The organism is Tsukamurella serpentis, from assembly GCF_054780975.1.
In genome coordinates this window covers 1,136,642-1,191,695 of sequence record NZ_BAAGVH010000002.1, presented here as the reverse complement: position 1 = coordinate 1,191,695, position 55,054 = coordinate 1,136,642, and the positions used below count along the sequence as shown (strand labels likewise).

General features: G+C 66.8%; 53 protein-coding genes, 4 tRNA genes, 1 other RNA gene and 1 pseudogene (1 of these 59 only partly in view). 34 read left to right on the top strand and 25 right to left on the bottom strand.

What is annotated here, in order from left to right; translation table 11 throughout:
* Nucleotides 1-81 precede the first annotated feature (81 nt).
* From ACYVHG_RS08150 to ACYVHG_RS08140, 3 genes are all read right to left on the bottom strand, one after another.
* On the bottom strand, nt 82-369 hold the full coding sequence (locus ACYVHG_RS08150) for a hypothetical protein (protein WP_461166890.1): 288 nt from the start codon (nt 367-369) through the stop codon (nt 82-84).
* A 489-nt stretch (nt 370-858) separates the two neighbouring features.
* Nucleotides 859-1,050: a hypothetical protein gene (locus ACYVHG_RS08145; protein WP_461166889.1), complete on the bottom strand. Its 192-nt coding sequence runs from the start codon at nt 1,048-1,050 to the stop codon at nt 859-861.
* A 240-nt stretch (nt 1,051-1,290) separates the two neighbouring features.
* Nucleotides 1,291-1,644 carry a hypothetical protein gene (locus tag ACYVHG_RS08140; RefSeq protein WP_461166888.1) on the bottom strand — a complete coding sequence of 118 codons (354 nt, stop codon included), beginning with the start codon at nt 1,642-1,644 and terminating at the stop codon, nt 1,291-1,293.
* 103 nt (nt 1,645-1,747) lie between these two features.
* Between ACYVHG_RS08140 and ACYVHG_RS08135 the strand changes: the two genes are divergently transcribed.
* Nucleotides 1,748-2,548: a hypothetical protein gene (locus tag ACYVHG_RS08135; protein ID WP_461166887.1), complete on the top strand. Its 801-nt coding sequence runs from the start codon at nt 1,748-1,750 to the stop codon at nt 2,546-2,548.
* 35 nt (nt 2,549-2,583) lie between these two features.
* Here the strand turns inward: ACYVHG_RS08135 and ACYVHG_RS08130 are convergent, their stop codons facing one another.
* From ACYVHG_RS08130 to ACYVHG_RS08120, 3 genes are all read right to left on the bottom strand, one after another.
* Entirely contained in the window at nt 2,584-3,033 is a 450-nt protein-coding gene (locus tag ACYVHG_RS08130) for a hypothetical protein (protein WP_461166886.1), read from the bottom strand.
* Nucleotides 3,034-3,545: 512 nt separating this feature from the next.
* Entirely contained in the window at nt 3,546-4,448 is a 903-nt protein-coding gene (locus tag ACYVHG_RS08125; protein ID WP_461166885.1) for a hypothetical protein, read from the bottom strand.
* Nucleotides 4,449-4,941: 493 nt separating this feature from the next.
* Nucleotides 4,942-6,075, bottom strand: coding sequence for a hypothetical protein (locus tag ACYVHG_RS08120; RefSeq protein ID WP_461166884.1), 1,134 nt, complete (start codon nt 6,073-6,075; stop codon nt 4,942-4,944).
* 240 nt (nt 6,076-6,315) lie between these two features.
* On the opposite strand from ACYVHG_RS08120, the gene ACYVHG_RS08115 reads away from it, so the two are divergent.
* The 9 genes from ACYVHG_RS08115 (at nt 6,316) to ACYVHG_RS08075 (ending at nt 15,377) form a co-directional block, all read left to right on the top strand.
* Nucleotides 6,316-6,555, top strand: a complete 240-nt coding sequence (locus ACYVHG_RS08115; protein ID WP_461166883.1) for a helix-turn-helix domain-containing protein — start codon at nt 6,316-6,318, stop codon at nt 6,553-6,555.
* Between the two features lie 104 nt (nt 6,556-6,659).
* Nucleotides 6,660-8,261, top strand: a complete 1,602-nt coding sequence (locus ACYVHG_RS08110) for an ATP-dependent nuclease (protein WP_461166882.1) — start codon at nt 6,660-6,662, stop codon at nt 8,259-8,261.
* A 341-nt stretch (nt 8,262-8,602) separates the two neighbouring features.
* Nucleotides 8,603-9,355, top strand: a complete 753-nt coding sequence (locus ACYVHG_RS08105) for a hypothetical protein (RefSeq protein ID WP_461166881.1) — start codon at nt 8,603-8,605, stop codon at nt 9,353-9,355.
* Between the two features lie 243 nt (nt 9,356-9,598).
* Complete coding sequence (locus tag ACYVHG_RS08100) at nt 9,599-9,811, top strand: hypothetical protein (protein ID WP_461166880.1); 213 nt, start codon at nt 9,599-9,601, stop codon at nt 9,809-9,811.
* Between the two features lie 125 nt (nt 9,812-9,936).
* Complete coding sequence (locus ACYVHG_RS08095) at nt 9,937-11,478, top strand: NCS1 family nucleobase:cation symporter-1 (RefSeq protein ID WP_461166879.1); 1,542 nt, start codon at nt 9,937-9,939, stop codon at nt 11,476-11,478.
* Nucleotides 11,479-11,517: 39 nt separating this feature from the next.
* Entirely contained in the window at nt 11,518-12,306 is a 789-nt protein-coding gene (locus ACYVHG_RS08090) for a sulfite exporter TauE/SafE family protein (protein WP_461166878.1), read from the top strand.
* 42 nt (nt 12,307-12,348) lie between these two features.
* Entirely contained in the window at nt 12,349-13,050 is a 702-nt protein-coding gene (locus ACYVHG_RS08085) for a hypothetical protein (protein WP_461166877.1), read from the top strand.
* A gap of 22 nt (nt 13,051-13,072) precedes the next feature.
* Nucleotides 13,073-14,197 carry an acyltransferase family protein gene (locus tag ACYVHG_RS08080; RefSeq protein ID WP_461166876.1) on the top strand — a complete coding sequence of 375 codons (1,125 nt, stop codon included), beginning with the start codon at nt 13,073-13,075 and terminating at the stop codon, nt 14,195-14,197.
* 4 nt (nt 14,198-14,201) lie between these two features.
* Nucleotides 14,202-15,377: a hypothetical protein gene (locus ACYVHG_RS08075; RefSeq protein WP_461166875.1), complete on the top strand. Its 1,176-nt coding sequence runs from the start codon at nt 14,202-14,204 to the stop codon at nt 15,375-15,377.
* Here ACYVHG_RS08075 and ACYVHG_RS08070 read toward each other — a convergent pair.
* From ACYVHG_RS08070 to ACYVHG_RS08035, 8 genes are all read right to left on the bottom strand, one after another.
* Nucleotides 15,350-15,784 carry an acyl-CoA thioesterase gene (locus ACYVHG_RS08070; protein WP_461166874.1) on the bottom strand — a complete coding sequence of 145 codons (435 nt, stop codon included), beginning with the start codon at nt 15,782-15,784 and terminating at the stop codon, nt 15,350-15,352. The genes ACYVHG_RS08075 and ACYVHG_RS08070 overlap by 28 nt on opposite strands.
* A complete protein-coding gene (gene hisC / locus ACYVHG_RS08065; RefSeq protein WP_461166873.1) occupies nt 15,781-16,884 on the bottom strand; it encodes a histidinol-phosphate transaminase in 1,104 nt (367 codons plus the stop codon). Before hisC ends, ACYVHG_RS08070 begins: the two co-directional genes overlap by 4 nt.
* 89 nt (nt 16,885-16,973) lie before the next feature.
* Nucleotides 16,974-17,183, bottom strand: a complete 210-nt coding sequence (locus tag ACYVHG_RS08060; RefSeq protein WP_461166872.1) for a CsbD family protein — start codon at nt 17,181-17,183, stop codon at nt 16,974-16,976.
* Nucleotides 17,184-17,185: 2 nt separating this feature from the next.
* The gene (locus ACYVHG_RS08055; RefSeq protein ID WP_461166871.1) at nt 17,186-17,776 is read right to left on the bottom strand and encodes an alkaline shock response membrane anchor protein AmaP; all 591 of its coding nucleotides are present in this window, start codon (nt 17,774-17,776) and stop codon (nt 17,186-17,188) included.
* The gene (locus tag ACYVHG_RS08050; RefSeq protein WP_461166870.1) at nt 17,773-18,501 is read right to left on the bottom strand and encodes a hypothetical protein; all 729 of its coding nucleotides are present in this window, start codon (nt 18,499-18,501) and stop codon (nt 17,773-17,775) included. The genes ACYVHG_RS08055 and ACYVHG_RS08050 overlap by 4 nt, the downstream gene beginning before the upstream one ends.
* A gap of 2 nt (nt 18,502-18,503) precedes the next feature.
* The gene (locus ACYVHG_RS08045; protein ID WP_461166869.1) at nt 18,504-18,686 is read right to left on the bottom strand and encodes a DUF2273 domain-containing protein; all 183 of its coding nucleotides are present in this window, start codon (nt 18,684-18,686) and stop codon (nt 18,504-18,506) included.
* Nucleotides 18,683-19,006: a hypothetical protein gene (locus ACYVHG_RS08040; RefSeq protein ID WP_461166868.1), complete on the bottom strand. Its 324-nt coding sequence runs from the start codon at nt 19,004-19,006 to the stop codon at nt 18,683-18,685. The genes ACYVHG_RS08045 and ACYVHG_RS08040 overlap by 4 nt, the downstream gene beginning before the upstream one ends.
* Complete coding sequence (locus tag ACYVHG_RS08035) at nt 19,003-19,488, bottom strand: Asp23/Gls24 family envelope stress response protein (RefSeq protein ID WP_461166867.1); 486 nt, start codon at nt 19,486-19,488, stop codon at nt 19,003-19,005. The genes ACYVHG_RS08040 and ACYVHG_RS08035 overlap by 4 nt, the downstream gene beginning before the upstream one ends.
* Before the next feature lie 117 nt (nt 19,489-19,605).
* Here ACYVHG_RS08035 and ACYVHG_RS08030 point away from each other — a divergent pair, with 117 nt between their 5' ends.
* The 4 genes from ACYVHG_RS08030 to ACYVHG_RS08015 all read left to right on the top strand — a co-directional run bounded on the left by ACYVHG_RS08030 (nt 19,606) and on the right by ACYVHG_RS08015 (nt 21,106).
* Complete coding sequence (locus ACYVHG_RS08030; protein WP_461166866.1) at nt 19,606-20,166, top strand: RNA polymerase sigma factor; 561 nt, start codon at nt 19,606-19,608, stop codon at nt 20,164-20,166.
* A gap of 69 nt (nt 20,167-20,235) precedes the next feature.
* Nucleotides 20,236-20,778, top strand: coding sequence for a hypothetical protein (locus ACYVHG_RS08025; RefSeq protein WP_461166865.1), 543 nt, complete (start codon nt 20,236-20,238; stop codon nt 20,776-20,778).
* A gap of 125 nt (nt 20,779-20,903) precedes the next feature.
* A tRNA-Ser gene (locus ACYVHG_RS08020) sits at nt 20,904-20,995 on the top strand.
* A 38-nt stretch (nt 20,996-21,033) separates the two neighbouring features.
* A tRNA-Arg gene (locus ACYVHG_RS08015) sits at nt 21,034-21,106 on the top strand.
* An 83-nt stretch (nt 21,107-21,189) separates the two neighbouring features.
* Here ACYVHG_RS08015 and ACYVHG_RS08010 read toward each other — a convergent pair.
* Nucleotides 21,190-21,876, bottom strand: coding sequence for a phosphatase PAP2 family protein (locus ACYVHG_RS08010; RefSeq protein WP_461166864.1), 687 nt, complete (start codon nt 21,874-21,876; stop codon nt 21,190-21,192).
* 93 nt (nt 21,877-21,969) lie between these two features.
* Here ACYVHG_RS08010 and ACYVHG_RS08005 point away from each other — a divergent pair, with 93 nt between their 5' ends.
* Nucleotides 21,970-22,698 carry a hypothetical protein gene (locus ACYVHG_RS08005; RefSeq protein ID WP_461166863.1) on the top strand — a complete coding sequence of 243 codons (729 nt, stop codon included), beginning with the start codon at nt 21,970-21,972 and terminating at the stop codon, nt 22,696-22,698.
* On the opposite strand, the gene exaC is transcribed toward ACYVHG_RS08005, so the two are convergent.
* The 3 genes from exaC to ACYVHG_RS07990 form a co-directional block, all read right to left on the bottom strand.
* Nucleotides 22,683-24,206 carry an acetaldehyde dehydrogenase ExaC gene (exaC, locus tag ACYVHG_RS08000; RefSeq protein WP_461166862.1) on the bottom strand — a complete coding sequence of 508 codons (1,524 nt, stop codon included), beginning with the start codon at nt 24,204-24,206 and terminating at the stop codon, nt 22,683-22,685. The genes ACYVHG_RS08005 and exaC overlap by 16 nt on opposite strands.
* 95 nt (nt 24,207-24,301) lie before the next feature.
* The gene (locus ACYVHG_RS07995; RefSeq protein ID WP_461166952.1) at nt 24,302-25,522 is read right to left on the bottom strand and encodes a GAF domain-containing protein; all 1,221 of its coding nucleotides are present in this window, start codon (nt 25,520-25,522) and stop codon (nt 24,302-24,304) included.
* Nucleotides 25,516-27,543 (bottom strand): CocE/NonD family hydrolase, encoded by a 2,028-nt coding sequence (locus ACYVHG_RS07990; RefSeq protein WP_461166861.1) that lies wholly within the window; start codon nt 27,541-27,543, stop codon nt 25,516-25,518. The genes ACYVHG_RS07995 and ACYVHG_RS07990 overlap by 7 nt, the downstream gene beginning before the upstream one ends.
* Nucleotides 27,544-27,744: 201 nt before the next feature.
* Here ACYVHG_RS07990 and ACYVHG_RS07985 point away from each other — a divergent pair, with 201 nt between their 5' ends.
* Together ACYVHG_RS07985 and ACYVHG_RS07980 are read left to right on the top strand one after the other, a co-directional pair.
* A complete protein-coding gene (locus ACYVHG_RS07985; protein ID WP_461166860.1) occupies nt 27,745-28,185 on the top strand; it encodes a DUF6918 family protein in 441 nt (146 codons plus the stop codon).
* Between the two features lie 57 nt (nt 28,186-28,242).
* Entirely contained in the window at nt 28,243-28,857 is a 615-nt protein-coding gene (locus ACYVHG_RS07980) for a putative glycolipid-binding domain-containing protein (protein ID WP_461166859.1), read from the top strand.
* 46 nt (nt 28,858-28,903) lie between these two features.
* Here ACYVHG_RS07980 and ACYVHG_RS07975 read toward each other — a convergent pair whose 3' ends face one another.
* On the bottom strand, nt 28,904-29,869 hold the full coding sequence (locus ACYVHG_RS07975; RefSeq protein ID WP_461166951.1) for a prephenate dehydrogenase: 966 nt from the start codon (nt 29,867-29,869) through the stop codon (nt 28,904-28,906).
* Between the two features lie 84 nt (nt 29,870-29,953).
* Here ACYVHG_RS07975 and ACYVHG_RS07970 point away from each other — a divergent pair, with 84 nt between their 5' ends.
* The 3 genes from ACYVHG_RS07970 (at nt 29,954) to ACYVHG_RS07960 (ending at nt 31,067) form a co-directional block, all read left to right on the top strand.
* Nucleotides 29,954-30,472, top strand: coding sequence for a tRNA adenosine deaminase-associated protein (locus tag ACYVHG_RS07970; protein WP_461166858.1), 519 nt, complete (start codon nt 29,954-29,956; stop codon nt 30,470-30,472).
* Entirely contained in the window at nt 30,472-30,933 is a 462-nt protein-coding gene (locus ACYVHG_RS07965; RefSeq protein WP_461166857.1) for a nucleoside deaminase, read from the top strand. Before ACYVHG_RS07970 ends, ACYVHG_RS07965 begins: the two co-directional genes overlap by 1 nt.
* A 46-nt stretch (nt 30,934-30,979) precedes the next feature.
* Nucleotides 30,980-31,067 (top strand) — tRNA-Ser (locus tag ACYVHG_RS07960).
* Nucleotides 31,068-31,139: 72 nt separating this feature from the next.
* Here the strand turns inward: ACYVHG_RS07960 and ACYVHG_RS07955 are convergent.
* Nucleotides 31,140-31,556 (bottom strand): hypothetical protein, encoded by a 417-nt coding sequence (locus ACYVHG_RS07955; protein WP_461166856.1) that lies wholly within the window; start codon nt 31,554-31,556, stop codon nt 31,140-31,142.
* 143 nt (nt 31,557-31,699) lie between these two features.
* Here ACYVHG_RS07955 and ACYVHG_RS07950 point away from each other — a divergent pair.
* The 3 genes and pseudogenes from ACYVHG_RS07950 to ACYVHG_RS07940 form a co-directional block, all read left to right on the top strand.
* Nucleotides 31,700-34,087: pseudogene (locus ACYVHG_RS07950) on the top strand (MMPL family transporter); the annotation flags it as partial.
* A 489-nt stretch (nt 34,088-34,576) separates the two neighbouring features.
* Nucleotides 34,577-35,884: a tRNA guanosine(34) transglycosylase Tgt gene (gene tgt / locus ACYVHG_RS07945; RefSeq protein ID WP_461166950.1), complete on the top strand. Its 1,308-nt coding sequence runs from the start codon at nt 34,577-34,579 to the stop codon at nt 35,882-35,884.
* A 55-nt stretch (nt 35,885-35,939) separates the two neighbouring features.
* Complete coding sequence (locus tag ACYVHG_RS07940) at nt 35,940-36,905, top strand: GlxA family transcriptional regulator (RefSeq protein ID WP_461166855.1); 966 nt, start codon at nt 35,940-35,942, stop codon at nt 36,903-36,905.
* Nucleotides 36,906-37,097: 192 nt separating this feature from the next.
* Here the strand turns inward: ACYVHG_RS07940 and gluQRS are convergent, their stop codons facing one another.
* A complete protein-coding gene (gluQRS, locus tag ACYVHG_RS07935) occupies nt 37,098-37,955 on the bottom strand; it encodes a tRNA glutamyl-Q(34) synthetase GluQRS (protein WP_461166854.1) in 858 nt (285 codons plus the stop codon).
* 34 nt (nt 37,956-37,989) lie between these two features.
* On the opposite strand from gluQRS, the gene ACYVHG_RS07930 reads away from it, so the two are divergent.
* From ACYVHG_RS07930 to ACYVHG_RS07920, 3 genes are read left to right on the top strand one after another with little or no spacing between them, the layout of a single operon-like run.
* Nucleotides 37,990-39,018, top strand: coding sequence for an ATP-dependent DNA ligase (locus ACYVHG_RS07930; RefSeq protein WP_461166853.1), 1,029 nt, complete (start codon nt 37,990-37,992; stop codon nt 39,016-39,018).
* Nucleotides 39,019-40,110 carry a DNA polymerase domain-containing protein gene (locus ACYVHG_RS07925; protein WP_461166852.1) on the top strand — a complete coding sequence of 364 codons (1,092 nt, stop codon included), beginning with the start codon at nt 39,019-39,021 and terminating at the stop codon, nt 40,108-40,110. It abuts the gene before it with no gap.
* Nucleotides 40,111-40,158: 48 nt separating this feature from the next.
* Nucleotides 40,159-41,682 carry an esterase-like activity of phytase family protein gene (locus ACYVHG_RS07920; RefSeq protein WP_461166851.1) on the top strand — a complete coding sequence of 508 codons (1,524 nt, stop codon included), beginning with the start codon at nt 40,159-40,161 and terminating at the stop codon, nt 41,680-41,682.
* Between the two features lie 8 nt (nt 41,683-41,690).
* Here the strand turns inward: ACYVHG_RS07920 and ACYVHG_RS07915 are convergent, their stop codons facing one another.
* Both ACYVHG_RS07915 and ACYVHG_RS07910 read right to left on the bottom strand, forming a co-directional pair.
* A complete protein-coding gene (locus ACYVHG_RS07915) occupies nt 41,691-43,319 on the bottom strand; it encodes a PE-PPE domain-containing protein (RefSeq protein WP_461166850.1) in 1,629 nt (542 codons plus the stop codon).
* 220 nt (nt 43,320-43,539) lie between these two features.
* A tRNA-Ser gene (locus tag ACYVHG_RS07910) sits at nt 43,540-43,628 on the bottom strand.
* A gap of 61 nt (nt 43,629-43,689) precedes the next feature.
* Between ACYVHG_RS07910 and ffs the strand changes: the two genes are divergently transcribed.
* From ffs to ACYVHG_RS07880, 6 genes are all read left to right on the top strand, one after another.
* An RNA gene (gene ffs / locus ACYVHG_RS07905) (signal recognition particle sRNA small type) lies at nt 43,690-43,784 on the top strand.
* A 47-nt stretch (nt 43,785-43,831) separates the two neighbouring features.
* Entirely contained in the window at nt 43,832-45,100 is a 1,269-nt protein-coding gene (locus ACYVHG_RS07900) for an aminotransferase class I/II-fold pyridoxal phosphate-dependent enzyme (protein ID WP_461166849.1), read from the top strand.
* Between the two features lie 28 nt (nt 45,101-45,128).
* Nucleotides 45,129-46,409 carry a glycosyltransferase 87 family protein gene (locus tag ACYVHG_RS07895; RefSeq protein WP_461166848.1) on the top strand — a complete coding sequence of 427 codons (1,281 nt, stop codon included), beginning with the start codon at nt 45,129-45,131 and terminating at the stop codon, nt 46,407-46,409.
* Entirely contained in the window at nt 46,399-47,619 is a 1,221-nt protein-coding gene (locus tag ACYVHG_RS07890; RefSeq protein WP_461166847.1) for a threonine/serine exporter family protein, read from the top strand. Before ACYVHG_RS07895 ends, ACYVHG_RS07890 begins: the two co-directional genes overlap by 11 nt.
* 57 nt (nt 47,620-47,676) lie before the next feature.
* Nucleotides 47,677-49,146 (top strand): alkaline phosphatase, encoded by a 1,470-nt coding sequence (gene phoA, locus ACYVHG_RS07885; protein WP_461166846.1) that lies wholly within the window; start codon nt 47,677-47,679, stop codon nt 49,144-49,146.
* Between the two features lie 68 nt (nt 49,147-49,214).
* Nucleotides 49,215-51,413 carry a DNA polymerase III subunit gamma and tau gene (locus ACYVHG_RS07880; protein ID WP_461166845.1) on the top strand — a complete coding sequence of 733 codons (2,199 nt, stop codon included), beginning with the start codon at nt 49,215-49,217 and terminating at the stop codon, nt 51,411-51,413.
* On the opposite strand, the gene ACYVHG_RS07875 is transcribed toward ACYVHG_RS07880, so the two are convergent.
* Both ACYVHG_RS07875 and ACYVHG_RS07870 read right to left on the bottom strand, forming a co-directional pair.
* The gene (locus ACYVHG_RS07875) at nt 51,414-52,715 is read right to left on the bottom strand and encodes a class I SAM-dependent methyltransferase (RefSeq protein WP_461166844.1); all 1,302 of its coding nucleotides are present in this window, start codon (nt 52,713-52,715) and stop codon (nt 51,414-51,416) included.
* A 1-nt stretch (nt 52,716) separates the two neighbouring features.
* The gene (locus ACYVHG_RS07870; RefSeq protein ID WP_461166843.1) at nt 52,717-54,162 is read right to left on the bottom strand and encodes an FAD-binding oxidoreductase; all 1,446 of its coding nucleotides are present in this window, start codon (nt 54,160-54,162) and stop codon (nt 52,717-52,719) included.
* A 114-nt stretch (nt 54,163-54,276) separates the two neighbouring features.
* On the opposite strand from ACYVHG_RS07870, the gene ACYVHG_RS07865 reads away from it, so the two are divergent.
* Nucleotides 54,277-54,720: an SRPBCC family protein gene (locus ACYVHG_RS07865; protein WP_461166842.1), complete on the top strand. Its 444-nt coding sequence runs from the start codon at nt 54,277-54,279 to the stop codon at nt 54,718-54,720.
* Nucleotides 54,721-54,748: 28 nt separating this feature from the next.
* A protein-coding gene (locus tag ACYVHG_RS07860) for a pseudouridine synthase (protein WP_461166841.1) crosses the window boundary here: on the top strand, nt 54,749-55,054 show its beginning. Its footprint extends 597 nt past the window's final position; only the first 306 of its 903 coding nucleotides appear in the window; its start codon is at nt 54,749-54,751; the stop codon falls past the right edge of the window.

Below are 55,054 nucleotides of genomic sequence, written 5' to 3'. Positions count from 1 at the left end.
TGGACTCCTCTCCTGTAGCAACGACGCTACAGATCAGGTGTCCGGAGAACCGGGGCAAGCTCCATCATCAACACAGCCGCATCAGCGGCATGACACCGAAACTGTCTCTATCGGTGCAGCAGTCCCCACGGTCAGTCCGGGCATCGCACCGGCGAGCTGATCGATCAGCCTTTGACCGAGCGGCGTCTCAATGCCGACCAAGTAGCGGCATCGACCGTCGAGCTGCCACTGCTCGAATACCACGAGCGGCGTTTGGTGACGCCACCCCAGACGCGGACGTGATGCCAGCGGTCGGATCAGTGAGGCGACATGCTCGAGCGCGATTCCTCGGGGAGGAACCAGTTCATGCCAGTGGATGGTGCCGGTCATCGTGTCTCCTCATGACCAGGGGCTTCAGGCGACTTGTCGTCGGTGTCCTGTCGGGCCATCGCCACGATCGCCCGTGCAATTTTTCGGAGCGCGTGGATAGCGTCAACGTCCCCAACCTGACGACGGATGCCCGTAATTCGTACCGACCGATCATCGGTACTGTCCTGTGGTTGCTGCTGCATGTGGTGTCCCTCCTTCCTGGACGAGCGCGCCAGTGGTATGTGACCGAAGGCGCACTGAAGAACGGCTAGGGGCGATCGCCCCGGCCATCCAGTGGTGTTGATAGTGATGTCGAACCTGACACGGTCATCGAAAGACGATGTGCGGGTGGGGGTTCGAAGTGCCCCCGCATCTACTGCCTACTATGGGGGCACGTGCTGCCCCCGTCAATGCTGATTGTGCATTCCACATCACCGACCGGCGCCTCGCGCCAGATGGTGAAACACACTGGATATAAATGTATTTGATCGTTGTGCCGACGACATCGAGTCAGCGACGACGGCCACCGAACCACAGACGGTAGATGACCAGCATGACGAGTAGTGGCACTATGGCCGGCAGCACTGGCTCGATGACCAGCCAGCCGATACGTACCGCCACGGCGATGGCCACCACCCCCAGAGCAAGCCCGAAGAGCTTGCCCGGGAGCGGCACCGGCTCACGATCCGCCATGATGATCACGCCGTGGCTCAGTCGGAGGTGTTCCGTGCTCTTGCCGTGCCACCCGCAGCATTTCGGCCAATGCGAAGTGGGTCATCGCCCGCAAACTCTGCTCGGCGCGATACTGCTCACGACGAATCAGCAGCCGTCGACGATGAACAGCGAGCAACCGTCTGCGCTCCGCCCTGGCTGACACCACCGCGACGGCGGCGACAGCGGCTGCGACGACGAGCGTTGCCCCGAGCAGGAGCAGTGACGTGTTCATCGGGTGACCCGCCGTACGCGTTGCGCTGTGTCAACGACGACTTCGGCACTCTGAAGCGCCGTCAGATCAGCGATGGCCGCCAGCCGCCCCGACGCATGCGGTGCCATCTGCGCCAGCGTGACCTCAGCCTGCGACAACTGTGCCGTGGCGATGAGTGCCGCCGTACCGACGTGGTTGACCGCGCGGATGCTCTCCTGCTGAATCTCCACCTCAGCGTCGATGCGAGCGAGTTTGCAGGTTGTGTCGGCGTGGATCGTTGCGAGGTTCCGGTTAACGGATCGCGCTGTTCGACCTGACCACTGCATACCTGCTGGTTCGGATGTCCGGCGGGGTTGGATGTTGCTGGCCATGGGGAGTCCTTCCGTAGGTGTCGGCTCGGTGTGAGCGACTGCGACCCACGCTCCCCGGATGAAGCCCTAGCCCGATAGGTCAAACAGACCCCAGAATGTGGACATGGCAGTAGACACCGACGATCTGGTGCTCGCGCAGCTTCGGAAGTTGCGCGAAGGGCCGGGGTTGACGACCGACCGGCTCAAGCAGTCGGGCGCGGTGATGTCTGCCCTCGCCACCAGCGACCCCGTTGTCGCGCGTGCACGGCTCCTCGAAGTGATTGATGGCCTGGATGGTGCGGAGCATGCGGCAGCGTTGAAAGTTGACTTCGGGATCAACCTCGCGGCACTGCTACGACGCGAACCGGTGTCACGTGAGCACGACCTCCTCGGCGACAGGCGGAGCGCCTACAGCCAGGTGGTCAAACGCGACGTGAAGACCCTCGGGCGTTGGTCTGATCGAGCACTTGGCGAAGTCAGAAGCCAGCTACTCGCTGATACTTTCACTGGACACCTGTACGTGGTTGCAGCCGTGAAAGATCTTGTCGTTAAGGGGATCACCCTGATACAAGAGGACGCCGAGCAGAGTGGCGGCGCGACGAAGAGGCGAAGTTTCGACTACGCGAACCCATCAACGGAGCCGTCGATTCCTGCGCTGATATATGGGTATCCGCGTGACTGGCGTCCCGAGTCGCTGACTCTCGCCGTCAGCTTTCTGGGCGACTATCGGCCATATGAAGTGTGGGCGTGCGTGGCCAAGAATTTTTTTGAAGCGACCTTCGGTAGGGCCCGACGTCAGCTTACCTCGGGGGATGCAACCGCAACTTGCAGATTTGATCGACCGAGGGCCGACAGGTTGTACGTAATCTCTTGGGAGTGGTTACCCTTGAGGTATGAAGCCCGAGTGGTTTCGCCGCCAGTTTAGTGCAGGAACTTGCAAGAAGTCCTCGCTTGCCGAAGTCAGGAGAGTACGCCAAAGAACGCTAGGAAACCCAGCGTTACATTTGCTACCACGAGAATCATTCCTGCGGGTGATAGCTTGAGCTTGTACCACCCGCGATATACTGACGGGCTGATACATAGAATTAGTGTCACGAGCCCCACTGCAACCGCAAGTATCGCTGTGTACCAGAAGAGAAGCGCTTTTGAGGAGAGCTTGTCGAACACCATAAAGGGAATGATTAGCGCTGGAAGCGAGATTATTATAGTGGTTACTTCGCGCTCGATCCCGTACACTGATCTAAAGGTATCCTCATCCAGCCCCTCGACCTTTAGCTCTGCTACGGTCGTGCCCGCGAGAATCGTTCCGCCAGGCTTTCCGTCGGCACGTAGAATGGCGAAATGTCCTAGCTTCGCGTTTAGAATGTCGCGTATTCGGGAATCCGTAGTTTTCGCCACCAGCGCTCCCATCCACGCACTTATTAGCTGAGAGAGAGCAGGAGTGAAGAATACGAATGCAGGATCCCAAGCTTTCATTCGCTCGGCACCGGACAGTCGAATACTGATGGGACGAATACCCCAGACTGCCGTGGCGCGTAGTCATCGAAGCTATACTGGTATGTCGTCCTCAGAGTGTGAGTTGCAGACTTGCACGAGTCGGGGATGTGGTGATCGATATCAAACAGCAGAGGCTTCTCTTTGCCGTCCTTTATCTCTTCCAGAGTGAAGCTCGCCGACTCAAGAATTGGGGACGAACTTGAGCTCGTGGTCAAGAGTGTTCTCGAATTGTCGACGTTGTATACATCCACTAGAACGCTGCGCATAGCCGTGACCTTGATAGTCACATCCTGCCTGATAGATGTAGATTCGGCACTTGCAGGCTTCGTCGCGTAGGAAATTTTGAGCGTAACTTTGGGGGCGACGGGATTGTCGAAAAACTTTCGCCAAATTCGAGTCATGCGATCATCACTTCACATTCAGGACTAGCGCTTGGAACGCGGATTTCGGTGCGCTGTAAGCATTGTCGCGTACTTTCCTATCATCGGAGATGCAGAATGTGATACAACGTATGATAACGTCTTGGCGTCCGCGGCTTCAGTGATTATAGAGACCTCGCCTAAGTCCGGATTAGATGTTTCGCTTGCCGAAGGGGTTCGCGACCAAAAGAAGAGTCGCGAAGCACGCCTTACGATTACGGATTCCATCACGTCCCCGTGCGCATACGCGAGCTTTACAAGCTCGTCTATCGATTCAGTTTCGATTTCTTCTCCATCCGTCATACGCACATCGATTTGAGATGCCGCCTCCCCCTCAGTAACTGTGATAACCGTATGCAGTAGCCGCATGAGTCCATCCCGTTCACAGGTCCACGCTGCTGAGACAAGTCTGTCTTCAAAGTGGCTCGCGTAATATTCGCTATGTCCGCCCTCGGCGATGAAGTCCCGCGATCCCTGCTGGCCAACGAAATTGAGTTCGCTCATATTGCGATCCTCGTAACAGTGCAGCCGTCTGCCGCCATCAAGGATAAACATATTCCCGTCCACGACGGTGATGATGTGCCTACCTTTCGGTAGAGGATCGGGGAGACGGAATCCTTCCATAATGTGCATGATCTTGATCGCTTTTCCAGTCTGTGAATCCCTGCAGGATTCAGGAACGACTGCGCTGGTCCGGATCTGTCCAATGCCAAGATCTCGTGCGTTCTGGCGTTGTCCCGCGGTGCGCCCGATAACAGACTTCTTTTGCAGTAGCAGTATGCTTCCGCCAGAACTTGATACAGCTGTTGGAGACAGGTCGGTAACCAAACGTTCCTCCCGGTACCCCATCCTTTTGAGGATTGTGTCTGGTCGCGGCGAAGCCGCATACCTAAACTTGAGTGTTGCCACACTGCATCCCTTGGGTGATTTCGGTCTTCGACAGATTGGCGGAGATAGTAGCAGGCTGTGCGAATCCCTCGGCTGGGTGCCGAGGTCACTGTGTGCTTCTGCCTGATTTCCGAAGGGGGTGTTGACATAGATAGTAGCTTAGCCTCAGTAACCATTATACCTTAACCTTAGCCTTTGTAAACATGCGGCGGCTGCAATAGACGGCTGATCGCCATCAGGGCGGTACGGCATCTGGCTTCCTCCGTTCACTAGTCGCTCCATGTGTGCGGGCGAGAAGTCAAGTGTGCGTGGCTTAATCTCTGTTGTCCACACGGCAGACAGCTCGGAGAGCAACGCTGCGCTTCGGATACGGACCATGAGTGGCCCCCCCTTCTGTGTGTCTAGACGAAGAGTTTCATGGGTTAGTGCTACTTCTCAAACGAACACGCCGCTCTACGTGCATAAAGACACGGATGTAACTTCCCTGAACCTTGAAAGATTCGGTGTGTACGAGTTACGGCACGGGAGGTGCGGACGTTCGCTCTATATCCAGTACCCACACCATCGCCACACCGGAATCGGGCATCAACCACCCATCCAGCGCCACCGACACCGTCCGGTCAGGCACCGTCTCGGGCATGTTCATGAACCGTGGCCGCTTGCTGCTCGGGAAGAACGGCAGCACCCGAACCTGCTCGATCGGCGCATCGGTGTAGTCCAGCTCCACAGCCAGTCCGCGGCTTGGCTGCTCGATGTCGATGTTCAGCAGGTGCCCGTGCTGCCTGGTGAGCGTGCGGTAGGTGTACGAGATGACCACTGGCTGAAGGCGTTCGACGGCTGCTTCGCCGATCTCTACCGTGTACGTCTGGCTGCGGCCGTGAGTACTGCGCCGGATCGGCCGTTCCTCGCCATCAACGGTGAAGCGCACCAGCTCGAAGGCTTCGCGGTCACCACCGTCGAGCGTGCCGTCTGGCCGGAAGTACCACGCTGATGTGTTGCCGCCGTCTTCGACCGCGTCGCGATAGGCGCTCTCGTCGGATACGCAGGTGAAGTGACGAATCGAGTGTGCTGGGGTGACGGTGTACTCCCAGGTGGTGGTGACGACGAACATCGGAGTCGTGGGCATGGGGCGACCTCCGGTCGCCCCACTAGGTATACCTAGTGGCGATAGATGCAACGACACTCGTGTGTCGAACCAGCGCTCGGTGGATTGCACCGCCTGGTCGCGGATGTCCTGATACAGCTCACGAGCGAACTGTTCGTCCTCGAGCCGGATGGCCAGGCTGTTCTCGATGATGGTGTCGAGCGTGGCCGGCGTTGCCACCCGTGCCAGTTCGCTCGGTTCGAATGCGAATCCCTCGATGACCGCCCGGCGCATCTCGGGAGCCTCTTCGCGGATGATTCGACGGAATCGCTCATCGTCGGCGGCGTCCTTGTCGCGGCTCATCTGGGCGTCGATGAGGATAGCTAGCGCCGCACCGAAGAGTCCGGCGGCCGTCTCTGCCCAGACGAATCCGCGAAGCGCTGCAAACGCTGGCGTTGTGTCAACCAGGGTGCTGAACCACGCGACGCCGATCGACGCCACGATGAGCACAACCGCCAGGAGCAGGCGTTTGACGTGCACGATTCGGTTGAGCAGGTCTTGCATATTCAAATTTAGTGTAACAAATAGCTCGTGGTTTGGATAGACAGAAGCGGCGGTGCACCACGTAGGTGCACCGCCGCTTCTATGTGACGCTCACGGGTCAGTTCCCGCCGCCACCGAGTACCACGTTGCCGCCGCCTCCCATTGCCCTCACCTCCCGCCGCGTGGAGCTGCCCACCGAACTGGGGCGCGTCCCAGTATCCTAAATTGGGATACTGGCGGGCGCAAGGTGGGCTGACCTGTGTGGAGAAGTCGATCCATACCGCCGAGTACCAGCGCCTGTGTGCGCTGCTTCGGCAGCTTCGGGTCGATGCCGGTCTCACCCAGGTACAGGTGGCCGAGCGACTTGGCGAGCCGCAGTCGTTCGTGTCGAAGTATGAGTCGGGGGAGCGACGGCTGGACGTGATCGAGCTGAAGCACGTGGTGGAGGCGCTGGGGAACACCATCGGGGGCGTTGCGGAGACGCTCGGCTGGGCGCACTAATGTCTTGGGTTGTGCCGAAAATTCCGAATGATGATCGAAACGGCTACCAGCGTACGTGAAAATGCGTTATATTACCTGCAGAATATGAAGCAATTGGGGGGCGTATGATCACCAGAATCGTCATTAGAGGCTATAGAATATTCAAAGAATTTGAGTTCGAGCCAAATGCTGGAATGAACCTCCTTGTTGGTGGAAACGAAGCCGGTAAATCGACATTACTGGAAGCGGTGAGTCTGGCGCTGACGTGTAGGTTGAACGGGCGATGGGCGCAGGACGAACTGAATCCGTACTGGTTCAACCAGGCGGATGTCGAAGCGTATTTTGACGCGGTCGATTCCGGAACCCCGTCGCTACCACCCGAGATTTATATCGAGCTATACTTGACAAGCGAGGATGACGACCTTCAGCCGTTGTTGGGCGTTCACAACTCTCGTCAAGAGAAGGCGCCCGGGGTTCGTCTTCATATTGCACCTTCGCCAGAATATTCCAGCGAGTTCTCAGACTATATAAGCAACTCCAATCGGCCGAGAATTCTTCCGACGGAGTGGTACGCGGTTGACTGGCGTAGTTTCGCCGATGAGAAGCTCGGGCGACGCCCTAAGCATCTGGGGGTCGCTGTAGTCGATTCTAGGACGATCCGATCGACTGCCGGGGTCGATTATCATACGCGCGAGATGCTGACTGACTTCATCGAGCCGAGGGAGCGAGCAGCTGTGGCTGTCGCACATCGAAGCGCTCGGCACTCAATTACCACCGCGACGCTCGCACCCATCAATGATCGCATTGCTGAGGCGAGCGAAGCGTTGCATGACCGGAAGATTGGCCTCCATATGGATCAGTCTTCGAGTGCATCATGGGAAAACAGCATCGTTCCACAGGTAGCGGATATCCCGTTTGTGATGGCCGGTCAAGGCCAGCAAGTCGCGATCAAGGTGGCGCTTGCGATGAATCGATCGTTGGAATCGACCAGGTATGTCCTAGTGGAAGAGCCTGAGAATCACCTCTCTCATACAAGCATGACAAAACTCGTCTCGCGTATCGAGGAGCTCGCTGGTGGACGTCAAGTGTTCCTTACGACGCACAGCTCGTATGTCTTGAATCGGCTTGGTCTGGATAAGCTTGTTCTTCTGCACGCGGGCTCTTTGGCGAAGTTTGACTCTCTGCCTGCTGATACCGTGAAGTATTTCAAACGGCTATCGGGCTACGACACCCTACGCCTTGTCCTCGCAGACAAGGTCGTACTTGTTGAAGGTCCCTCCGATGAGATGGTTTTCGAGCACGCATTTCGTTCTGTGAATGCTGACAAGACACCCATCGAGATGGGGGTCGATGTAATCTCGATGGCGGGTGTGTCGCTTAAGCGCGGGTTGCAGCTGTGTGCCGCTTTGGGGCGCCAAGCTGCAGCAATTCGAGACAGTGATGGGAAGCCGCCTGAGCACTGGAGGAAACCGCTGTCCGAACTGCTGCAGGACGGACTACGTGAGGTATTCATAGGCGATCCGATTGATGGCGCGACACTTGAGCCCCAACTCTTAAAGGTTAATGGTGAGGGAGCGATCCGCAAGATATTGGGCATCGACGAAACCGCTAATGTGGTTGAGTGTATGACTTCAGATAAGACGGATTGGGCTTTGAAGTTGGATGAGTCCAGTGAGGCGGTGGAGTATCCGCCGTATCTGCTTAGCGCAGTGAAGTTTGTGTCATGAACTCGGCGGTGCTTGCAGTTGCTGGTTCCCGAAAGACACAGTCGATCGTAGACGCGTGCGCAGGTGGGCCTCGTAATCGTCGTCGGCTCGTTATAAGCTACACTCTATCTGGGCAGCGCGATTTAGAGAGACGTCTTGCTGCTGCCTGCGATCCCGGGTGCGTTCCTGAGGTATCCGGTTGGTATTCGTTTCTGTTGAATCATTGGGTCAAACCGTTTCTTCCTCTCAAATATCCCGGGCGTAGGCTTGGGGGACTGAACTTTGACGGGGAGCCACTTAAGAATTCGCAAGGGGTTGTGATCGCGAAGGGGGAGGACAGGTTTCTTGACTCTGAGTCTCGCGTGTACAAGCGATTTCTGTCTAAACTAGCGATCGATGTTGCTGAGGTTGCCGAAGGAACGGTCGTAAGTCGTATCGGACGGATATACGACGAAATATATTTCGACGAGGTGCAAGATATGACGGGGTACGACCTCGACATACTCGAACGACTTCTTTCGTCAGCATGTTCCGTCCGCCTCGTGGGTGACATACGCCAGTCGGTGTTCGATACCAATCCGCAGGATCCCCGTCACCGAAAGTATCGAGGCATAAAGATGCTTGACTGGTTCCGCGAACAAGCATCTGCGGGCCGATTAGAGCTGTCCTTCTCCTCTGATACGTGGCGCTCAGTTCAGCCTATCGCGACATTCTCTGATTCGATATTCGACCCCGCCTTGGACTTTCCTCAAACGATGTCGAGACAGAGCCGGGCTTCAGCGCATGACGGTGTGTTCGCCGTAGCTACCCGACATCTCGAAGAGTACCTCGATGCGTACAGTCCGGCCTGTTTGCGCGCTTCGGTTAGCACGCCAGTGCCAGAAGGTGTTGCAGCTATGAATTTCGGAGTTTCGAAAGGGGGAACGTTTGATCGGGTTGCCATCTTTCCGACCAGCGGCATCCGTTCGTTTCTTGCCAGCGGGAAACTGCTGGCTCCGAAGGCGGCATGTGGACTGTATGTCGGTGTCACGCGAGCAATCCATAGTGTTGCCTTTGTCGTGGATAGGCCCGACAAGTGCTCGTTGCCGGTGTGGGTTCCACTCAGCGACGCTTAGCGCGTGTCGGAGCTTGAGCTGTGGCCTTCGACCAGCGTCGTCAGAATCGCTGCTGTCGAGGTGTCCAGGTTCGAAAGCCACCCCGTTGGCTCCGCAAGTAGGAGCATTTCAGGCGTGGTTTCTGCGGAGTCGATGACTCTCCCTGCCCGCCCGCTCCTAATCGAAGCCGGGTGACGCTGCTCGAGCAACGACAACGCGTAGGCAGCCTTCAGTTCGACCACCGAAACACTGTAAGATAACCCCATGTCTGAGCTCTCCCGCCGTCGCGTCCTGATTCCTGTCACCGTCGCTTGCCTCCTCTTGGTCGTGAGGGGCGCGCTTCAAGAATTCCGCGCAGGAAACGTCGGCTGGGGAATCGCTTTCGTGGTCGGAGTGGTGGTGGTCGTGACCGCCTGGATCGTGGACGCGATCCGCGACGCTCGCGCCTCGAACACGGAACCGCCGCACACCACGTAGCCGTATGCCCTGTTTCGCACCAGTCGCTCACAGGAACGGCTTCCAGAGATAACGAGACCGAAACGCATCGTCGTTAGCGTTGCCGCATTTCCCCGCATCCAGGGGACGCACGAAAGGCAACCGGCATGGCGATCGATGCTGCGTCACACGACGCGACCGACAGGGAACCGACCTGGGACGAGTTGGGGTACCACCAGCGTCTCGCGAACGAGGATCTCGCGCCGCTGCGCAAACAGACCTGGGGTTCGTACAACATCTTCGCGTTCTGGATGTCCGACGTGCACAGCGTGGGCGGTTACGTCACGATGGGCGCACTGTTCGCCCTGGGCCTGAGCGTCTGGCAGGTGTTCGTGTGCCTGATCGTGGGCATCGTGATCGTGCAGTTCTTCACGAACCTGGTCGCCAAGCCGAGCCAGCAGGCGGGTGTGCCGTACCCGGTCGCGAGCCGGATGTCCTTCGGGATCTTCGGTGCCAACATCCCGGCCATCATTCGAGGTCTGATCGCGGTCGCCTGGTACGGCGTGCAGACGTTCCTGGCTGCGGAATCGCTGAACATCGTCTTCCTCAAACTCTGGCCCGGCCTCGCGCCGTACGCCGACGTCAGTCAGTACGGCTTCCTGGGGCTGTCCTACCTCGGCTACGTCAGCTACTTCATCCTGTGGGTGCTGCAGGCCGCGCTGTTCTGGCGCGGCATGACGGTGATCCGGAGGTTCATCGACTGGGCCGGCCCGGCGGTCTACGTGGTCATGCTCGCCATGTGCCTGTACATGCTCTACAAGGTGAACTGGAAGGTCGATCTGAACCTGTCCACGAGCTCCCTGCACGGCACGGCGCTCATCGCGACCATGTTCGCGGCCATCGCCGCAGTCGTCTCCTACTTCAGTGGGCCGATGCTCAACTTCGGTGACTTCTCCCGGTACGCCAAGAGCTTCGATGCGGTCAAACGCGGCAACCTGCTTGGACTGCCCCTGAACTTCATCGTGTTCTCGCTGTTGACGGTGCTGATCGCCGCGGCGACCAAGCCGCTGTACGGGGAATTGATCACCGACCCGATCAAGACGGTGCAGCGGATCGACACCACCTTCGCCATTCTTCTCGGTGGTCTCACCTTCGTGGTGGCGACGGTGGGAATCAACATCGTCGCCAACTTCATCAGCCCCGCGTTCGACTTCTCGCACGTTTCGCCGCAACGGATCTCGTGGCGGATGGGCGGGATGATCGCAGCAGTCGGATCGGTGCTGCTGACGCCGTGGAACTGGTATGCCAACGACGAGGCGATCTTCTGGACTCTGGGCATCCTGGGCGCTCTCATCGGTCCTTTGTTCGGCATCCTGATCGCCGACTTCTACGTGGTCCGCAAACAGCAGATCGTCGTCGACGATCTGTTCACCGTCGATCCCCAGGGCGCGTACTTCTACAAGAACGGCTACAACCCCATCGCCGTGTACGCGGTGATCATTTCCGGTGCTCTCTCGCTGGCATCGGTGATCGTGCCGAAGCTGGCTTCCGCCGCGGATTGGGTACCCAAGTACAGCTGGTTCATCGGTTGCGGAGCGGGCTTCGTCGCCTACATCGCTCTGGCCGCGGTGCTCGGGATGCCCGGATCGATGATCGGCAAGAACGGATCACCCGAGGCGGTAGTGAGCGGCACGACTCCGTCGCAGTGAGGGTTGATATGCACATCGGCACTCCAGCACGATCATGTCGTGCCCGAGATCACCACGACGACGCTACTGCTCCTGCTGCTCGCGGCCCTCGCCGCCGGCTGGGTGGACTCGGTGGTGGGCGGCGGCGGCCTGATCCAATTGCCCGCGCTGCTGATCGCGTTCCCCACCGCGGCACCGATCCACCTGCTCGCGACCAACAAGATGGCGTCGATCGCCGGGACCACCGCCAGTAGTGTCACCTTCTGGCGCCGCGTACGCCCAGACCCGAGGACCGCGCTCGCGCTCGCGGCACCCGCCTTCGCCGGCGCGATCGCAGGAGCGGTGATCGCCTCGCACATCCCCCGTGAGGCCTTCAACCCGATCATCTTGGCCGCTCTCATCGTGGTCCTCACCTACACGCTGCGCCGGCCCGACCTCGGCGGTGAGACCGACCTGCGGCACCGTGGCCACCGTCACCTCGTCACGGCCGGGGTGGCGGGGTTCGCACTCGGGGTCTACGACGGTGCCCTCGGCCCGGGAACCGGATCGTTCCTCGTCTTCGCCATGGTCGGGCTGATGGGCTACGCCTTCCTGGAGGCGTCGGCGAAGGCGAAGGTCGCAAACCTCGCGACGAACCTCGCCTCACTCGTGGTCTTCCTGCCGCAGGGCGCCGGGTTCTGGAAGCTCGGCGTCGCCATGGCGTGTGTCAATGTGGCCGGTGGTTACCTCGGTGCCCGCACCGCGGTCGCCAGGGGCAGCGGCTTCGTCAAAGTGGTGTTCCTGGTGGTGGTCTCCGCGTTCATCTGCAGGATCGGCTACGACGTGGTGATCCAGTTCACGCGCAGCTGAGCGGTTTGCGTTGCACCCCATGGCTCGCCGTAAAATGCGTCAGTGAGTGAAGCAGCCGCGCCCCCCGAAGACCCGATCGACCTCGAGGCCTGGCGCAGCGCCAACGAACTCTCCTTCCCCTTCTCCGACGCGCTCGATCTGTGGGCGGATGCGGCCCACGACGCACTGGTCGAGCTCGCCGGCCGGTACGGCGCTTTCATCAGTTTCGCCGAGCTCGCTGCCCGCGCGCAGGCGGAGACGGGTATCGCGACCCGCGCCCCGGTGCGCACCTGGATCACCGCACTGCAGCGCCGGATCACCGACCGCTGCCAAGCCGCCGGGGAGCCCCCGCTGGTGGCGCTGATGGTCGCGCACGATCACACCGTCGGTGAGGGCTACGCCTACGCGGTCGCCGCGGCCGGCCTGCCCGCCGCGCCGAACCTCGATCAGCACGCCGCCGCCGCCCGGTTCGCCTGCTACCTGCACTACGGGGCGACGATGCCCGCCGGTGCCGGCCCGCAAATGACCCCGAAACTGGAGGAAGCGCGACGGGTGGCAGCCGCCCGCGCCGCGAAGGTCCGGCCGGTGAAGGCGCCGTCGAAGGGTCGTGTGGTGAAGGCCCGTCCGCTGGAGAAGCCGAGCGCGGCCCGTACCCCGTCGGTCCGCGAGGCGAAGGCCCCGGCCAAGCCCGAGCCGCGTCCGGCGAAGCTCTGCCCGAACTGCTTCACCCAGCTCGCTGCGACCGGGGACTGCGGCTTCTGCTGAGCCGGGCAGGCAAGATGGACGGATGCAGGGTCGAGTAGCGCCGCTCACCGGACTGCGGGCCGTCGCGGCCGCCGCGGTGTGCCTCACGCACGCCGCCTTCGGAACCGGTCACTACACCGACGACTTCGTCGGCCACCTCTGGGCCCGGCTGGAGATTGGGGTACCCGTCTTCTTCGCGCTCTCCGGCTTCCTGCTGTTCCGCCCGTGGGTCCGCGCCCTGCTCGACGGTGCCCAGGAACAACCCGGTCTGCGCCGATACGCCTGGCATCGGTTCCGGCGAGTGGTGCCGGCGTACTGGATCGTGGTGGTCGCCGTCTACGCGCTGGGCCTGGTGCGACCCGAGCCGAACCCCTCCGGCGCCGGCATCGACGGCCTGCTGCGCAACCTCACCTTCACCCAGATCTACGGCTTCGGGCACCTGCGTGTGGGACTGACCCAGGCGTGGAGCCTCGCCGTCGAAATGGCGTTCTACCTGGTACTTCCTCTGTTCGGATGGGTGCTCACGGCCGTGCTGTGCCGGTACCGGTGGTTGCCCGGCCGACTGCTCGCGGGCCTGGCGGTGCTCGCTGCGATCTCACCGGTGTGGATCCTGATCGCCCCCGACATCGAGCTGACCGCCCGGATGTGGCCGCCGGCGTACCTGTGGTGGTTCGTCGGCGGCATGGCCCTGACGGTGGCCGAACCGCTGGTCCGGCGCTGGCCGACCTGGGCGACCCCGGCGTGCCTGAGCGTCGCGGTAACCGGTTTCATCGTCTCGGCTCTCCCGGCTATCGGCGGCCCGCCGACGATGGTGCCGCAGAGCGTGTGGGAGGCGCTGGTGAAGTCCGCCTTGTACCTGTTGATCGCCACCGCCCTGATAGCACCGCTCGGCCTGGCGCCGCAATCCCGCTCGTGGTACCACCGGATCCTCGGCAGCCGCCCGATGGTGTGGCTCGGCAACATCTCCTACGAGTACTTCCTGGTGCACCTGATCGTGATGGACGTGATGCTGCTGGACGTCTTCGGGTGGCCGATGTTCACCGGGAACATCCCGATCGCCTTCCTCGCGACCTCGATCGTGAGCGTTCCTCTCGCGTGGGCGCTGCGCGCCGCCCTCCCCTTCGGGGATGATGGGGCACGAAGGAACCGGATCACGGCGAGGGGGTGAGGCGATGACGGAGCCGGAGGTGCACGTCGAAGCACCGGTGCGGCGGTGGTGCGACGCCCGGGCCATCCCCATGCCCCGCCGGGAGCTGTCCGACGAGGCCGCGCTGCTGATCGCCGCCGGGCACCTCTCGCCGTCGGGCCGTGAAGCGGTGCTCAACCGGTTCGACACAGAACGCGCTTTCCCGGACATCGGCGGTTACGCCAAGCTGCGCAGACTCAGCCGGATCGCCGAACACGAACGCACGGACAGCCCTGCGGGCCTGCCGGACGCATCGGGCTACGCCGATCCGCCCAACCCGTTCCAGCAGGCCAAGGCCGCCGCGGAATCGGTCCGCGCCGCCGATGCCCGTCGTAAGCTCGCCGGATTCCGTCACGCCTTCACCTTGAACCGGCTGTCCTTCGCAGCCGGGGTGCGTGCGGTCCGCCGTGCCCGAAAGGACGCCGTACACCTCGACCTGGACGAACGTGACGCCCTGTTCGACGCCCTGTGCCTGACCCCGCTGCCGGTCACTCCATCAGCCGCGGCGGTGGCGGCACGCACCGTCGCTCGGGTGGCCGGCCCGGTGCTGCGGCTCGCCCCCCAGGTCGCCGGATGGGTCGACGGGCACGGCGCCCCCGACGAGCGGCTGCTGATCTTCGAGGACCGCTACGACGTCCTGCTGTTCGTGGCGGGCCTGGTGTACGACAAGGTCACCTATTCCCGGTCGGTCAGTTCCGGTGAGTTCGACGAGCAACTGATGCAATTGGACCTGCCCACCGACCTGGTGCAGATCTCCGCCGATGTGGCGGCGCTCCGTGCGGTCTGGGGACAATTGCGGTACGCCCCCGGTCTCGCCGACGGCACCCGCTCCGGTGAACTCGACAAGGTGTGGGACGAGCTGGTCGAACGGGTCACCGCACTCACCCGCGTCGGCGATCTGGTGGACGTGGCCGATTCCCGCCGCCCCAAACGCATTTCGGTGGAATCGATCGACCAGCAGATCCACGAACTGGTGCTCCGCTCCGGAGAACGGGAGATCTCCACACAGAGCGCCCATCGGATTGCAGGCCAGATCCTCGGGGCGCGAGGCGAACTCGGTTCTCGGCGCGCCCTCACCAACGGTGATCGTCAGGTGCCACCGGAAGCCCGGGAGCTCCCTGAAACCGAACCCGCTCAGTCGCGGGACCAGGACGCCAGGTAGGACTTCTCATCGTCGGTCAGCCGGCGCAGACTGCGAGCGCCGATGTCTACCACGGCCATCTGGGTGGTGGCCAGGATCGCCGGTTTCGACTCCGTTGCAGCGTCTTTCGAACGTACCTCGTATCCGATGGTGAAGTCCACGCTGCGGTTCCCGGCGATGTACATGCCCACCTGTACCGGTGAATCCTCGTGGTACAACTGCGCCTTGTACTTGATCGCCACATCGGCGATGAACGCGCTCTTGATCAGCGGGGCGTACTTCTCGCCGGCGGAGAGGAGCCACTGGATCCGGGCCTCCTCCAAGAGGGTCACCATGCGCGCGTGATTGACGTGCCCGAGCGCGTCCATATCCGACCAGCGCACCGGAACATGTGCGGTGAAGGCGAATTCGTGCTTCCCGAGACTCACCGGTCACCGTCCTCGCCCCACCGGGTTGCGAACGCGAGGAAGGCGTCGTTCTCCTCGGCGACGGTGATCGTGACACGGACGCCGGCACCGTCGAAGCCCCGCAGCAGCAGGCCCGCATCGGCGGCATCGGCGGTGAAGCGCATCGACTCGTCACCCAGCGGTAGCCACAGGAAGTTCGCCTGCGACGGCGGTACGTCGAAGCCCGCTGCCCGCAGCGCATCGCGGACACGAACACGCTCGGCGACAACGGACTCGGTGCGGGCGAGAAGCTCCTCGCCGACACGCAGCGAGGCGATGGCCGCGGCCTGCGCGGGCGCGCTCACCGAGAACGGCAGGTGCACCCGGGTCAGAGCGGTGATCAGCTCGGGGTCGGCGATCGCGTAACCCACCCGCATCCCGGCCAGGCCATAGGCCTTCGAGAAGGTACGCAGCGCGATCACGTTCCGGTACCGGGAGATCAGCGCGGCACCGTCGATGCGCTCACCGGTGAGATCATTGGGCCGGTGGTACTCGTAATAGGCCTCGTCGAGAGCGACGATCACGTGCGGGGGCACCGCCGCCAGGAAGTCCTCGAGCTGCTGCTGCGAGACGGTGGTTCCGGTGGGGTTGTTCGGATTGCAGACGAACACCAGGCGCGTGCGGTCGGTGATCGCCGCGGCCATCGCATCGAGATCATGGGTGAAATCGTCGGTCAGCGGAACCTGCACCGGAACCGCGCCCACCACCCGCGTGATGATCGGGTACGCCTCGAAGCTGCGCCAGGCGAAGACGACCTCATCGCCGGGACGGCAGGAGATCTGCACCAGGTCCTGGCACAGGGCCACTGAACCGCAGCCCACGTGCACCTGCTCCTCGGTGGTTCCGGTCAGCTTCGCCAGTTCGACCCGCAACGCGGAAGCTCCGTTGTCCGGGTACCGGTTCGCGTGCCGCAGAAGCTCGGTGAGCGCGGACGCCACCGCCGGCAGCGGCCCCTCCACCACTTCGTTGGACGCGAGTTTGATGGCGCCGGGCACCGTCCGCCCCGGAACGTACGCGGGGAGGGCGTCGAGATCGGAGCGGATGCTCAGCTGTGTGGAGCGGTTCTGCGATGGGGTGGCCACGTGGCCAGGGTAGACCGGCGGAACCGGCGGGCGAAACAGAGCGGCGGGCCGACTCCGAAGTGGAGCCGGCCCGCCGGTACGGTCGCGGGTCAGTTGCCCGTCAGCTTGTCCTTGACCGAGTTCACGCCGTCCTTGACCGCGTCTGCGGCGTCGGTGACCTTCTGCTTGGCGCCGGCGATGCCCTGATCGGCCTGGCCCTCGGCCTTGAGGTCGTCATTGCCGGTCGCGGAGCCCGCGGCCTCCTTGGCGCGGCCCTTGAGGTCTTCGGCCTTGTTCTTGGCGTCGTCTGCGATCCCCATGACTATGTCCTCTCAGTGGTCGTTCGTTCTTCTCCTCGGGGTAGGTCCCCAAGCCTGTTGTCGGCGCGTTCCGGGTTCACCAACAGCTGGAACCCCACCTCGGAGTTCGTCGCCGCGGTGACCTCCCGCCCGGCCGCGGAGGCCAGGACCGCGAGCTCATCGGCGGACACGCCGGGTGCGACCTTCGCCGAGACCCGGATGATCGGACGACCCCTATCCACCACCGTCGACGACCGGGCTCGCTGGAGCAGCGGACTCTCGGCCAGATCGGCGGTGACGGCATCGGCCACCCGTCCGAGTTCGACGGTGCCACCACCCTCGGTCACCAAGGTACGCGAAGCCGGACGGTGGAGGTGGCGGATGAGCAGCCACAGTGCACCCAGGATCAGCAGCACACCGGCGATCGCGGTCACCGTCGGCCACCACGGCTCGTCCGGCAGGCGGGTGATCTTCTCCACCGATACCCGCCGGGTGGCGTCGGTCGTGTACCGCTCACCGATCCGGGTGCCGAGCGCCCACAACCCGCCGCCGAGCAGGACGATGCCGATCAGTGCCACGACCAGCCGGTCGAGGACACGGGTCGAGGTCTTCATCGGTTCACCTCCGCATCGCTGGAAGCGAGGTCGCGGACCCGCCCGCGGACCCAGAGTTCGCCGGTGACCGGCTTGTGGCTGCGCCGCCGCGGTGCGATCGCCGCGATCAGGAGGATGAGACCCACCACGATCGCCGCGATCGTGGCCGGCCAGCTCCACCAGGACCAGCGCACATCGTCGGCGATCCGCGGAACCTGGTCGATCCAGCGTGAACCCGCGGACCAGCCCAGCGAGACCGCGGTGTCACGCAGGGCGAGCACCCCGAGCGCGACCACGGCCAGCAGCAGCGGGACCGCCAGCATCGAGGAACCGGCCGTCCGGCGCGGAGCGTGTCGGCGCAACGAGACGGCCTCCGCGGACTCGGCGGCGGCCTCCGGATCGTGATGCAGGAACGCCGCCTCCGAGCCGGAACGCTTCTCGTCGATCTTGGAGATGTGCACGTCCACCCGGTCGGAGGTGGTGCCCAGACTTCGGGTCAACTCGTCGTCGATCGCCGAACGCACCTGCGGCACCAGCCGGGCCGCGTCGTACGGCCACTGCGCGGCGATCTGCACGTCGACCCGGTTCCGGGAACCTTCGGCCAGCCGGACCGACGGCAGCTGCCGCGTCGCCAGGCCCTGCTTGCGGGTGGTACCCGGAACCGTCAGCACGGCATGTTCGATCAATCGTCGCCGCACCCGATCGTCGATCACGGTGCGTCCCCTGCTGCCGGATTCGGTGGTCATGGTCAGCTCCGGCCGCGGCGCAGGGCGGTGAGGTCGATCAGACCGTCGAAGTGCGCGCCGACCGCCAGCCCGATCGCCCCGAGGACGAGTGCGAGCAGGAAGCCGAGTAGGCCGCCGGCGACGATGACGATCGCCAGGAGGAGCCCGATGACGACTCCCCACACGGTGAAATTGCCTGGCGTCATGAGGTGCTCTCCTTCGAAGCGGCGGTGCCCGGAGCGGGCGCCGCGATATCGGACACGATGACGTCGACGGGAACCCCCGCGGCGTCGGAAGCGACTCGTCGGACCTGATCGGCGAGCTCGAGCAGATCCAGGTCGCGGCGGAACTCGAGAACGACACAGACCTGCCCGGCCTCGTCGTCGAGCCGGACGCCCCGGACGGTGCGCCCCGGAAGGTGGGTGGAGGGGGTCCCGGGGCCACCGGCGTGGATGCCGGCGACACCGTCGACGGCGGTCACCGCGGCGACGACACCGTCGACCCGCTCAGCGCGAGCGCTGGTCACTGGACCCGTGACGACTGCGCGGGCTCCTCGGCCGCCTCGTCGTCGTCGGCGAAGTGGACGTCGTGCACGGTGACGTTGACCTCGGTCACCTCGAGGCCGGTCATGGTCTGCACGGCGTCGATGACGTTGCTGCGGATGCCCGCGGCGAGGTCGTGGATCGCCACGCCGTACTCGGCGACGATCGCCACGTCGACGGCGGCCTGCCGCTCGCCGACCTCGACGCTGACCCCCTGGGTGAGGTCGGGGTTGCCGGGCAGGGTCTCGCGGATCCGGCCGACGACGCGCGCGGCCTGGCCACCGAGGTCGTAGACACCGTCGACCTCGCGGGCGGCGATTCCGGCGATCTTGGAGACCACGATGTCGGCGATGCTGGTGGTGCCGCGACCGACCTTGGTGGACAGCTCCGAGCCGGGGGTCTTAGTGGCGGGAGCGTCGGTGGAGGGGGTGGTGGCGGTTGCCTGCTTGCTGGTGCTGGTGGTCATCTCAGAATCTCTCCTTGTGTCGCCTGATGCGCCGCGGTCCGATCCGGCACACTGGTGTGACGTAGGAGTACGCCGGTTCAGCACGGAAATGTGATCCATCTCACATCAGGAGGTCGGTTGTTCGGCGCGGATCTGTTGCCGTCGCTCTCCGACGAGACGCTGACCCGGCGTGCGCAGCGCGGTGACACCGCCGCATTCGACGTCCTGGTGCGCCGGCACGCGGGTGCCATGCACCGGTTCGTGGCTCGGACGATGCCCGAACGCAGCGATTGCGATGACATCGTCCAGGAGTCGCTGATCGCGGCCTGGAAGGCCATGCCGACGTTCGCTCACCGGTCCACCCTGCGTACCTGGTTGTTCTCGATAGCCGCGCGAAAGACCGCCGATGTACTGCGGCGGCGCACGCCGGTGGTCGATTCCGAAGCGGTGCAGGACGCCGTCGCGAGCGAGCCGGGGCCGGGCCAGACGGCGGCCGATCGGGACTTCCTGGACGCGCTGGGGCGCGAGCTCGGGCGACTGCCCTACCAGGCGCGCGCGGCGTGGTGGCTGCGGGAGGTCGACGGTCTGTCCGTGGCCGAGATCGCCAGCGTTCTGCGGACGTCCGAGGGGTCGGTGCGCGGGCATCTCCAGCGCACCCGCAAGCGCCTCGCCGAGGCGCTGCACGGCTATTGGACGTGAGGCTGCGGGGACGCGCCCCGGCGTGGCTGCATTAGGCAATTCGGGCACGGCGTGGTCACACTGGAACCGATGGACCTCAGCCCCAGGGACAGTCGCGGCGCCGATCCGGTGCCGACAACGGATTGGATCGCCGACGCGACGCGCCGGCTGGCAGGGGTGTCTGCAGCCGAGGCCGACCGAGGAGACGACCTGGTCGACCGGATGCGTGCGGCCGTCGCCGCGGGGGTGTCCGCACTGCCGCGTCGGTCCCGGGTCGTCGTCACCGGGCGGCCGGGTGTGACGATCACCGAGCTCGCGCTGACCAAGGCGATCACCGCCGCATTGTCCGACGGCGCCGGAGAGGAATCCGCCGCGATCGCGGACGTGGATCTGACGATCGATTCCGGGCGGCTGCTGAAGGTGACCGTGCACCTGGTCGCGGTGGACGCCGACCAGCGCACGCGGACCCTGCTCGACGCTGGTGACCGCCTGCGCACCCTGGCGGCGGACGTCGTTGCCCGGACCGCGGGCGCCGGTGGCGTGCGGGTGGACCTGGTCTGGGAGGACCTGCTGACCTCCGCGACGACCGACGCCCGGACGACCGTCTCACTCCCTGCCGCTATCGCCGTCTAGGTCCCGCGGGGAGCGGCCGGTGAACCGTGACCTGCGATTTTGTGGGTTGCGTAGTGGTTGTGTAAAGTAGCTGCTCGGCGGTTGCGCGTGACCGTGAAGGATCGCTCGCGCATCGCGTCCGATTTGGAGGCGTGCCAGAGCGGCCGAATGGGACTCACTGCTAATGAGTTGTCCGGCCAACACCGGACCGGAGGTTCAAATCCTCTCGCCTCCGCCACATCGGTCTTCGGACCGATGAGAACTGAATAGGGATATGCGCCCGTAGCTCAGTGGATAGAGCATCTGACTACGGATCAGAAGGTCAGGGGTTCGAATCCCTTCGGGCGCACAGAAGGTACAGATCAGGGCCGGTTCTCCACCAAGGAGAACCGGCCCTGACTCATTCCCGGAGATTTCGGTCACTGAGCCGCGCTATCGGTGGGTCAGTGACCGAGATTTCGTCGATCCCAGGCGGCGGTCCCAGCTCTCCCACGACGCGGGCGGAAGTAGTGCGATGCCGATCGCGGCACCAGCCGCGCCCACGGCGAACCCCGCAGCCGTATCGGAGAACCAGTGCACACCCAGGTAGAGGCGGCTGGCCGCCACCGTCCCGATCACGAGCGCCGGCACTATCAGTGCGAGCATCCGCTGCCGCACCGGCCACCCCGCTGTCACGGCCACCGTCGTCGCGAGCAGCAACGCGGTCGTGCCGGTGACGTGACCGGAGGGAAAACCGTAATCGGACTCGTTGACCAGATGGTCGATCACCGGAGGCCGGGGACGGGCGAACAGGGCTTTGAGCGCCAGCGTGACCGCCGATGCCACAGCCGTCGACCCGAGTACGAAGATCGCGGCGGCCACTGAGCGGCGTCGCCAGATCAGGAGCGCCGCGATTCCCACCCCCAGCAGGATCGTCCCGGCCGGGGAGAAGACATCGGTGATCAGACTCATCACCGTCGTCGTGCCGGGGCTGCGATGCTCGACCATCTCCTCGAGCACCTCGCCGTCGGCCTCGGTGACCGGCTTCCAACCGTCGAGCAGACCCAGGACCAGCACGGCGAGGATCAGGGCGCCCGCGACGGCGAGCAGGTTCCGGCCGGTGCCGGTGCGAGTGGGCATCGGACCAGGTTGCCCGCGAAAACGCAGTTCGCGCAACCCAAGATCGAGTAAAGCGCACGGCAAGAACCACAGCGGGCAAGTAGCCTCGACCAGGTGGTTGCTTCGAGGAACAAGCGGACTCGGGGGCGGGCGTCCGGCCGCGCCGCCCGCCGAGCAGCAGCGGCCGGTGACACCCTCTACGCGGACATCTCCGAGTGGCAGCCCCCGCTACCCGACGACTACCCGTACCGGTGGGTGGCGATCCGGTCCAACGACGGCACCTACCGGGACCGGCAGTTCACCGAGAACTGGGCGACAGTGCGACGGATGCTCGACGACGGACGCCTGGTCGGGGCGATCGTCTACGCGGTGGTCCGGCCGAACTGGGAGGACAGCCTCGCGGTGCACACCGAGATGCAGGGTGAGGCCCGCCCGGACGTGGCGACCATGGCCGACGCCGAATCCTGGGGCGGGCAGATCGTGGGCGATCACTCCGCGGCGTTCAACGGCTTCGTGCGCGGCGCCGCCCAATGGCGCGGCGGAGGCGACCAGCTCACCCGATGCCTGGGCTACCTCAACCCGAACGACATCAGCATCTGGCCGACGCTGCCCGAGATCCCGTTCGTCGTGCCCTCCTACGGCGCCGTCCCCGACTTCTCCCGCGCCCCCGAACTGGGTGCGCGGTACCTGATCCACCAGTACACCGACGGCAGCGGCTACGGCAACGGCCTGCCCGAGGGATACGGCCGTGTGCGGTGCGATATGAACGCCGCGAACGGACGCGACCCGTGGCAACTGGCCCGGGCACTGGGCACCACCGAGGTCGATCAGAAGAAGCCCTGAGCCCCCGGCGCGTACGAGACCAGCAGGTTCTTGATCAGCTGGTAGTGGTCGAGCATCATCTTGTGGTTCTCCCGGCCGATACCCGAATCCTTGTACCCGCCGAACGCGGCGTGCGCCGGGTACTGGTGATAGGTGTTCGTCCACACCCGGCCCGCCTGAATGTCCCGGCCGGCGCGGTAGGCGACGTCGCCGTTGCGCGACCACACCCCGGCGCCGAGGCCGTAGCGGGTGTCGTTGGCGATCGCGACCGCATCGTCGTAGCCGTCGAAGGAGGTGACCGCCAGAACCGGACCGAAGATCTCCTCCTGGAAGATCCGCATCCGGTTCTCGCCGGAGAAGATCGTGGGCTGCATGTAGTAGCCGCCGGACAGGTCGCCACCGAGGTCGGCCTGTTCCCCGCCGGTCACCAGGGTCGCGCCCTCGTCCTTACCGATCTGGATGTACGAGAGGATCTTGTCCAACTGCTCCTTCGAGGCCTGCGCGCCGATCATCGTCTCGGTGTCGAGCGGATCTCCCTGCCGGATCGACTTGGTGCGGATCGACCCCAGCTCCAGGAACTCGTCGAAGATCGGCCGCTCCAGCAATGCCCGCGACGGGCAGGTGCACACCTCACCCTGGTTCAGCGCGAACATGGTGAAGCCCTCGAGCGCCTTGTCCTGGTAGTCGTCGTTGGCGGCCATCACGTCCTGGAAGAAGACGTTCGGGCTCTTCCCGCCGAGTTCGAGGGTCACCGGGATCAGGTTGTCGGCCGCGTAACCGGCGATCAGCTTGCCGGTGGTGGTCTCGCCGGTGAAGGCGATCTTGCGGATCCGCTTCGACGACGCCAGCGGTTTTCCGGCCTCCACACCGAAACCGTTGACGATGTTCACCACACCGGGCGGCAGTAGGTCGCCGATCAGCGAGAACAGATAGAGCACCGACACCGGTGTCTGCTCGGCCGGCTTGAGCACGATCGCATTACCCGCAGCCAGGGCAGGCGCCAGCTTCCACACGGCCATCAGGATCGGGAAGTTCCACGGAATGATCTGGCCGACCACCCCGAGCGGCTCGTGGAAGTGATACGCGACGGTGTTCTCGTCGATCTCCGACAGGCTGCCCTCCTGCGCGCGCAGGCAGGACGCGAAGTAGCGGAAATGATCGATGGCCAGCGGAATATCGGCGTTGAGGGTCTCCCGGACCGGCTTACCGTTCTCCCAGGACTCGGCGACGGCGAGTGCCTGCAGGTTCTCCTGCATCCGGTCGGCGATCCGGTTCAGGATCGCCGCGCGGGCCGCGGGGGCGGTCTTCCCCCATGCCGGGGCGGCGGCGTGCGCGGCGTCGAGCGCCAGCTCGATGTCCTCCGCGGTCGAACGGGCGACCTCGCAGAAGACCTGGCCGGTGACCGGCGACGGGTTCTCGAAGTACTGCCCCTTCACCGGCGGCACCGACTGCCCACCGATCAGATTGTCGTACCGGGACTGGTAGCTCATCAGCGACCCGGCGGCTCCGGGGCGTGCGTAAACGGTCATGGCTTACCTCCACAGTGGCGTGATCGCGGTCACATTCGACGGTACGCGCGCACCGTTGCACCGCCGTTGCATCCGTCGGTGATGCCGCCCCGCGGTCAGGCCAGGTCGAGCGCGATCGCCGCGAGCCGGCCGTCCGCCTCGGCGCGGGCCGGCGCATCACCGTGTGTGCGCAGCACCCGCCAGGCGGCCGCGTCGTCCCGCGCGTCCGGCAGGTCCAGCCACCGTCGGAGCAGGCCCAGGTCGCCGCGTGCGAGCACGGCCGACCGCAGACTCCCGGCCAACTCGGCCCGAATACGCACCACGCCCGGCGCCACCGAGTTCGGCAGGAGCGGCCCCCGGTACACCGCCAGCGCATCGCTGAGCCGGCCGGAGCGGATCGCGTCGGTGACCTGCGCGGCATCCGAGTCCAGTGGACGCAGCAGGCGGTAGGGCCGCGAGCCCAGGAAATCGGCGCCGATGGTCTTGCGCAGCCGTGAGACCTCGGCGCGCACCGTCACCCCGTCGAGATCGCGCTCGTCGAGCAGCAGCGCCAGGTGATCGGAGGTCAGTCCCGATTCATGACGGCTCAGCAGCGTCAGGATCTCGGCGTTGCGGCCGGTCAGCGGCACGTCCCGGCCGTCGACCTGCAGTGCCGGCCGGGTCGAGAGCAGCCGCAGCCGAGGCGCGCGCGTGGTCTCCGCAGCGGGTGCGGTCAACCGCAGTACGGCGAGTTGCCCCTCCACCGCGAGGGCGGCCGCGCGGACCAGCGCCAGCGCATGCCCGGTCGCCACCGCGGGACCGCCGGTCACGTCCAGCACCCCGATCGCCGCGCGGGTGACCGGATCGTGGATCGGCACGGCGGTGCAGTTCCACCGCTGTGCGCTGCGGGCGAAGTGCTCCGAGTCGGCGATCTGCACTCCACTGTCGACGGCCAGCGCCGTACCGGGTGCGTTCGTGCCCGCCGCCCGCTCACTCCAATCCGCACCGGGGGTGAAGTTCATCCGGGCCGCTCGCCGCAGCACGCTGCGCTCGCCCTCCACCCACAGCAGGGTCCCGTCCTGGTCTGCGACCGCGACCATGGCGCCCGCGGACTGGTCCACCAGCAGTTCCCGCACCACCGGCATCACCGCTGCGAGCGGGTGCCGGGCACGGAGCGCTTCGAGGGTCCCGCGGCCCGACGGTGCCTCCCCGTCCGGGTCCACACCGACGGCGCGACTGCGCTGCCAGCTCTCAGCGATCAGGCGCCGCAGCTTCGAGGTGCGCAGCGCGGCATCGTCGACCGTCCCGTCGACGAAGTCACGGTGCAGCGCCGCGAGCGTGGAAGCGCCGCTCACCAGCCCGGATCGCCCACCATCTGCACACTGAGGTACGACGGGTGCTCGGGCCCGATCAGCACCGTCTGCTTCCCGAACCGGGTGCGCAGCAGATCCGGAACGGTGGCCAGGTACCGCGGCACACTGCCCGCGTACACGTCCACCCGCAGCCGGTGCCCCTCGTCGAGCAGGGCGTCGGTGGGAACCACGTCGATGTCGAGTTCGGTGACCTCACCCGGAACCACCGGCTGCTTCGCGGACCAGGTCAGCGGGTGGAAGGCGCCCAGGAGCTCACCGTCGACGTCGAACAGGCTGCGGTCGGCGTCGACGGCCCGGTTCGAGGCCATCAGCGCGCCGCTGGAGAGAACCGTGGAGGTGCCGTCCGGGGCGACGTCGTTGACGGTCACCGACCAGATCGCCTCGGCGCCCTCGCACCGGGTCACCAGGTGCACGTTGATCGAGCCGCTGAGCTGTACCGGTACCGCCACCGGAGGAGAGGTGAAACAGATCGCACCGCGCTCCTGGATGGCCGCGTTCTTCAGCGCGGGTACGGCCTTGGTGGTCCCGGCCAGCACCTGGGTCAGCTCGGGGGAGGCGAAGCCGCGCAGGTCGATGCGGGTGGACGCGCACGAACGCCGTCGCGCCGGGACAGTGGCCAGGCCACCGTCGTACTTGGCGTGCGCGGCCGTGCCCGACGATTCCGGGGTGGCGTACAGCCGGCGGGTACGGGCCCCGGCGCGGGGGAACGACTCCCCGGCGGTCCATCCGCCGCACTGTTGCTCCAGGACCACGGGCCCGTACCTGTCCACACCGTTGTCGATGCCCTTGAGCCAGCGGTCGTACCAGGCGCGTTCGAGCACGTCGATCCGCGGCGGAGACTGCGGACCGCCGAAGCCGGAGCCCATGTCCACGTGGAATCCGTCGATGATCAGCATCTGTTTGCGGCCGGCCGGCAGGTTCAGCTGCGAGTAGATCCGGGGCGTGCTGCGACCGAACAGGTCGTGCCAGCCGCCCAGCAGGAACGTGGCGGCGGTGATCGTCTCGATCTTCGGATTCCGCTCGGTGAAGTAGGGGTTGTCGTTGACGCGGGGATCGCGGCCGGTGAGCACACCGGTGGCGACCGAGGCCATCTCGGTGGCGGGGGAGGCCACCCGGCTGTGCAGCCAGCGGAAGACGTTGCCGTTGACGGTGTCGCGCAGCAGCGTGCGCGGGTTGTAGAGCCATTTGAGCGCGTTCACCGCACCCAGCCAGAGCGGGATGAACAACGAGGGCAGGCCGCCGGTGATGTAGATGTCGCGGACGATGTCCTCACTGCCCTCGATCGCGAAGACGGCGTCGAGCCCCTCCGGGGCGTGTCCCGCCGCCTGCAGCGAGTTGATCGCCGAGTACGACCATCCGCCCATGCCGAGCTTGCCGTCGCACCAGGACTGCGCGCGGGCCCAGGCCAGCGCTTCCACCGAGTCCTGCTGCTCGCGGGGGCCGAGGATCTGCCAGACGCCGTGCGAGGTGCCGGTGCCACGGACGTCGATGATGACCTGCACGTATCCGCTGCGCACCAGGCGCCGGTTGATGCCGAAGCCCTGCAGCAGTCCGCCGGAGAAGTCGACGGTGCCGCCCGAGAGCGTCTTCGACGCGTTGGTCAGGGCGGGGCCGACGAACGCGGCGTGCGTGGTCTCGTCGATCGCGTCGATGATCATCCGGTTGTACGGGTTCAGGTTGAGGATCGCCGGATAGGGCCGGTCCACCGGGCGGCCGTCGATCTCGGCGGGACGGACGACGGTGGCCCGGAGCACGACGCCGTCGGAGATGGGGATGTCGACATTGCGGTCGATGTGCACCCGCGGATAGGTGAGCCGCCCGTCGACCGCCTCGCGCCAGGCGAGGGCATCCGCGCCGCCGGTCGGGTCTCCGAGCGGGAGCGTGTGTTCGACCCGCTGATGGTGCGCGCCACCGGTGGGCGCGGGCAGCGCGGGTCCGCGTTCCCAGAGCGGGAATCGGACCCCGGACCGATGCGCTTTCGCTCGGCCGGAACGGCTGGTCGCCATGGCAACCCCTTTCATCTACCCACAACCTAGAACACAGTGACGAACCTCACAAACACGGGGTCGGCGTCATTGCCGATCCGATGCAGAACAGTTGCACGATGCACCCGAATTCGGACATCCGGCACGACGGTCCGATCGTGGCGACGGATAAGCTCGGTCCCGCACGTTCCGTTCGAGAGATCCGATCCCCGGAGGTACCCCATGTCGCTGACCGTCACGCTCCTCGATCCCGCACGCCAGCCGGCTGTCGTCGCCGATTTCGCGTCGGTGGTCGAAGCCGAGGTGAGCGACAAGAGCGGGCTGTCCGGCACCGTCATCAAGGGTGCGTACGGCGCGGTCAAGAAGGCCTCGCCGTCGGTGATCGAGTCCGCCCTGACCAAGCTCCTTCCCGATTTCGCGGCCGCCCTGGACCCGTTCTGGAGCGAGTTCTCCGCACAGGGCCCGGGCGACTTCGGGCAGTTCCTGGCCGCACGCGGTGACGCCGTGGGCGACGCCCTGCTCGCGGTTACAGACCGGCGCGCCGAGTCCACCAGCCAGCCCGTGCTGCGCAAGGCCTACCAGAGCCTGCGCGGCAAGGCCAAGGAGAACGTGATCGCTGCACTGCCGCGGGTGGGTGCAGCGGTGCAGAAGAACGCCGCCTGAGACCGATCGCGGAGAGGCTGTAGCGGCTCGGCGCGCTGCGGGGTTTACCGTAGAGGTGTGAGCAACCCTTCAGGCGTCGAGCGCGCAGCCACCGTGATCACCGGGGCGAGCTGGCCGAGGATCCTCACCTGGAGATCGGCCGACGGCAACCTCCTCGAATCGGTTCGAGTGCAGGTCACAGGTGATCGGATCAAGGCCTACGGCCGCATCATCGCGGCACCGTCGGCCACGAACCCGGCGTTCAACGCCTCCTACGACCTGGTCACCGATGACGAAGGCGTCACCAAGCGGCTCTCGGTGCACGCGCTGACCGCTGCGGGCGAATCCCAGGTGACCATCGCCCGGGACGGCGAGAACCACTGGCTGGTGCAGGGCGCGCAGGGCGCCGAGCGTGGATTCTTCTCCGGTGCACTCAGTGTGGACGTGCTCAAGTCGGCGTTCTTCAACGCGCTGACCATCCGCCGGTTCGATCTGCAGAGCCACCCCGAGGAGGTGGACGTGCCGGTGGTGTACGTCGACCTGCCGAGCCTCCAGGTCAAGGAGACGGTGATCAACTACGCCGGCGCCGCCGACGGCATCACCGTGATCTCCCCGATCTCCAGCTCGAGGGTCTCCGTCGATGCCGACGGCTTCATCCTGGACTACCCGGGCCTGTCCAGCCGGGTCGACTGACCCGTCATCCGGGCGTCCGCCACCCGGACCCCCGGCGTCGTCGTCGCTACCGGTCGAGCGCGGTGACCACACCGCCGGCGTGACCGGCCTCGCGCAGCGCCCGCTGCCAGCCGTCCCCGTCGAGCACCGGGACGAACGGGGTCCGGCGCACGGCCTCGTACCGCTTGCGGGCCGCGTATCCGCGCTCGGTGAGAGCGCCGACGGTGCCCTGCTCGGCCAGTTCGGTACGCACCGCGATCAGGTCGGCGATGGTGTCGTCCAGGGCGTCCAGCAGTGCCGGGGCGTTCGCCTCGCACATCGCGTTCACCAGTGACGGTGCGGTGCCCGCCACCCGTGTGACGTCCCGGAAACTGCTCGCGGCCAGGCTCCGCGCCAAAGGGGCCGCCGCCGGATCGGACTCGGCCACCGCCGCGACCGTCTCGGCCACCAGGTGCACCGAATGCGAGATCCGGGCGACCGCATCGTCGTGCTCGGCCGAACCGGCGGGCACGATCACCGCCCCGCAGTCCAGTCCCACCCCCGCGGCCAGCCGCCAGGCCTGCGCCGGCGTCGCGTCGTCGGCGGTGACCACCCAGATCGCCCCGTCGAACAGGCTGGGGTCGGTGGCCTCCCACCCGGAGTGCGCGGTACCGGCCATCGGATGCCCGCCCGCGTACCGGTTCGTCAGACCGGCCTCGGCGACCCGCCGTGCCACCGCGCTCTTGACACTCACCGCATCGGTGAGCCAGGCCTGCGGGGCGTGTTCGGCGACGGCGGCGAGCACCCCGTCGAGTGCGGGGACCGGCACCGCGATCACGATCACGTGGCCCCCGTCGTTCGCCCGGCGCAGTGTGGCGGACAAGTCCGATGAGGCGTCGAATCCCGCCGCGGAGGCGTCGTCGGCAGCCGCGGCCGACCGGTTCCATCCGTACGCCGGACGCCCCGCCCGGCCCAGGGCCCGCAGGATCGAGCCACCGATCAGGCCGAGGCCCAGGACGCACACGGGGACACCGGAATGGGGAGCACGCTGCACGGACACGCTCCCAGCGTTGCACAGCCGGCGACCGATGCCGGAGGAGGCTCCCGCGGCGACGCGATTGCGGATACCGTTTCACCCATGGCCGCACAGACCTCCCCGGAGCGCTACGACGACACCGACGGCTACGCCGTGGCCGTGACCCGGGAGGAGAACTTCTGGACCGTGCAACTGCTCGACCCCGGGGCGCTCGGCAGCGTGGAGAAAGCGGAGCGCGAGCTCAAGGCCCTGCGCGCCGCGGGTGCGGTGTTCGGGCTGCTCAACGTGGACGACGAGTACTTCGTGATCGTGCGTCCGGGACCGTCCGGAACCCGGCTGCTGCTCTCCGACGCCACCGCCGCCGTCTTCGACGAGCTCGCGGTGCAGGCCCTCGAACGGCTCAACGTCGACGTGCCGGACATCGATCCGGAGGAGATCGAGGACACCGACCCGTGGCCGGAGGGCGATCTGGGGATCCTCGGTGATCTGGGGCTGGGGGAGCAGGAGCTCATCGTGCTGCTCGCCGATCCGGACCTGTACCCGGACGAGCAGCTGCAGGTGATCGCCGAGCGATTGCAGTTCGACGCCGAGCTCGGGGCGATCCTCGACTCGCTGGGCTGATGCGTCTCGATCAGGAGCGGGCGGTGATGGGCTTCGCGCTCGAAGCCGCGACCCTGGCCGGACCGGACGACGTGCCGGTGGGCGCCGCCGTCCTCGGGCCCGACGGTGCCGTTCTCGCGCAGGCGGGAAATCGTCGGGAACAACTCGGTGACCCGACGGCGCACGCGGAGATCCTCGCGATCCGGGACGCGGCGCGCCGGTTCGGTGACGGCTGGCGGCTCGGCGGGTGCACGCTGGCGGTCACCCTGGAGCCGTGCGCGATGTGCGCCGGAGCCCTGGTCTCGGCGCGGATCGAGCACCTGGTGTTCGGTGCGTTCGAGCCGAAGACCGGCGCGGTGGGTTCGGTGTGGGACGTGGTCCGGGACCCGCACGTGACCCATCGGGTGACGGTGCGCGGCGGCGTCCGGGAGGCCGAGTGCGCCGCGCTGCTCACCGACTTCTTCGCGCCGCATCGGGCCTGACCTGCCGATTTAGCCGTGAGGCCACCGTCCGGTAAAGTACTCCGACGGTGGCGTGTCCGAGCGGCCGAAGGTGCAGCACTCGAAATGCTGTGTGCGGTAACCCCGTACCGAGGGTTCAAATCCCTCCGCCACCGCCGAGGGAAGACCCTCTCCGACGCAGGTCGGAGAGGGTCTTCTCGTTTCTCGTGCCGGTGCGCGGCGCGGGGTCACTGGCTGGTGAAGAACCCGATCGCCTTGTCGCCGTCGGCGCAGCGCGCCAGCATGTCCGGGGCCTTCGGGAAGGTGCAGGTCCAGCCGGAGACCGTGGCCGGCTGGCCGGTGGCGATCTTCGGGCTGAACTCATCCGCGATGCGCATGGCGGCGGCGCAGTCGACCTGCGCGGTCCCGAGTGCGTGCACGTAGAGTGCGCCGTCGGGCCCACGGGTCTGCCCGCACGACGGTCCGCGCGCCTCGGCCGGTGCTGACACCGATGCGGACGACGGTGCGGCGAGGGTGCCGGATGGCGGCGGACCGGCGTCCGTCGAGCTGGTCGAGGGACTGCCGCAGCCGGCCAGGATCAGGCCGCACGCAGTGACTGCTGCGACGGACGTGACTGACGTGGTTACCTGCGTGAATGCGGTCACGAGCGCCGATTCTACCGCGCACCCGGTGATTGAACTCACAAAAGTGCCGGTCAGCGATATTATTGCCGGTGGCAACAATCGGTACACTCGACAGCGACCTGTATTGCACGCCTCATCGCGCCCCGACGACTCGGAGTACTCGAATGGCATTGTTCCTGTACCGGTTGGGCAAGTTCGCCTACCTCAACCGATTCAAAGTCATCGCTGCGTGGCTTCTGGTGTTCGTCGGCATGCTCGCCGGTGGTGCTCTGCTGAGCAAGCCGACGGTCGACAACTTCTCGCTGCCCGGCCTGCCGTCGGCGAAGGCCACCGACATCGTCACGGAGAAGTTCGGTAGCGCGGGTGAGGACCCGTTCACCTCGGCGTCGGCGACGATCGTCTTCCACGCCACGAAGGGGAAGTTGACCGATCCGGCCAATGCCGCTGGTATCGATAAGACGCTCGCCGAGATCAAGGCGCTCAGTAAGGACGTCGACGGGCGGAAGGTTCCGCTGGTCAAGGACCCGGAACTGCTGTACAACCCGACCGGCGAGCTCGATCCGAACGCTCTGACCCCGGATCAGCGCAGCAAGCTCGAGGTGCTCACCGCGCAGCAGAAGGACATCGCCTCCACCAAGTCACCGCAGCAGAAGGACGCCGACGCCAAGGCCGTCTCCGCGGTCAGCCCGGACGGCAAGACCGCGAAGGTCACGGTGAACTTCGTCGACAAGGTCACCGAACTGCCGAAGGGCCTCGCGAAGGACATCACCGAGGCCCGGGACGCAGGTGTGTCCGTGTCGAACGGCAGCCTGCAGGTCGAGGCCGACGGTTCCGCCGCCCGCGGCGCCGAGGACCTGGGCATGACCAGCGAGATCATCGGCATGATCGTCGCCGCGATCGTGCTGGTCATCACCTTCGCCTCGCTGGTCGCCTGGGGCCTGCCGCTGCTGAACGCGATCATCGCGGTCCCGGTCGCCATCGGCGGCGTCATGATCGCCACCCGGTTCGTCGAACTCGGCACCTTCCCCACGGTCCTGACCTCGATGATCGGCCTCGCCGTCACCATCGACTACGCGCTGTTCATCGTCTCGCGCTACCGGCACGAGCTGCGACGCCTGGGGGCCACTACCCGTGAGCAGCGCGCTGAGGCGGCGGGTATCGCCGTCGGCACCGCCGGCACCGCGGTGATCTTCGCGGGCCTGACGGTGATCATCGCGCTGGCCGCGCTGGCCTTCATCGGTATGGACTTCCTCGGCCAGATGGGTGTCGCCGCGGCCTGGGGCGTCGCGATCGCCGTCGTCGTCGCGCTGACCCTGTTGCCCGCGCTGCTCGGGCTGTTCGGCTCGAAGGTCTTCGCCGGCCGGGTCAAGGGCCTGCACCCGCAGGACACCGACCAGGGTGACGGCCGCACCGCCAACGGGCTGCGCTGGGCGAACCTGATCAAGAAGGTGCCGGCGGTGACGCTGGTCGCGGGTATCGCGGTGCTCGGCATCCTCGCGATCCCGGTCAAGGACATGCAGACCGCGCTGCCCGGTTCCGGGATGAGCGAGAAGAGCACGTCCGAGCGCAAGGCCTACGACCTCATCTCCGACGCTTGGGGCAAGGGCGCCAACGGCACCCTGATGGTCGCGCTCGACGGGTCCGGGGCTAGGCCGGACCAGCGCCTGCGCGCCTATGCGCAGATCGTCGAGAAGATCAACACCGATCCCAGCATGTCCAAGCTGGTGGCGAATGCGCAGATCGGGCAGCTCGCCCCGGACAATGCGGCGGCGACCGTCGTCGTCACCCCCAAGGGGGGCGCCAACGATTCCCAGACCAAGGATCTCGTCACCAAGCTGCGCGCACTGCCCAACGGGCAGAACGGCACCGCGCAGCGGTTGAACGTGGATCTCGGGGTGGCCGGGAACACCGCCATCGAGATGGACATCTCCGACAAGCTCGGGTTCAAGAAGGGCGGCGTGCTGCCCGTCTACCTGGGCATCGTGGTGGGTCTGGCGTTCCTGCTGCTGCTGATCGCCTTCCGCTCGATCCTGGTGCCGCTCACCGCGGCCCTGGGCTTCCTGCTCTCGGTGGTCGCGACCTTCGGCGTGACGTCGGCGATCTTCACCGACGGTGCGCTCGGCCTGATCGACAACACCCAGCCGCTGGTGTCGTTCCTGCCGATCTTCCTGATCGGCATCGTCTTCGGCCTCGCGATGGACTACCAGGTCTTCCTGGTCTCCCGGATGCGCGAGGAGTTCGTGCACACCGGGGACGCCACCCGGTCGGTGATCACCGGGGTGCAGTACGGGGCCCGCGTGGTGACCGCCGCCGCGATCATCATGATCTCGGTGTTCGCCTCGTTCATCCTCAACGACGCGGTGTTCATCAAGGAGATCGGTTTCGGTCTGGCCGTCGCCGTGCTGTTCGACGCCTTCGTGGTGCGGCTGGTGATCATCCCGTCGATCATGATGCTGCTCGGCAAGTCGGCCTGGTGGTTGCCGAAGTGGCTGGACAAGATCCTGCCCAACGTCGATATCGAAGGCGAGGCGCTGGTCGCTCAGCTTGGCCGCAGCGGCGCCGCCGGTTCCGCGCCCGATACCGCCGAGATCCCTGCGCCGACCGAGCCGCTGGTGGCGGTGCCGGCCACCACTCCGATGCCGCTCGGGGCGGAGCGGGTCAGCATCAACGGTCACGGCGCCCAGCGCCCGGCGGATGCGCCAACCGCGCCGATGCCGTTCACCACACCGGACAAGGCCGCGCTCACCGGTGCCGGAGCTGCTGCCGGTGTCGCAGCAGCCGCGGGGGCCTTCGGTGCGAGCGACGCGCCCACCGAGCAGCGCCCCGTCGAGCAGGTCGACGGCGCCGATGCCGCGTCCGTGCAGGACACCGGGGAGTACCCGGTCGCCCGGCCGGGTGTCGCCCCCGAGGAGCACACCGTCACCGGTCCGATCCGCACCCGTGAGCGCGGTGACCGGACCACAGCCGAGATCGCGGAGCTGCGCGAGCAGAACCGGGCGATCGCCGCGGAACTGAGCGCGCTGCGTTCGGATTACCGGTCCATGGCCGGCCGTACCCGTCTGCAGAGCGAGCACGTCAGCGATCCCACGCACTTCGAGATCGAAGGCCGACTGGAGGGCCCGGACGGTCCGCTCGGCCGCGCCGGCCGGCTGCTCACCCCGCACGGCGAGATCCTCACGCCGGCGTTCATCCCGGTGGCCACCAAGGCCACGGTGAAGACGGTGCTGCCCGATGCCGTGGAGGACCTCGGTGCGCAGGCGGTGCTGGCCAACGCCTACCACCTGTACCTGCAGCCGGGTCCGGAGATCGTGGAGCAGGCCGGTGGCCTCGGCGCGTTCATGAACTGGGACGGTCCCACCTTCACCGATTCCGGCGGTTTCCAGGTGATGTCGCTGGGCTCGGGGTTCAAGAAGGTCATCGACATGGACGGTTCCTCCGGGGAGGAGCCGCTCGGCGACGATGCGATCGCCGAGGGCAAAAATCGCCTCTCCCGCGTGGACGACGACGGTGTCACCTTCCGCAGTCACCTGGACGGGACCGAGCACCGGTTCACGCCCGAGGTGTCGATGCAGATCCAGCACCAGCTCGGTGCCGACATCATCTTCGCCTTCGACGAGCTGACCACCCTGCACAACTCCCGCGACTACCAGGTGCAGTCGCTCGAGCGGACCCGCCTGTGGGCGCGTCGCTGCCTGGCCGAGCACAACTGGCTCACCGCGCAGCGCCGCGACGCGGTCTCGCTGTGGGGTGTGGTGCAGGGCGCGCAGTACGAGGACCTGCGCCGGAAGGCCGCCAAGGACCTGCGGGCACTCAGCGACGAGGACCGGATGGCCGGCGGTCTCGGCTTCGGTGGCTACGGCATCGGCGGTGCGCTGGAGAAGGCGAACCTGTCGACCATCGTCCGCTGGGTGAACCAGGAGCTCGAGCCGAACAAGCCCAAGCACCTGCTGGGCATCTCCGAGCCGGACGACATCTTCGCCGCGGTGGAGCAGGGCATCGACACCTTCGACTGCGTCTCTCCGTCGCGGGTGGCCCGCAACGGCGCGATCTACTCACTCGACGGTCGCTACAACGTGACCAATGCGCGGTTCAAGGCCGACTTCCAGCCGCTGGACCCGGACACGCACAACGAGACGTCGCAGTACACCCGCGCCTACATCCATCACCTGTTCAAGGCCAAGGAGAGCCTCGCGGCCACCCTGTGCACCATCCATAACGAGCAGTTCATCGTCTCGCTGGTCGCGAAGATCCGGCAGTCGATGCTCGACGGCACCTACTGGGAGTTCAAGGAGGAGTTCCTGGGCCGCTACTACAAGGGCACCCAGCAGCACCTCGCCAAGTCCGACTGAGCGATGCGGGTCCGCGACGGCCGGCATCCGAGTGCTGCGGGCGTAAGATCGTGCCATGTCGCATGTGGTGGCCCTGCCGGTCTGCGATGGGATGACCCTGTTCGAGTACGGGATCGCCGTGGAGGCGCTGGGCTTCGCCTGGGGTGATCTGACGCTCGGCTACGACGTCCGTGCCTGCGGTCCGGCCGACGGTGTGCACACAGTCGGCGGCGCGGTACTGCGGCCGGGTTACGGACCGTCCGAGATCGCCACCGCCGACACCGTGATCGTCACCGGGGTCACCGATCCGCGGCGCCATTCGAATCCGGAGTGGACCGAGCCCTTGCGTGCGGCCGCCGCTCGCGGTGCGCGGATCGTCTCGATCTGCACCGGGGCGTTCGCGCTCGCGGAGGCTGGGCTGCTCGACGGGCGCCGTGCCACCACCCATTGGCGGTACGCCAGCCTGCTGCAGCACCGGTTCCCCCGGGTGCGGGTCACACCGTCGGAGCTGTACGTCAGCGACGGTGGGATCACCACCGGCGCCGGGTCCGCCGCCGGGCTGGACCTGTGTTTCACCTTGATCCGGGCCGACCACGGGCCGGAGATCGCCAATGAGGTCTCCCGCCGGATGGTGGTCGCGCCGAACCGCGACGGTGACCAGTCGCAGTTCGTGACCATCGATGCGCTGCATCCCGACGTCGACGCCACGTTCGCCGACTTCCTCGAAGCCGTGGCCCGATCCCTGGACACCGTCAGCGGGGTGGACGATCTGGCCGACCGGGCCGGGGTGTCGCGCCGCACTCTGCACCGGCAGTTCCGCCGGCACACCGGTTCCGCGCCCCTGGAGTGGCTGGTGCGTCAGCGCGTGTACCGGGCGATGAGCCTGCTGGAGACCACCGACGAGCCGGTGACGGCGGTGGCCTCTCGGTCCGGCTTCGAGGCGGAGGAGACGCTCCGTTACCACTTCAAACGGCAGACGGGTCTGAGTCCGTCGGTCTACCGGGATCGGTTCCGCGCCCGCCACGGCGTGGCCATATCTTGAAGAATATTGGCATTCTGGCCACGGTGGAAGGTGAGCTGACCGCCGTAGCGTTCCCTGCATGACAGCGGAACCGAATGCAGATGATCGTGGACGCCACCCGTTCGCCTGGGTACTGGATGTGATAGGCGGTGTGGCAGCGGCGAATTCGGTACTCCACGGCGTTCGTGTTCCCGTCGGGCACCGCTCCCGTCCTCACACCGGCAGGGTCCAGGGCTGCAGCGGCAGCGACCGCGGATCGAAACCGGCCAGCATCTGCTGCGGGGTGCTCCCCGCCAGCCCCAGGCTCGCCGCGATCTCCGGCAGCACCACCGACGGTCCACCGCGCTCGGCGAGGGTGACCGCACCGTCGCGCTTGGCCAGACGGACGCCGGTGGGGCCCAGCACCATCGGCACATGTGCGTACCCCGGCGCGGTGCCGCCGAGCAGCTCCGTCAGGTGCGCCTGCCGCGGCGCCGAGGCGAGCAGATCGTCTCCGCGCACGACTTGATCGACGCCCTGGGCGGCATCGTCGACCACTACCGCCAGGTTGTAGGCGTAGGTCCCGTCGCCGCGGCGGAGCACGAAATCGTCGACCGCTGCGGTGTACCGCCCGTGCAGTTCGTCGGTCACGGTGAACGTATCCACCCCGGAGCGCAGGCGCACCGCGGCCGGCCGTTCCCTGCGGCGCTGCGCCCGCTGCGCCTGCGTCAGATTCCGGCAGGTCCCCGGGTAGGCACCCTCCGGAGCGTGCGGTGCCGACGGTGCCGCCAGGATCTCCCTGCGGGTGCAGAAGCACTCGAAGGTGTCCAAGCGCTCCAGCGCAGCCGCGTACAGCTCGGTCCGTTCGGACTGCCGCACCACCGCACCGTCCCAGTCCAGGCCGATCGCGGCGAGGTCGGCCAGTTGGCGGTCCTGCGCACCGTCGGCCGTGCGCCCGGTGTCGAGATCCTCGACGCGCATCACGAACCCGCGTCCGGTGGACCGGGCGAACAGCCACGCCAACAGCGCGGTGCGCAGATTGCCCACGTGCAGATCGCCCGACGGGCTCGGAGCGTACCGGCCTGATGTCATCGCTCCAGCGTACGAGGCGCCTACCATCGATCGTGTGGACCTGCCCGTGAACCCGCCGCTGGACCCCATGCTCGCGAAGGCCGCCAAGGAGGTGCCCGCCGAGGGCTACTCGCACGAACCGAAATGGGACGGATTCCGTGCCCTGGTCTTCCGCGACGGCGGCGAGGTGTTCATCGGCTCCCGCAGCGGCAAGGACCTGGGCCGTTACTTCCCCGAGGTGGTGGCCGCAGTACTGGAGGAACTGCCGCAGCGATGCGTCCTCGACGGTGAGATCGCCGTGCCCGTGCACCGTGAGGGCCGCAAACGACTCGACTGGGAGTCGTTGTCGGCGCGGATCCACCCGGCCCGATCTCGGATCGACCGGCTCGCCGAGCAGACCCCGGCGATCTTCATCGGCTTCGATGCTCTCGCCCTGGCCGAGGTGGACCTGCTGGGCCGCCCCTTCGCCACCCGCCGCGAGGTCCTCGAATCCGCGTATGCGGGTACCGGGACCTGCAAGATCAGCCGCGTCACCACCGACGCCGAGGCGGCCGCGGACTGGTTCGAGCGGTTCGAGGGCGCCGGGCTCGACGGGGTGATCTCCAAACGCGTCGACGGGACGTACCTGCCGGGTAAGCGGGAGATGATCAAGGTCAAGCACGCCCGCACCGCCGAGGCGGTGGTGATCGGGTACCGGCCGCACAAGTCGCAGCCGAACGCCGTCGGATCGGTTCTACTCGGGCTCTACCAGGACGAACGGTTGCTGCCGATCGGTGGAATCGGCGCCTTCACCGCCGCCAAGCGCGAGGAGTACCTGCGGCTGCTCGAACCGATGCGCACCGCCGACTCGGTGCAGGGCGAGCCGAACCGCTGGGCCACCCCGGAGAAGACGGGGGAGTGGGTGCCGGTGCGGCCCGAGCTCGTCGTCGAATTCGACTACGACCAGATGGAGGGCATGCGACTGCGGCACACCGCGAAGTTCCGGCGCTGGCGTCCGGACCGGGAACCGTCGAGCTGCGGCTACGACCAGCTCGACGTGCCGGTGAACTACGACCTCGACGACGTCCTGCAGGAGGGGAAGTAGATGGCCAAGACCCCGGCCGCGGAAGTGATCGTTCGCGGGCCGGACGCCGAGGAACGCGCGGTTCGCATCTCCAGCCCGGACCGGATCGTCTACCCCGCCACAGACACCACCCCTGAGGTCACGAAACTCCAGGTGGCGCAGTACTTCGCCACCGTCGGCGAGCCACTGCTCGCGGCGATCGGTGATCGGCCGACGGCGCTCGAACGCTGGCCCGGAGGGGTGCATCCGGGTGGACGGCTGGCGCACGGACCGCAGGACAGGGACGGTGACGGTTTCTATCAGAAGCGGATGATGAAGGGGGCGCCCCCGTACGCGCAGACGGTGCGGATCGCCTTCCCCTCCGGCCGGCCCGCCGACGAACTGTGCCCGAGCGAACCCGCGATCGCGGTGTGGTGCGCCCAGATGGGCACCATCACCTTCCACCCGTGGCCGGTGCGCAGCGGCGATGTCGACCACCCGGACGAACTGCGGATCGACCTCGACCCGCAGCCGGGCACCGATTTCCAGGATGTGGTGCGGGTCGCGGGTGCCGCCCGGGAACTCGCCGACGACCTCGGCCTCCGCGCGTACTGCAAGACCTCCGGCAACCGCGGTGTGCACGTCTTCGTCCGGATCGCGCCGCGCTGGGACTTCGTCCAGGTGCGGCACGCCGCGATCGCCTTCGGTCGGGAGCTGGAGAAGCGCGACGACGGCGTGACCACCGCCTGGTGGAAGGAGGAGCGCGGTGCCCGGATCTTCGTCGACTACAACCAGAACAGCCGCGACCGCACCATGGCCTCCGCGTGGTCGCTACGCGCGGTGCAGGGTGCCACCGTCTCCACGCCGCTGAGCTGGGAGCAGCTGGCGGATCTGTGTGATCCGCGCGAGCTCAATCTGTTCACGGTGCCCGAACGGCTCGCTGATGGAGATCCGTGGGCGGAAATGGACCTGATCGCCCATGATCTGACGCCGCTGTTGGAGAAATGGGAGGCGCACCCCGTCGAACTGAACTACCCGCCCGACTATCCGAAGATGCCGGGGGAGCCGCCGCGGGTGCAGCCGAGCAAGAAGGTGGCCGAGCACTGGGACGCAGCGGGTAACCGGATCGGATAGCCAACTCGGTCACACGCGGGGTTCACGTCGTTCTGGTATGCACGGAGCATGCGTTCACGCCGCCACTTCACTGCTGCCCTGGTCGCCGTCCTCGCGGGCGGGTCGCTCGCCGCCTGTTCCTCGAACGCCGCCGAGGAGGTGCCGACCCTCGACCTCAAGACCGCGGTCAGCACCCCGGTCACCATCACCCCCGCACAATTGGCCCGACTGGCCCGTGGCGGCGCCGTGGTCGACGTCAAGCCCACGCCGAACGGCACCGTCGACGCTGCGAAGGGCGGGGCGCTGGTGTTCAAGCCGAACCCCGGTTTCACGGGAGCGGTGCAGCTCAAGGCCATGGTCTCTCCCGCGGTCTCGCTGTTCTCCTCGGAGATCCCGCCGATCGCCTCGATCGGCGGTGTGTCGATCGACGGCAGCGGGTACGGCTCGGCGTGGACGCCGGTGCCCGGCACACCGGACGAGTTCTACGGACTCACCGACCGCGGCCCGAACGTCGACGGTCCCGAGCCGGGGCAGAAGGTGTCCGTCACCCCGGACTTCACCCCGCAGATCGGCCGGTTCAAGCTCGCCGACGGCGTCGCGCAGTTGCAGAGCGTGATCAAGCTCAAGGGTCGCGACGGCCGTCCGATGAACGGCCTGAACGACACCGCGGCACCCACCGGCGAGAAGATGCTCGACCTCGACGGGCGCGATCTCCCGCCGACTGACCACGGCATCGACTCCGAGGGGCTGGTCGCCATGCCCGACGGCTCCTTCTGGGTCTCGGACGAATACGGCCCGTTCCTGATTCACTTCGACGCCAACGGCCAGGAACTCGAGCGGCTCGCGCCGGGCAAGGGACTTCCCGAGGTACTCGGCAGCCGCACCCCGAATCAGGGCATGGAGGGTCTGACCATCACCCCCGACGGCACGAAGCTGGTCGGCATGATGCAGTCTGCGCTCAACGTTCCGGGGATGGGCGGCAACGCCAAGGACGTGGCCACCACCCGGATCGTGACGATCGACCTCAAATCCAAGGAGGTCAAGCAGTTCGCCTACGTCCTCGACAATCCGCAGAAGACGAAGAAGGCGGTTTCGGAGATCACCGCGATCTCCAACAACGAGTTCCTGGTCGACGAGCGCGACGGCAAGGTCGCCCCGGGTGCCAACAAGACGATCTTCCGGGTCAACATCGACGGTGCCACCCCGCTCGGCGATGTGAAGCCCGAAGTGGTCGCCGGGGTCAGTACCGCCGCCGAGGCGGAGGCCTCCCTGCGCGCGGGCGAGATCACTCCGGTCAAGAAGACGGTGGCCCTGGACCTGACCGGGCTGATCGACAAGCTGAACCCGGCCGGCAAGTTCTACGGTCACGACAAGGTCGAAGGGCTGGCCTCCACCGACGGCGGCAAGACCATCTACATCGCCAATGACAGCGACTTCGGTCTGGCGGGGATCGCCGGCCCGAAGGCACCCTTCCAGCTCAAGCCGAAGATGCTGGCCAACGGCCTGCAGGACAGCCTGGAGGTACTCCGGGTGGATACCACCAAGCTCAGCGAGCCCGTGGTGGAGCGCACGATCACCGTCACCGTCGGATGAGCTGAGGATCAGGCCGCCGGGGCCGTCACCAGCGCCTTGTCGGAGGTGCCGGCCGAGTCGGTGGAGCCGGTGGAGCCGGTGGAGTCGGCCGCGGAGGTGCCGGAGTTCACGGTGACCGAACCGGTCTTGCCGGTCTTACCGCTCTCCGAGTTGCCGGACGTCTTCTCCGCGGTGGCATCGGTGGCATCGGTGGTGCCGGTCGAGGTGGGCTTCTGCGTGGGGGAGCCCGGCGACGGGGTCCTGGTTCCGGTGGCGGTCGGGGTCGATGCCGCTGACGTCTCCGCCGGCGATGCCGTCGGCGTCGAGGACGCCTCGGCGGAGGGATCGGCGGTCGAACCGGAGGTCGAGCCGGAATTCGCACCGGGCGTCGGGGTGGCGGTGCGGGCCAGGCGCAGCAGCGAGGCGTCGTTGCCGCCGCTCGTCGGTGCGGTGCTCGGGGCCGACGGTGCGGCGCTCGTCTCGGAGGGCTTGGAGGCCAGGTACTTCGAGGCGTCGCCAGTGCCGCTCGCGGCTTCACTCACGCCCTTGACGGTTGCCGTCAGCAGATCGATTCCGAGCGTGAGCGGGTTGATCGCGGGGTACGCGCCGAACGGGGTCGCCCTGCCGTAATCCGTACGGTCGTAGCCGGTCTCGATGAGAACACGGGCCACGGGCGAGACGAGATCGATGAACGGACGCACGATCGCGGTGGTCCCGGTGGACGCGCCGAGGTCGAGCAGCGGGAACATGATCGGCAGGATCTTCGCGGGCAGTGTCACGTAGCGGGTGTCACCGCTGACTTGGCAATAGGTTGCCGCGGAACAGTTCTCGGTGGCGGCCTGCACCGCCGCCTGCACCTCGGCGGGCGTGTAACCGATGGGGGTGGCGGAGGCCGGGTCGTCCCCCTTGGGGGCGATGTACTTGCCGTGGACGTACCAGAAACCTGCGAGAGCGTTCGCGGTGGCCAAGAGGTTCGCGGGGTACCGAGGGAAGTCGGTCACACCGTCGTACATGAACGCGACGTCGGTGGTGTTGACCGGACGGGTCGCGGTGCCGGTGTTCGTCGGAGTCCCGGGGCCGAACGTGACGTCGAGGATGGGCACGTGACCGAGGAAGGACGGGCGGGTGAACAGGCCCCCGTTGGGACGGCTGGCGTTGCCGATGAGCACGAACGAGACGTTCTCGGGCACACCTCCGGGCTGCTCGCTGATCTGCTTCTTGACGGTGCCGGCCACCGTCGCGCCCTGCGAGTAGCCGAAGATCACCAGCGGGGAGGTCTTGTCGGCCGCGCCGTACACGTCGCTCAGGCTCGTGACGCCGCTCGCCACGGAATCGTCCCACTTGGCGCCTTGCAGCCCGCCCCAGCCCTTGAGCGGGATCGGCCAGAACTCGGCGATGTACGGCACGGGCGTGGGGGTGCATCCACCTGCGGCGCAGGCCCCGGTGGGTGCGACGTAGTAGCCGATCGCATTCTCCTGGTAGCCGCGCACCAGAGAGGGATTCTTGGTGGCGGTGCCGGGGACCACGAGCACGGTGGTCGCAGCCCAGGCGACCGCCCCGGTCAGAGCGGTGCCGAGAGCCAGCGCAGCAGTGCTGACCAGCGCGATCAGCGCGGTGACCAGCCGGCGGGAACGGGGCTTCGCAACGGATTCGGGCATGGCTCACTCGGCTTTCGGCAGCACTGGGAGGACGCGATTTCGCGCTCAGTGTTCCACAGACCGGGCGACTACAGGCGGCGAAGACGTCAATCCCTCACGGGGCAGCCGCGATCGGCGGTGGTTCCCGTTCAGTGCGACGACCACCGGATTCCCGGTCGGCTTCTGGTGGGAACAGAAACGGCCGCGACCTGTTTCGATGCAGGTCACGGCCGCTTCCGTGTGGCGGAGGATAGGGGATTTGAACCCCTGAGGGCTATTAACCCAACCCGCGTTCCAGGCGAGCGCCATAGGCCACTAGGCGAATCCTCCGTGGACCACTGTAGACGACGACCCCCGTCGACCCAAAAGCGGCAGGACCCGTATACTGGTCGACGGACTCCGCGCGGCGTCCATCCTGTGAACTCCCCCAGGGCGGGAACGCAGCAAGGGTCAACGGGCTCTGGCGGGTGCGCGGAGTCCCCTTTGTGTCCGGGTCTACCCGCGGAGGCGTGCCGTTGTCCACGTATGTGTCCATGAGTCCCGCCGAACTCGACGAGGCGCACGCCGACCTGTCCGCGCGGTACGAGAAGCTCAAGGCCGCGGGCCTCGCGCTGGATCTCACCCGCGGAAAGCCCGCCCCCGATCAGCTGGATCTGTCGAATCCGCTGCTCGCGCTGCCCGGTGAGAACGACTACCGCGCCGCAGACGGCACCGACACCCGCAATTACGGCGGCCTGGCCGGTCTGCCCGAGATCCGCGCGATCTTCGCCGACCTGCTCGGTATCCCCGTGGCCAACCTGTATGCGCAGAACAACTCCAGCCTGGAGATCATGCACCGCCTGATCACCACGGCCTGGATCCACGGCACCGTCGACGGGGAGCGTCCGTGGGCGGCCGAGAAGCAGGTGAAGTTCCTGTGCCCGGCCCCCGGCTACGACCGTCACTTCGCGATCACCGAGGAACTCGGCATCGAGATGATCGTGGTGCCGCTCAACCCCGACGGCCCCGACATGGCCGTGGTCAAGGAACTCGTCGCGGCGGATCCGGCGATCAAGGGCCTGTGGGCCGTCCCGAAGTACTCCAACCCCACCGGTGCGGTGTACTCGCAGGAGATCACCCGCGAACTGGCGTCGATGCCCACCGCTGCGCCCGACTTCCGGATCTTCTGGGACAACGCCTACGCGGTGCACCCGCTGGAGGGTGACGCCCCGTCGGACCCGGACATCCTGGGAATGGCCGCCCAAGCCGGCCACCCGAACCGTCCGTACGTGTTCGCCTCGACCTCCAAGATCACCTTCGCCGGCGCCGGTGTGAGTTTCTTCGGTGCCTCTACCGACAACCTCGGCTGGTACGGCAAGCATGTGGGGCTGACCTCCATCGGCCCGGACAAGGTCAACCAGTTGCGGCACGCCCGGTTCTTCGGCGACGCCGACGGTGTCCGGGCGCACATGCGCAGGCATCGAGACCTGCTCGCCCCCAAGTTCGCCCGGGTCCTTCAGATCCTGGAGGAACGGCTCGGCGGTGCCAAGGTCGCTTCCTGGAGCGAGCCCAAGGGCGGCTACTTCATCAGTCTCGATGTGCTCGACGGGACCGCCGCGCGCACCGTCGAACTGGCCAAGGGGGCCGGAATCGCCCTGACCGCCGCGGGCGCCACCTTCCCGCTGCGGCACGATCCCACCGACAGCAACATCCGTCTGGCCCCGTCGTTCCCCGGTATCGAGGAACTCGAGACCGCTATGGACGGTGTCGCGACCTGTGTACTCTTGGCTTCTGCTGAAAAGTTGATGCGCAAGCCCGAGTGATCTCGGCCTGAGCAGGAGGATCACGCCGGTGGCGGACGGAATCAGCCGGCGGTTCCCCCGGCAGTGGTGGGTTTTGGCGCTGTTCGTCGCCGCGGCCGGTATCGCGGTGTGGCAGCAGATCGTGCGCATCCCGTTCTCCACGCCGATGTACGGCCTGTTCCACAATCAGATCGATTCCGAGGTCTACCGGCAAGGTGGTGCGATCGTCGCCCGCGGCGGCGACGGACTGTACGACGGTGCGCTGCTCAACGAGATCCTCCCGTTCACCTACACCCCGTTCGCGGGGGTGCTGTTCGTACCGTTGAGCTGGATGTCCTCCGACGTGCTCCGCTGGGTGTGGACCGCGGCGGTTCTGCTGGCGTTGTCGGCCTGCATCATGATCGCGCTGCGGCTGGCCGGTTTCGCCCGGGACTGGCGGCTGTACGCCGTGGGAGTGAGCCTGACGCTGGTGGCCACGGTGCTCGAACCGGTGCGCACCACCATCTGGTTCGGGCAGATCAACGTCTTCCTGATGCTCCTGCTGCTGTGGGACCTGAGCCGGCCACCGGGTTCACGGTGCAAGGGCTTCAGTATCGGCATCGCCGCCGGGATCAAACTGACTCCGCTGTTCTTCCTGGCCTACCTGGTGGTCACCCGGCAGTGGCGGGAGGTGCGCAACGCCCTGCTGGCGCTCGCGGGAACCGTCGCCGTGGGCTTCCTGGTGATCCCGCAGCAGTCCCTGCAGTACTGGTCCGGGACCTTCCTCGACGCGAACCGGGTGGGGGAGCCGAACCAGGTGGGGAACCAGTCCATCAACGGCCTGATCGCCTACCTCACCGATGCCGAGAAACCGTCGACCGTGGCCTGGCTCGCGGTCGCCGTCCCCGCCGCGCTGGCCGGGCTGGCCGTCGCGGCGTGGGCGCACCGACGGGGCGCGGTCGCGCTGGCGATCATCGTCGTCGGGATGACGGCCTGCGCGATCTCCCCGTTCTCCTGGGGCCACCACTGGGTGTGGATCGTGCCGTTGCTGGCGCTGCTGCTCAGCGGTGCACTCCTGGTCGCGGATCCGCCACGCCGGATCGTTCTACTGCTGGCCGCCGCCGGCCTGGTCGCTGCCACGTTCATCTGGGTCACCTACTTCCCGGGGCTCCGGCCCGCCGGAGTCGACGACGTGGACAACACCTACGCCATCGGCATATTCCTGCGGCCGATGTCCGAGCCGGTGCTCAAGGCCCTGGCCGGCGGGGTCTACGTGTGGACCTTCGCGGCCACGCTGATCGGTTCGATCTGGTACCTCGCCCGTGCGGACCGGCAAGATCGTGCAGCCTGATCGAGCCGACGAACACCGCCGGCTGCTGGCCTACCTCGGCGCCGCCATGATCGCCGGCGGGCAGCCGGTGCACGAGGTGGAACAGGAGCTCAGGGCCGTCGCCACTGCACTCGGACATCCGCTCGCCCAGGTCGGCGCCACCCCCACTGGACTGACACTGACCCTCGAACCCGGCGCCGGGGCCACCTTCGAGGCGATCGACGGTCCCCTGCGCATGGACCATTCGGCGGAGGTCGCGCACATTCGGCGGGAACTGGCCGCCGGGACGCTCGCACCGGCCGAGGCCTTCGGCCGGCTCGGTGCGCTGCGTTCGCTGCCGCACCGCTACCCGCAGTGGGTACAGGACCTGTCCTGGCCGGTGATCGCCGTCGGCATCGCGATGCTGCTGCAACCCGGCTGGGCGAACACGGCTGCGGCCGCGATCGGTGGCGTGGTGGTGATGCTCCTGGTCAAGCTCGCCGGGCGGGTGCGGGTAGCGGCGACCCTGTTGCCCACGCTCGCCGCGTTCGTCGTCTCCACCGGGGTGTTCGCCGCCGCGCAGGCGGGCCTGCTCGACGGTCCGTTGCGCACCCTGCTGGCGCCGCTCGCGGTCCTGCTGCCCGGTGCGCTGATGGTCACCGGCATGTCCGAGCTCGCCGCCGGTGCCATGGTCGCCGGTAGTGCCAGGCTCACCTTCGGCACCGTGCAACTGCTCATGTTCTCCCTCGGTGTGCTCAGCGCGACCGCGATCCTCGGCGTCGGACCGGAGTTGCTGGTCAATCACCGGGTGAACGAATTGGGATGGTGGGCACCGCCGGTGGGCCTGCTGGTGGTGTGCGTGGGAGTGTGCCTCAACGAAGGGGCGTCGATGCGCCTCCTGCCACCGATCGTGGCGGTGGTGCTGGCCGCTTTCGGTGCGCAACTGGCCGGGCAGGCACTGTCCGGCGTGGTGCTCGGCGGCTTTCTGGGTGGCATCGCCGGAAGCCTGGGGGCGACGCTGGTCGCGGCGGTACGGCCCACGCTTCCCCGGCTGGTGGTCTTCCTACCGGCGTTCTGGGTGCTGGTGCCGGGCAGCCTCGGGCTGCTGTCGGTCACCTCGCTGGGTATCGACCCGGGGCAGGGTGCGCGGACGGCGATCGGGGTGGCTGCGGTCATCTGCGCGCTGGCACTGGGCCTGCTGTTCGGTACCGCGCTGGCGCAGGCAGCCCTTGGGCGACTTCGCCGCATGTGACCGAATTGTTCACCCGGCGACAAGTGCATGTTCAAATGCGCATGATCGTATGTGTCAATGACGAACTCAGGTGGCGGTAAGAAGCGCGCAGCAGTGGCATTGAGCGCAGTGGCGATGATGAGCGTGGTGGCCGCGTGCGGCTCGAACGACTCGGGTCCGGGTGTCTCGGGGGACGCCGCATCGAAGGTGGAGATCAACCGTGCTGCGGCCGGTGACATCACCACCAACGGTGGTGCTCGCCGCCTGTCCGGCGATCAGACCAAGGCGATCGCCGAGTCGATCCAGAGCTCGAAGGCCAAGAACGTCATCCTGATCATCGGCGACGGCACCGCGAACCAGGAACTGACCCTGGCCCGCGATTACCAGTGGGGCGCCGGCGCACAGATCCCGGGCCTGGACCAGCTGCCGCTGTCCGGCGACTACACCACCTACGCCCTCGACAAGAAGACCAAGAAGCCGGATTACACCACGGATTCGGCGGCGTCCGGAACGGCCTGGGCCACCGGCACCAAGACCTACAACGGTGGTGTGGGTATCGATGTGAACGGTAAGCCGCAGCGCTCGATCCTGGAGATCGCCCGCGCGAACGGACGCAAGACCGGCAACGTCACCACCACCGAGCTGCAGGACGCGACCCCGGCCGTGCAGGTCGCTCACGTCGCGCAGCGCAAGTGCTACGGCCCGGTCGAGACCAAGGAGAAGTGCTCCTCGGATGCGCTGGAGAACGGTGGCCCCGGTTCGATCACCGAGCAGTTGCTCGCCGCCCGCGCCGACGTCACCCTCGGCGGCGGCTGGAAGTCCTTCCAGCAGACCGCGGGCGCCGGTGAGTACAACGGCAAGACTCTCGAGGTGCAGGCCAAGGAACGCGGCTACCAGATCGTCCGCTCGGGTGAGGAACTCGAGTCGGTCAAGTCCGCCGATCAGGACAAGCCGCTGCTGGGTGTCTTCGCCGACGGCAACCTGCCCCGCATGTGGGGCAAGGCGACCGCGACCAAGGAGGGCGGCAAGGAGCCGGCCGTCACCTGCTCGCCGAACGCCGAGTTCGACGCCACCCCGAAGCTGGGCTCGATGACCAAGAAGGCCATCGACCTGCTGCAGGGCGACAAGGGGTTCTTCCTGCAGGTCGAGTCCGGTTCGGTGGACAAGGCCAACCACGACGCCGACCCGTGCGGCCAGATCGGTGAGACGGTGCAGCTCTCCGATGCCGTGAGCACCGCGCTGGAGTTCGCGAAGAAGCAGAAGGACACCCTGGTCGTGGTGACCGGAGACCACTCGCACACCAGCCAGATCATCGAGGCCGGAACGGTGACCCCGGGCCTGACCCGCACCCTCAACACCAAGGACGGCGGCGTGCTGACCGTCAACTACGGCACCTCCCTGGATCCGGGCGAGGAGCAGCACACCGGTGGCCAGGTGCGGATCGCCGCCTACGGACCGGGAGCGGCGAACGTCTCGGGCATCTCGGACCAGACCGATCCGTTCTTCTACATCACCGACGTGCTGGGCCTGGACCGCAACAAGAAGTGATCCGTCCCGTCCGGCACCGGCGCGGAGCGACCTGCGCCGGTGTCGGACGGCCCCGGTAACCTGGCACCGTGGCTCTCTACCGCAAGTACCGTCCCGCGACGTTCGCCGAGGTCGTGGGCCAGGAGCACGTCACCGAGCCGCTGAGCACCGCCCTGGACTCGGGCCGGATCAACCACGCGTACCTGTTCTCCGGGCCACGCGGCTGCGGTAAGACGTCCTCGGCGCGCATCCTGGCGCGCTCGCTGAACTGTGAACAGGGACCCACCAGTAGCCCTTGCGGGGTGTGCAACTCCTGTGTGGCGCTCTCCCCCGGCGGGTCCGGCAACCTCGACGTCACCGAGATGGACGCCGCCAGCCACGGCGGTGTCGACGACGCCCGCGAGCTTCGCGACCGCGCCTTCTACGCACCGGCGGAATCGCGGTACCGGGTGTTCATCGTCGACGAGGCGCACATGGTCACCCCGCAGGGCTTCAACGCGCTGCTGAAGATCGTGGAGGAGCCGCCGGAGCACCTGATCTTCATCTTCGCCACCACCGAGCCGGAGAAGGTGCTCACCACCATCCGCTCCCGCACGCACCACTACCCGTTCCGGCTGCTGGCACCGGGCGTGATGCGCCCGCTGTTGGAGAAGATCACCTCCGCCGAGCAGGTCCCCGTCGAACCGGCGGTGTATCCGCTGGTCATCCGGGCCGGTGGCGGTTCCCCGCGTGACTCGCTCTCGATCATGGATCAGTTGCTGGCCGGCGCCGGCGCCGAAGGCGTGACCTACCAGCGCGCACTCGGACTGCTCGGGGTCACCGATACCGCGTTGATCGACGCCGCGGTCGACGCCCTCGCCGTCTCCGACGGAGCCGCCCTGTTCGGTGCGGTCGAGAAGGTCATGGAGGCCGGGCACGATCCGCGCCGCTTCGCGACCGATCTGCTGGAGCGGCTGCGTGACCTGATTCTGCTGCACACCGTTCCCGACGCGGCCGACCGCGGCCTGATCGACGTGCCGGTGGACGTCCTGGAGACGATGCGCGCCGAGGCGGGCAAGCTGGGCCTGGCCACGCTCACCCGCTGCGCCGAGGTCACGCACGCCTCGCTGGCCGAGATGCGCGGAGCCACGTCACCGCGGCTGTTGCTCGAAGTGATGTGCGCGCGGATGCTGCTCCCCGCGGCCGACGATTCCCAGGCGGCGCTGCTGCAGCGGATCGAGCTCCTGGAACGCCGACCGGCCGGTGCTCCGGCTGCTCCCGGTGATTCCGCAACTCCGGGCGGATCCGGGCAGGGCGCACCCGCTGCCTCGGCGCCGGCCGGCGCGCCCGACGACGCCCCCCGGTTCGTGCGGCCGAGCCAGCGGCAGGCCGAGCCCGCCGAGCCCGAGCGGTCGGCGGCGCCCGCTCAACCGGAGTCTGCTCAGCCGGAAGCGCGGGTCGCTCCCGTGCCACCCGCACCAACCACTGCGCCACCCGCACCCGCCGGGCCGGCTGCTCCCCCCGCACCGGCCACGGTCGCGGAGCCGAGCCCCGCAGCCGAGGCCGAGCCGGTGCTCCGCCGGCCGGAGCCGACCGCCGAGGTTGCCGCAGAGCTCGAACCGTCGGCGCCCGAGCCGTCGGCGCCCGAACCGGCTGAGCGGTCCACCGAGGTCATCGCCGCGGCGCAGCCGTCGGCGGCACCGTCCGGGCCGTCGATCGAGGAGGTGCGCACCGCGTGGCCCAAGGTGCTGCGCGCCGTCGGCGCACGCAGCAAGGTCACCGCGACGCTGATGACGAACATGCAGGTCGTCGGACTCGCTGGCGATACCTTGCACCTCGGCCTGCCGATTCCCGCGCTGCTGGGCCGGTTCAGCGATCAGCAGCATGTGGGCAACCTGCGGGAAGCCGTGCGGGAGGTGTTCGGGACCCAGTGGAACGTCGAGGTCGGCGACGGTAGCGGTGCCCGTCAGCACGGTGCCGCGCCCGCGCAACCGCAGCAGCGTCAGGCGGAGCCACCGCGGAAGGCCCCACCCACCTTCGAACGACGTAGCCGGGTCGGCGCGGATCAGCGCCCCGATCCGCGCCCGGCCGGACGGGAGAACCGGGCACCGTCGCACCACGACGACATCCCCCTCCCCCCGGAACCGGACCCCGAGCCGGAGCCCGCCGCCGAGGTCTCCGAGGACGAGATGATCGACGCCGCGCACCGCGAGGACGCCGTCTCCGGTGGCAGCAGTGCGCCGCGCCGCGATCCCGACGAGGTGGCACTCGAACTGCTCAAGAGCGAACTCGGAGCCCGCCCGATCTGATCAGGCGGTCCACCAGGGCCGCAGCGGTAGATCACCGGCGCCGCCCTTCGCATCCAGTTTGACCGCCAGGATCTGGTGCAGCTGAATTACGTTGCGCTCGAATCCGAGCCGGGAACCGGCCATGTACAGGCCCCACACCCGGGCGGTCCCCAGGCCCACCTCGGCGACGGCCTCGTCCCAGTTGTCCACCAGGTTCCGGCACCACGCGGTGAGGGTGAGTGCGTAGTGCTCGCGCAGATCCTCCTCGTGCCGCACCTCCATGCCGCCGATGTCCTGGATCGCGGAGATCACTCGGCCGGAACCGGTGAGCTCACCGTCGGGGAAGACGTACCGGTCGATGAACTGTCCGCCCTTGCCTGAGACCTTGTTGTCGTGCCGCGTGATCGTGTGATTGAGCAGCAGGCCACCGATTTTCAGCTTGTCCCGCAGTGTGGTGAAGTAGCCGGCGTAGTTGTGCACACCGATGTGCTCGGTCAGGCCGATCGAACTGATCGCGTCGAAATCACCTTCGGGTACGTCCCGGTAATCGCTGTAGCGGACCTCGGCGAACTCGCCGAGTCCCTCCTCGGCGATCGCGGACTGCGCCCACTGCGCCTGTTGCTGCGAGAGCGTGACGCCGATGACGTGCACCCCCCGCCGGGCGGCGTACCGAACCATGCCACCCCAGCCGCAGCCCACGTCCAGCAACCGGTCTCCGGCCCGTAGTCGCAGCTTCTCGAACACCAGCCGGTACTTGTTCTCCTGTGCCACTTCCAGACTCGCGTCCGCATCCGGATAGCAGGCGCAGGTGTACGTCATCGACGGTCCGAGCACCATCTCGTAGAACCGGTTGGACACGTCGTAATGGTGATGAATGGCTCCCGCATCCCGGGAACGGCTGTGCCGCAGTCCTTCCGCGATCCGGCGCCACCGCGGAAGCGCCTCCTGCGGGGGAGGGGCGATCGGCACCATCCGCTCCGGCCCCACCGAGCGGGCGATCTGTGCCAACAGCAGCGGAGACGGCTTGGCGAACTGCAGATCATCCGACAGTGCGCGCACGGCCCCGTAGGGATCGCCGGGATGCACGCCGGTCAGTTCCAGATCGCCGGCGATGTACGCCCGCGCGAGACCCATGTCGTTGGGAGCCGTTGCCAGGTAGGTGGTTCCACGGGGGGTCAACAGGTTCAGCCCGTAGGGTGCGTCCTCCGGTCCCGCTGAGGAACCGTCGTAGGCCCGCACATGCACGGCCAGCTCGCCGCCGGTGGCCTTCTCGATGATCTCCGCCAGTGTCAACTTCGGGAGATGTTCAGCGGATCGGGTCAACTCATTGCCTCCTGACCGTCTTGTCGTACAGACCCAGTAACCGGCCGGCCGGGTCGTACCGTTGCTTCAACACTGCGAAGACCGGGCCTCCGTACAGCGCGTCGAACTCGGCGCGCTGGTAGAAGGCCTCGGAGTACAGGGATTTGTGCCCGCCGAGCTCGGAGACCTTCCGCTCGATCAGGCGGTTCGCGCGCCCCTCGGTCTGACCGGGCTGCTGCGGCACCGCGGACCAGAATTTGATGTTGACGTACACCTCACTCGGACTCAACGGATACAGCGGCCACGGCCGGTGCGCATCGGCTCCCGGCGGTGCCGGGCGCCGCAATCGTAAGGGGCACAACCAGAGTGGTTCGATGGGCAGCTCGTCGAGGAACCACTCCAGGAACTCCGCGGTGCGGTCGATCCGCACCTCGATGTCCTGGACCACCCGCTCTCCGGGTGGGCGGCCCCGGCGCGCGTCCAGCCGGTCGGCGATGTGCAGTCGACGGTCCAGTGCCACCAGCTTCCAGTAGAAGCTGCTGCGCAGCAGGTGCTTCGGCCACCACCGCCGGATCCTCGGGTGTTGCGCGCCGAACGCCCGCGAACACCAGAACCAGTCGGTGTCCCACCGCCACAGGTAATCGTGCATGGTGAGCCGGTCGCGGGAGACACCGTCGGGATGCCGCAGCGAGCGGTAGTACACGTTCATCCTGGTGTAGTCGCTGAGCGGGCCGTCGTCGTCGGTCCGCCGGCCCAGCGTGAGGTAGGCCTCGTCCCGGCTGAACACCACCCCGTCGAGGTAGTGCACGGGCTCGCCGTCGTACTCGCCGGCCCCGGTGATCTCGGCCATCGTCGCCTGCACCTGAGCCAGGGAGTGCAGGCGCACGTGCCTCAGTTCCACGTAGCGCTGCACCGGTTCCAGGTCGATCGTCAGCCGAGTGGCGTAGCCGAGCGTGCCGTAGGAATTGGGGAAGCCGAAGTACAGGTCGGCGTGCGGTCCGTCCGGCTCCGCCGTGACCACCTCACCCGCGCCGGTGAGGATGTCCATCGACCTGACGGCCTCGTGCGGTAGTCCGGTCCGGAAGGAGCTCGATTCGATGCCCATGCCGGTCACGGCACCGCCGAGGGTGATGGTCTTGAGCTGAGGAACCACCGTGGGTGCGAGCCCGAAGGGCAGTGTCGCCGCCACCAGGTCCTCGTAGGTGCACATACCGCCGACCTCGGCGGTGCCAGCGTGGGGATCGACGGAGATCACGGCGTTCAGGCCGGAGACGTCCAGACCCGGCGCGCCGGTCGCGGCACGTGCCCGGAACAGGTTCGAGGTCTTCTTCGCCAGACGTACCCGGGCGTCGGCGGGAATGGCGTGGTAGCTGGTGAGCAGACGCCGCAATCCCTCCCGGTAGGCCTGCTCGCCCGCGATCGGGACCGTGGTGCTCGCTCGGCTCTGCGCATCGTTGCGAGGACTCACGGTGGCGACGCTATACCCGTCGAGCGCCCCGCGCCCGCCTGATTCGTGATTGGTTAGGCTGGCGGCAGAACCCCGTCGGCGGTCCCGACGAATCGAGCCGAAGGACGAGACCACATGGCCCAGGTAACCGCGCAGCAGTCCACCAGCATCGCCGCAGCTCCCGCAACGGTGCTGGCCGCGATCGCCGATTACACCCGCCGCCCCGAGATCCTGCCCCCGAACTACCGCGACTACCGCGTCGTCGAGGGCGGCCAGGGCACCGGCACCGTCGCCGAGTGGATCCTGCAGGCCACCGAGAAGCGTTCGCGCAACGTCCGTGCCACGGTCACCGTCGACAGTGAAACCGTGACCGAGAAGGACGCCAACTCGTCCATGGTCACCACCTGGCGGGTGGCCGCGTCCGGTCCCGAGCAGAGCACCGTCACCATCACCACCACCTGGCAGGGCGCCGGCGGCATCGGCGGATTCTTCGAGCGCACCTTCGCCCCGAAGGGTCTGGGCCGGATCTACCAGGAACTGCTGACCAACCTCAAGGTGCAGGTCGAGTCCAACGGCTAGGCGACCCCGGCGGCACCGGGGAGCGCCGGTGGCACCGCTGCCGCTGCGCGACGGGGTCGACCCGACGCGTCTGGTGATCGCCGACGAGGAATCCGGTCTCACGCTCGGTGAGGTGCTCGGGGCGCGTTTCCCCGGCACCGAGGAGTACGTGGCCCGTGAGAGCGCCGCGGGTTCCGTCGTCGGGTCCGACGGGATCCCGCTCACCCCGTCGACGCCGGTTCGCGCCCGCCAGGCGGTGTGGATGTACCGGGAGCTCCCCGACGAGATCGAAGTGCCCTTCGACCTACCGGTGCTGCACCAGGACGAGCGGATCGTCGTGGTGGACAAGCCGCAC

Excerpts from the sequence above, each read along its gene's own strand:
- ACYVHG_RS08150 (WP_461166890.1), bottom strand. The coding sequence starts at position 369 with ATGACCGGCACCATCCACTGGCATGAACTGGTTCCTCCCCGAGGAATC.
- ACYVHG_RS08140 (WP_461166888.1), bottom strand. The coding sequence starts at position 1,644 with ATGGCCAGCAACATCCAACCCCGCCGGACATCCGAACCAGCAGGTATG.
- ACYVHG_RS08135 (WP_461166887.1), top strand. The coding sequence starts at position 1,748 with ATGGCAGTAGACACCGACGATCTGGTGCTCGCGCAGCTTCGGAAGTTG.
- ACYVHG_RS08130 (WP_461166886.1), bottom strand. The coding sequence starts at position 3,033 with ATGGGAGCGCTGGTGGCGAAAACTACGGATTCCCGAATACGCGACATT.
- ACYVHG_RS08120 (WP_461166884.1), bottom strand. The coding sequence starts at position 6,075 with ATGCAAGACCTGCTCAACCGAATCGTGCACGTCAAACGCCTGCTCCTG.
- ACYVHG_RS08110 (WP_461166882.1), top strand. The coding sequence starts at position 6,660 with ATGATCACCAGAATCGTCATTAGAGGCTATAGAATATTCAAAGAATTT.
- ACYVHG_RS08100 (WP_461166880.1), top strand. The coding sequence starts at position 9,599 with ATGTCTGAGCTCTCCCGCCGTCGCGTCCTGATTCCTGTCACCGTCGCT.
- ACYVHG_RS08095 (WP_461166879.1), top strand. The coding sequence starts at position 9,937 with ATGGCGATCGATGCTGCGTCACACGACGCGACCGACAGGGAACCGACC.
- ACYVHG_RS08080 (WP_461166876.1), top strand. The coding sequence starts at position 13,073 with ATGCAGGGTCGAGTAGCGCCGCTCACCGGACTGCGGGCCGTCGCGGCC.
- ACYVHG_RS08075 (WP_461166875.1), top strand. The coding sequence starts at position 14,202 with ATGACGGAGCCGGAGGTGCACGTCGAAGCACCGGTGCGGCGGTGGTGC.
- ACYVHG_RS08060 (WP_461166872.1), bottom strand. The coding sequence starts at position 17,183 with ATGGGGATCGCAGACGACGCCAAGAACAAGGCCGAAGACCTCAAGGGC.
- ACYVHG_RS08055 (WP_461166871.1), bottom strand. The coding sequence starts at position 17,776 with ATGAAGACCTCGACCCGTGTCCTCGACCGGCTGGTCGTGGCACTGATC.
- ACYVHG_RS08050 (WP_461166870.1), bottom strand. The coding sequence starts at position 18,501 with ATGACCACCGAATCCGGCAGCAGGGGACGCACCGTGATCGACGATCGG.
- ACYVHG_RS08045 (WP_461166869.1), bottom strand. The coding sequence starts at position 18,686 with ATGACGCCAGGCAATTTCACCGTGTGGGGAGTCGTCATCGGGCTCCTC.
- ACYVHG_RS08035 (WP_461166867.1), bottom strand. The coding sequence starts at position 19,488 with ATGACCACCAGCACCAGCAAGCAGGCAACCGCCACCACCCCCTCCACC.
- ACYVHG_RS08025 (WP_461166865.1), top strand. The coding sequence starts at position 20,236 with ATGGACCTCAGCCCCAGGGACAGTCGCGGCGCCGATCCGGTGCCGACA.
- ACYVHG_RS08010 (WP_461166864.1), bottom strand. The coding sequence starts at position 21,876 with ATGCCCACTCGCACCGGCACCGGCCGGAACCTGCTCGCCGTCGCGGGC.
- exaC (WP_461166862.1), bottom strand. The coding sequence starts at position 24,206 with ATGACCGTTTACGCACGCCCCGGAGCCGCCGGGTCGCTGATGAGCTAC.
- ACYVHG_RS07990 (WP_461166861.1), bottom strand. The coding sequence starts at position 27,543 with ATGGCGACCAGCCGTTCCGGCCGAGCGAAAGCGCATCGGTCCGGGGTC.
- ACYVHG_RS07985 (WP_461166860.1), top strand. The coding sequence starts at position 27,745 with ATGTCGCTGACCGTCACGCTCCTCGATCCCGCACGCCAGCCGGCTGTC.
- ACYVHG_RS07970 (WP_461166858.1), top strand. The coding sequence starts at position 29,954 with ATGGCCGCACAGACCTCCCCGGAGCGCTACGACGACACCGACGGCTAC.
- ACYVHG_RS07965 (WP_461166857.1), top strand. The coding sequence starts at position 30,472 with ATGCGTCTCGATCAGGAGCGGGCGGTGATGGGCTTCGCGCTCGAAGCC.
- tgt (WP_461166950.1), top strand. The coding sequence starts at position 34,577 with ATGGCCGGCCGTACCCGTCTGCAGAGCGAGCACGTCAGCGATCCCACG.
- ACYVHG_RS07940 (WP_461166855.1), top strand. The coding sequence starts at position 35,940 with ATGTCGCATGTGGTGGCCCTGCCGGTCTGCGATGGGATGACCCTGTTC.
- gluQRS (WP_461166854.1), bottom strand. The coding sequence starts at position 37,955 with ATGACATCAGGCCGGTACGCTCCGAGCCCGTCGGGCGATCTGCACGTG.
- ACYVHG_RS07925 (WP_461166852.1), top strand. The coding sequence starts at position 39,019 with ATGGCCAAGACCCCGGCCGCGGAAGTGATCGTTCGCGGGCCGGACGCC.
- ACYVHG_RS07920 (WP_461166851.1), top strand. The coding sequence starts at position 40,159 with ATGCGTTCACGCCGCCACTTCACTGCTGCCCTGGTCGCCGTCCTCGCG.
- ACYVHG_RS07915 (WP_461166850.1), bottom strand. The coding sequence starts at position 43,319 with ATGCCCGAATCCGTTGCGAAGCCCCGTTCCCGCCGGCTGGTCACCGCG.
- ACYVHG_RS07900 (WP_461166849.1), top strand. The coding sequence starts at position 43,832 with ATGAGTCCCGCCGAACTCGACGAGGCGCACGCCGACCTGTCCGCGCGG.
- phoA (WP_461166846.1), top strand. The coding sequence starts at position 47,677 with ATGACGAACTCAGGTGGCGGTAAGAAGCGCGCAGCAGTGGCATTGAGC.
- ACYVHG_RS07865 (WP_461166842.1), top strand. The coding sequence starts at position 54,277 with ATGGCCCAGGTAACCGCGCAGCAGTCCACCAGCATCGCCGCAGCTCCC.